A 57,671-nucleotide genomic window follows, 5' to 3' on the forward strand; every position below is an offset into this window, starting at 1 on the left:
TGTTCGTCTCGGGTGAACCGCTCAGCTTTCTGGCTGTTCTCGGGATTGTATCGCTATCTGGAATTGTCGTCAGGAACTCCGTCATCCTTGTGGAATTTATTGAACAGAATCAACAGCATTTCAATAGTCGTGTGGAAGCTGTTATCGAAGCTGGAAGAGCAGGATTCGTCCAATTGTACTGACTTCTTTGACGTCAATAGCAGCTCTTGCACCGATCATTTATACAGGGGACGTCCTGTTCAAGCCATTGGCTGTATCCATCGTATCAGGACTTGCTTTTTCTACAGTACTCACACTTTTGCTTGTCCCATCCTTTTATTTGATCCTAACTAAAAACAAGCAAAAATAGTCGAGAGTGTTGTCCTCTCACCGATTCTACTAAAAAAACGTGTGTAGAAGCACTAAAAAAAGCTCCCCATTAATGGGAGCTTTTTTTAATCTTATTCAAATCGTCCAGCACCATGTCTAAGACATAGTGTACAGACTGATACAATTCCTTGAATCTTTTCCGATGTACATCAAGATAATAACTGTGGAGAATGATCATTTCTATATTTTCGTGTGTAGATTTCACTTGATTGGGGTGAACATTCGTTTTCCTGTCTTTAACAAAGGATTCAGCTGCCTCCAACCATTCGTTAGCCAGTTGAAACATCGGTGTCGTCTCTTCTTTTACCTGATTAAAAAAATCATAATTCTTCTTATCTACTGGCCCTTCTGTATTCAAAAAGCGCTGATGCCGTTCGTCTATTAAGCGCTTCAATTCATTGGTATTGCTTTTCAAACTCATCTGTTCCCACACCTTTCCTCACTTATCATATCATGTGAGAACCTTGAGCATCAAAATCAACCGACGGAACGACGTCTCGCTTGCTGAGCGACCTTACCCAAATATTCAAAACGTTTTTCCCGCTTCATTTTTCTAAGCTCATCACGAAGTTCAAATACTTCATTTTTTAAATCATCCATTTCTTTTCGGTGGGAGACGGCCATATTAAACACGATTTCGTCAGCTTTCATCGACAATCTCTTCTCAAGCATCGAGAATTTTTCCTGTAGATGTGAAAGCTGAACCTCAAATTCATCCGTTGTAATGACACTATTCTTTTTCATAACAATACTCCCCCTTTTAGTGGTGTTATAAAAATTCTCGATTCCGTGCATATCTCCTTTATGGTTGACAAGACTAGAACTAAAGCAACAAAACAAGTCAATACAATTTCGAATCTTCGACATAAAAGGAGAAATACACCATGGCCAACAAAAAAGAAAAGAAAGACAAAAAACCGACTCCAGCAAAAACGGATAATCCGAAATTGACTGGAGAAAACCGTCCATCTACGTAACTTACACGAGAAGCTGCTGCTATTGTTTATAGCAGCGGCTTTTTTTTACCTTTGCTCTAAATACTTGGTCTACCTATTCCCACGATAAAAAGTTGAGATAGAAACAGCGTGTCCTTTAGTTGGAGAACATAGAATATATTTTCCCCTCACCCCGTACAAATTAAAAAGTCGTGACTGAATAGAATTGTGAAAGATGGTGCAAATAAAAGTCAAAAAACACAAATGTTAATCGAAATAATATAAACGGGGTTTTGACTAATGCTTCACAGGGTAATACTCATGACGGTTCCACACTATGTGTCAATCCTGTGAACGACTGAAACTTTTCTTCCCTCTGTACGTCTATATAAATGGAGCCTAATGTGTATATTCTTGGCGATTAAAATCTGGTATGATACTCTCATGGCTATAGGGAGGGATGAGTCTTGAATTATCCCAATGGGAGGAAAAGTTCCAAAATGAACGCAGCTCCCAAAGGAAAAATGAAACCGGATTTCAGTAACAGAGGGATGTCGCTGGAAGAAGACATCAATATGACCAATGAGTATTATCTGCAGGCCGACATTGCGGTGGTCCATAAAAAACCTACACCTGTACAAATTGTTCAAGTGGATTATCCGAAAAGAAGTGCAGCGGTCATCAAGGAAGCTTACTTCAAGCAAGCTTCCACAACAGATTACAACGGGGTTTATCGAGGGAAATACATCGATTTTGAGGCAAAAGAAACAAAAAATAAAACTTCTTTTCCATTAAGTAATGTCCACCAGCATCAGGTCGATCATATGAGGAGTATCCAAAATCATGGAGGAATCAGTTTTATGATCATCAGATTCACTCCATTGGATGAGACATACCTCCTCCCATCCCCATCCATTTTTTCTTTTTGGGAAGATCAATGGAACGGAGGAAGGAAATCGATTCCTTATACTTATATTAAAGAGGAAGGAATCAAAGTTCCTTTTCATTATCAGGCAAGGGTTCATTACACCACTGCCATCGATCAGCTTTATTTCTGAATGGAGGAAATGTAAATGGCCAATGACAGCCAGTCACGTACAGCAAGAAGAAAGCAGATGAAAACATCGCAAAAAGGAAAAAAGAGTTCTAAATTCAAAAGAATCTTTATGACGCTGCTAACCATCGGTATCGTTTTGATGCTTGGGGTAGGAGCATTATTCACTTACTATGTAGCCACAGCACCTAGTATTGATGAATCGAAATTATCTGATCCTTTTTCTTCGAAAGTTTATGATAAAAATGGGGACTTGTTTGCCGATCTTGCAGGGGATGAACGACGAACCAAAATTACGTACAATGACATCCCCCCTATTCTTGAAGATGCAGTCCTTGCGACAGAAGATGTCCGTTTCTACGATCACATAGGAATCGACTTCCGGAGGATCGGTGGAGCAATTTTAGCCAACATTACCGGTGGATTCGGAGCTGAAGGAGCGAGTACGATTACTCAACAGGTTGTGAAGGAATCGTTCCTGACGAAAGATAAAACCATCAAACGTAAAGTTCAAGAACAATATTTAGCGATTAAGCTGGACCAGGAATATTCTAAAGAAAAAATCCTGGAGATGTACTTGAATAAAATTTATTATGGCGCTGGTTCTTATGGGGTTGCTGAAGCTGCGGAAACGTATTTCGGTAAAAAAGAGCTCAGTGAGCTTACATTGCCTGAAGCTGCTTTACTGGCAGGACTTCCCCAACGACCTAGCGGCTATATGCCTTTTGAAAATCCGGATTTAGCGAAAGACCGGATGAATACGGTTCTCAGCCTTATGGTCCAGCACGGAAAAATTACAGAAGCTGAAGCCGATGAAGCCAGACAAGTTGAAGTGGAAGACATGCTTGTAGAAAGGCAAGCCGATGAAGAAACACCTTATCAAGCATTTCTTGACGAAGTGGAACGGGAAATTAAAGAAAAAATGGACGGGTCGGATATCTATAAAGACGGCCTGAAAATTTACACGACACTCGACCCTGATGCTCAAAAACAAGTCCAACAACTGCTCAGTAATGAAGGTCCGGTTCAATGGCCGGATGATGAACTATGGGCAGGTGTCGCTGTAACGGATACACAGACAGGAGCGATCCGAGCAATCGGAGGCGGCCGCAATTATCAAAAAGGCCAATTTAATTCCGCTACACAAATTAATCGTCAGCCAGGTTCGACGTTCAAACCAATTACAGCATATGGACCAGCAATTCAATACAATAAAATGTCCACCTATCATCAAATTAAAGATGAACCTTATGAAGTGAATGGAAAATCTGTAAATAACTTCGACAATAATTTCAGAGGATGGGTTTCTGCACGATATGCCCTCAGCCGTTCATTAAATATTCCTGCGTTGAAAACAATCGAAGAGGTTGGTTTGGATAAAGCACAGGAATTTGCAGAAGGCTTAGGTTTCTCTTTCCGAGATGATACCATTTACCAGATGGACGCGATCGGCGGAGGATCAGGAACGAACCCTAAAGAGATGGCAGCTGCTTATGCAGCCTTCGGAAATGAAGGTGTCTATAATGAACCTCATACAGTAACTAAAGTCGAAGTTCCTGGCGAAGGAACCATAGAACTGACACCTGAACCGGAATCGGCCATGAACAGTTACACGGCGTACATGATTTCCAACATGCTTCAAACAACAATGAGTGAAGGTACAGGAACAGCAGCCAATGTCCCTGGGGTCATGGACGCAGGAAAAACAGGAACGACGAACCGCGGAGACTATGCATCAGATTCCTGGTTCAATGGTTATACGACGAAGTATTCGATTTCCATATGGTCAGGTTATGAGACAGAGGATGCCATGTCACAAGCAGCTAAAGATGTTCCTAAACAAATCTATAAGCCATTAATGACTCAACTATCCCAGGGTGTGGACACTCCAGACTTTACAAAACCGGATTCGGTCGCTTGGGTAGATGTAGAGAAAGGTTCGAGACCTGCGAGACTTCCGAGTGAGTATACTCCATCAGACCGCATTGTCACAGAACTGTTTCATGTCGATAATCAACCGTCCAAAGTTTCTGAAACCTATCAGAAACTCGACCCAGTTCAATCACTTTCTGGAAACTTCAATGAAGATACCTCAAGTATTGACCTGTCCTGGTCATATGGAGATACCGACGGGGTAAGTTTCCGGGTCGCTGCCTCGATTGATGGCGGTGAAATGAGAGAACTTACGACAACTAAGGATACGAGTGTTGAAATCACTAATGTCGATCCAGGAGCTTCCTATGAATTTGCTGTCGTTGTCGTAAGCGACGATGACAATACTGCAAATAGCGATCCTGCATCCGTCACCGTGCAAGCACCAGGTTCACTCGAAGAGGAACCTCCAGAAGAATCTGAAGATGAAGAAGATCAAGAGAATGAAGAAGAAAATCCTGAAGGAGACGATTCTTCTGAAGGCAATAATGAAAACGAAGGAAACGATGGTGAAAATAACAACAACAATAATCGTAATGATCAAAATAACGGGGAAGGCAATGGTTCTGATGATGGTCAATCCGATCAGAACGATGACCAAAACCAAGGTGGCAATTCCGGTTCTGGTGGAAACGGTGGTTCTGATGAAGAACCACCTCCTGCCGATGACAATCAGGACGATCAACAGGATGCAGCTTAAATAAAATCTCTGTTAAAGTTTAGTGTTGATATTACTTCAAAAAGGAACTTCCATTTTTATGGAAGTTCCTTTTTTATATTTGGCTTATTCAATTAAAGCTCCCGTTTGTGGAAGACTCAGTTTCGAGATGTTCCGGGGGTTCATTGCCTTGTTGAGCGTTAGGGGTGGCTGCGAAGCCACTCGCTTTCCTGCGGGGATGGCGGCATGCCTCCTCGGACTTCGTCCTGTGGGGTCTCGCCAGCCCATCCATTCCCGCGGGAGTCTCGCAGCTTCCCAACCACCCCTTTCATAGTAAGGAGAAACGACCCCTATACCTAGAGGAATTGTTCCCTCTTCCCCATATTAAGGCAGGCATAAAGTGCTCTGTATCAAGCTTATAAATTCTGAATGCCTGCTGTGGAGAGGTTATATCCTCTAATTTCCACAGTCATTCAAGCTGATTGTTCCAGTAGTGATTTAGAGAATCTGCCATGGCTAAGGGGCGGAAGGAAATGGCGAGACTCCTATCTTAAGTGTGCAGGCGCCTCGTTCAGCGGCGTATGGACTGGACTGAGCTGGAGGAGATAAAGGAAACACGAAGAACGAAGAGATTCGATGTTGACTTATCGTACAGAAGTGAGGGAAGTCTCACTAGCCGCTAGGCGCAGAAACCGGATATCTACGAGGAAAAAAGTGCAGGGTGAGACCCCGCACGGCGTTAGCCTGAGGAGGCTCACCGCGCTCCCGCGGAAAGCGAGCTATTCCCCGTAGCCCTATTCACTCAAAAAACATCTCGAAATCAAGTCTTCAACAATCGTGCCATTTAGCGAAAGGCTCCGTTTCGAAATCATAATCCAGCAAGATTCAATGGTTGGATCGTGAACAGAGCCTAAATAAAAGAGACCCTCTCGACTGAACTGTAACCTCAAAAATGGACAGTTTAATAAAAAGTGCTAGGCTGCTAGTAGGTGACCTCGGTATTGTACCGGGGTCATTTTTTGTAAGGACCACTGATATCGACCTTCATTGTAATACTCCATGTATTCTTCAATCGCTTGCTTGACTTCAAAAACAGAAGTGCATGTTTTAAAATCTATCCCATCTTTCATGTGCCCGAAGAAGGACTCCACCGGGGCATTATCCCAACAGTTACCGCGACGGGACATCGACTGATCCAAACCTAGATTACTGACTTTCTTTTGGAATTCCGGATGCGTATAGTGCACGCCCTGGTCGGAATGGATAAGACAGTCTGGGTGGGGAATAAAGTCTTCGCGTTCCATTAAGTTATCAAGCGTCGTGTACACAATGTCCATCTTTAAGGATGTTGAAAGATGATAAGCTAGTATTTCTCTTGTTGCGCCATCTTTAATTACGGATAAATAAGCTTTCTTCCCTTTCGCATAGTAGATATAGGTAATATCTGTTAGAAGGACTTTGTGTGGTTCTTGTTGATCGAATTGACGCTCCAATTTATTCTCGCACGTCTTATGCTCTTGTGTTGCTTGAGCGATTTGCTTATAAGGGTTTGATCTCCGAATACGGCACACCAGACTGTACTTCTTCATAATACGGCGGATACGCTTATGGTTCATCACAACGTTCTCTTCGTTCTCTAAAATCATTTTGATTTGGAGGGCTCCCACTTTTCCATTTTTCCGGATATACACGTTCTTAATCAGCTTGTAATCCGCCTCATCTTTCTGCTCTCTTTTTGCGCGGGTACCTTCTGATTTTAACCAATTATAATAACCAGAGCGACTGACGCCCGCTAACTCACAAAAATATTGGACCAACTCTGGGAAATTATGATCTCTTACCATTTGTTCAATAAGCTGAAATTTTTCTGATGTCGTTACTTGTTCTTCTTCGCCTGCCTTTCGAGTTCGTCGAGCTTTTTTACGAAGTCCAGCTCCGCCTCTAGATACGCAATGCGCGCTTCTGCTTTCTTCAGCTTATCTTCAGAGGAAAGCTCTTTTGATGAGGGGCGCCCTGTCGCACTTTTCCCTCGGCGTTCGGTGTAAAACCCATCTTCTCCGTACTTCTGAAACGTTTCTCGCCAGCGCTTTATACATTGTTTTGGCTTTTTAACACCAATAATAGAGAGATCGAATCCATGTTCGACAAAGATTTGGTGAGGTCCTTTCCCTTTCTCGTTTTCCTTCACAGCTTTCACTTTGAAATCAGGAGAATAGGTGATGGATCGATCTGAAACTCTTAAGATGTTTGGGTTGGACTCAAGTTCTCTTCTTTGTGATTCAGTAAAAATAATCTTAGGCATGTTTATCCCTCGCTCGCATTAGTTAATTCGATTATAAATGGACAATCGAGGTCATGAAACACAAAAAACCCCGAATAAGGGCACTTTTTTATCAGTGTCCATTATTCGGGGTATAGTTCAGACAGTCATCTAGAGGGTCTCTTTTATTTGGATTTCTCTAATTTCCTCATCCTCTTCTGCCCTTCTCTACACAAGTATAATAAAGGACATTCTTCGCAACTGGGACGTTGAGCTTTGCAGTGGTATCGTCCAAAAAAAATCATCCGATGATGAGTCAAGCTCCACTCTTCCATGGGGATTTTCTTCATTAATGTTTTTTCGACTTCCAACACAGAATCTTTCCAACGGCAGATACCCAGTCGTTTGGAAACACGCTCGACGTGCGTATCTACAGCAATGGCAGGTTCATCGAACGCGACGGAAGCTACCACATTAGCGGTCTTCCTCCCCACTCCTGCTAAACTTTCAAGTTCTTTCTTCGTAGGTGGAACTTCTCCGTTGAATTGATCGACAAGCGTTTGGGATAATTTTTTTATGTTTTTTGCTTTGTTTCTATATAAACCAATCCGTTTGATATCCTCTTGAAGCTCCTCTAAAGAAACGGATATATAGTCTTCCGGTTTCTTATATTTTTCGAATAATTGAGGAGTGACTTTATTCACTAAGGCATCTGTTGCTTGGGCAGACAACACGACAGCCACCAGAAGTTCAAAAGGGTTGCTGTGCGTCAGTTCGCACTCTGCTTCCGGAAACATTTCTTCGAACGTATCTAAACATTGTTTGATTTGTTGTCTATTCAACATTGTGTATGTTATGAATCCTCCTCCAGCCAATTATAATAAAGAGAAATATCCCGCTTTTTACTCTCCTGTTTTTGAGGCTTTGTTGTTTGCTGTCCCTGTCTGAACTGTTTTCCTTGTTCACGGGCTTGTTCGACTGTTTTCACACCTTTACGCTTCCATTCTCTCAAAATGCGATCAATGTATTTAAAATTCAACTTACTCATCAATACAGCTTCTCTTAAAGCTGCTTTGATTAGTGCCGGAGATTGTTCTTCCTCATCAAGCCAGATGTTGATGTTTTCAATCTCAAATGGAGATAGCGGCCTGCCGAATTCTTGTTCAAATAATGGAAAGATATGCTCTTCATAAGAACGATCGCTGCCTTGAGGTTTAGAGGCTGCTGTGAAAAGTTTTTCCCACAAGGGTTCCAGCGAATAAAATTCGTTCAGGACACGATGTTCATTTTGATTCTGTTCGATGGTCATCATTCTTTTTTGGATCAGGCTCCTAAGAACACGCGAGCATTCCTGAGACGAAATAGATAAGTGCGCAGCCAGCTGCTCTGGCGTAGGAAACCCATTTCCTTCCGTACGGAACCGGTGAATTTGTAAAAGAACGACCAGTTCTGTTTCGTTCAATTTCAGCTGATGATAATTTTCCAATAGTTTTGCTGGAACGACCATTTGGTTATCCATGATGTTTTGAAAGCTTTGGTATTTAGCCAAATCAATCCCTCCATTCTCCTGCTTCATGGAATGAAAAACACCGACACGCCCGGAGGGGCGAAAAATCGGTGTTCCTACATGATGTCATTCAATAATTTGTAATCATGGGTATAGACGATTTAAAAGACGTGGGAATGGAATCGTTTCACGGACGTGCTCTACTCCGGATATCCAAGCCACCGTACGTTCAAGTCCCAAACCAAAGCCGGAGTGTGGTACGCTGCCATATTCACGTAATTGTAAATACCATTTGTAGGCATCGCCCGTTAAATCGTGTTCTTCATATCTTTGCTTCATCAATTCCAGGTCATCGATTCTTTGAAATCCACCAATGATTTCTCCATAACCTTCGGGTGCGATCAAATCTGCGCACATGACGACTTCCGGACGTTCTGGATCCGGCTTCATGTAAAATGCTTTAATTTCAGCCGGGTAGTTCGTAATGAATACAGGTTTATCATAACTTTCTGCAATGGCTGTCTCATGTGGAGCTCCGAAGTCTTCGCCCCACTCGATATCATCAAATCCTTTATCCTTCAGGAGTTGAATCGCGTCATCATAACTGATGCGTGGGAAAGGTGCTTTGATGTTTTGAAGCTTCTCTGTATCACGGCCAAGGGCATCAAGTTCAATTTTGCAATTTTCCAGTACGGATTGAACGACGTGAGCCACATACTGCTCCTGCACTTCTAGACTATCTTCGTGATCCATAAACGCCATCTCAGGCTCGATCATCCAAAATTCTATCAAGTGACGACGAGTTTTGGATTTCTCAGCGCGGAAGGTAGGACCGAAACTGAACACACGTCCAAATGCCATGGCAGCTGCTTCCATGTACAATTGGCCACTTTGGGACAAATAAGCGTCCTCTTCAAAATACTTCGTATGGAAGAGTTCTGTCGTTCCTTCTGCTGAGGATCCAGTAAGAATAGGAGGATCGATTTTAACATAACCGTTATCATTAAAAAATTCATACGTCGCGCGTATAATTTCATTACGCACTTTCATAACAGCATGTTGACGCTTGGAACGAAGCCAAAGGTGACGGTGATCCATCAAAAATTCAGGGCCATGCTCCTTCGGTGTGATCGGATAATCCACCGCTTCATGAATGATTTCGAAATCTTTCACCTGCATTTCAAATCCGAGCGGTGAGCGTGTATCTTCTACAATAACACCCGTCACAAAAAGAGAGGATTCCTGTGTTAATGCTTTCGCCTCTTGGAATTTCTCTTCACCGATCTCTGCTTTTACAACAATCCCCTGCATGAAGCCTGTTCCATCCCGAAGCTGCAGGAACGCAATTTTCCCGCTGGATCGTTTATTGCTCAACCATGCTCCAATTGTCACTTCTTCTCCAACGTGTTTTGACACTTCTGTAATCGTTGTTTTCACTCTAAAAACCTCCAAAAGCTTATGATTGATGTTTGTTTACAAAATGTTCAATACGATCCGCTGCTTTTTCAAGCTGATCGAGAGATGTGGCATAGGACAACCGGACGTTATCAGGGCTGCCAAACCCAGACCCGGGAACGAGGGCTACTTTTTCTTCGTCCAGCAAAGCTTTGACCCAGGAATCCACATTTTCAAAGCCGCCTTGTTCCGCCGCCTGCTTCACATTCGGGAACAGATAGAATGCTCCTGATGGTTTCGCACAGCTCACTCCTGGTATTTCGATCAGTTTCTGGTGGAGTACATCAAGACGCTCCTTGAATGCCTGTTTCATTTTAAATACTTCGTCTTCCGATGCTGTATAGGCAGCAAGCGCAGCGTACTGAGCGATTGTAGTCGGATTGGACGTCGAATGGGAAGCCATGTTGGACATTGCTTTAATAATGGTTTTATTACCAGCTGCAAAGCCGATCCTCCAACCTGTCATCGAATGGGATTTGGAGACACCATTAATAATAATCGTCTGATCATAAAGTTCTTCCGACAATTGAGCAATGGAAACATGTTCTTCTTCTGTATAAACCAATTTTTCATAGATTTCATCTGATACGATCATAATGCCATGTTCAAGACAGACGTCACCGAGAGCCTTCAATTCTGACTCTGAATACATCATACCCGTCGGGTTACTCGGTGAATTGATGATGACCGCTTTAGTTTTAGAAGTGATCGACTGCTTCAATTGTTCCGGGGTCAATTTGAAATGATTCGCTTCGTCCGCCGAAACGATGACTGGCTTTCCTTCAGCTAATTTGATCTGTTCTGGATAGCTTACCCAATAGGGAGCAGGAACTATGACTTCGTCGCCTTCATTCAATAGCACTTGGAATAAAGTGAATAACGCGTGCTTAGCTCCTGTTGTAACGATAATTTGTTCGTTCGTATACGTTAATCCCTGGTCCCGTTTCAGTTTAGCAGTAATGCTGTTCTTAAGTTCAGGGACTCCACCTGAAGGTGTATATTTGGTCTTTCCTTCGTCCATCGCACGTTTGGCAGCGTCCAGAATATAAGCCGGGGTATTGAAATCAGGCTCCCCAGCGCCGAGACCGATGACATCATGCCCCTCAGCCTTAAGTGCTTTCGCTTTCGCTGTGATGGCCAATGTTGTTGAAGGTGTCAAAGATTGAACACGTTGTGCTAATTCCATAAACGTCCGCTCCTTTTAATCATTCTGTCTGAAGGCAAAGCGCTGATCGAAGGCTTCACCTTTTAAAGTAAAATAATCCATAACGTAACGATTCTGGTCATCAATATAGGTCAATTGATAAACAGGTTTGTTTTCTTCAAAGCCGTACTGAATATCTTTGAACGTACAGTTGGAGCAATTAGTCTCCCATTTTTGCTGCATTTCTTCGGTAGTTACCATCTGATCCATAGAAACTTCATCCAGGATGGTGTTTTCTTTTAAATCGATGACCATCAATGTTTCTTTGGATTTTCTTACGCCTTGAACAATGTAATACTCTTGAGTCCCATTATAGGTGGAAACATGGTCGATGCTGCTTAAATTCCCTTGTTCCATAGCTATTGCTTCCGCTTCAGGGTGTCCAGCTTTTCTATCCTGATTCACATCAATATAGATCCAAAGGAACAGAATAAAGGCGGCTGTCATGACAATTCCTGTTATAGCCAGCGTCCATTTCAACCAACTAGGTACGGTAAATGGTGAAGACTGCGGTCTCAGCATCGTCATCATCCAGTGCCAATCCAAACATTAGATTATTTTCTTTCAATGTACGGTTCAATGTATCAACAATTTTATACAAGTCATCCGTTTTTTGTATGCGTACCGTAGATAATGTTTCAATCTTATTTTCCATCGGCAAAAACCTCCATATACGTAATCCGACTATTATTATAACAGGTTCTACACAATCATTTTCATCAGATTTATAACCATTCCTCGATCTTATTGATTAATCGACGAGTGGATTCATAGGTTACAGGAACATCAGGTAGCGAATGGAGGAAGTATTCCCCGTAGCGTGCTTCCATTATGCGCTGGTCACAAACGAAAACCACTCCGCGATCTGAACTGCTGCGGATCAATCTTCCAAATCCCTGTTTGAAACGGATGATGGCGTGCGGAAGTGATTTTTCCATAAACGAATTTTTTCCTTCTTGTTTCATACGGTCGTTCCGTACCGCCTGCACAGGCTGATCCGGAGGCTGGAAAGGTAACCGGACTACCATCAGGCAGGAAAGGTCATCTCCAGGGATATCCACGCCTTCCCAGAAGGAACTTGTACCAAGTAAGATGGCCTGATCGAACGCCTGGAAATTCTTTTTCAGACGGTCTCTGCTGCCACTTGAAACGCCCTGAGCGAAAACCATGAACTCTTCCGGGTCAATAAACTCTTTAAGGAGAGTGTATGTTTTTCTCAACATCTCATAAGAAGTGAATAATACAAGCATTCTTCCCTTCGTCACTTCTGCTACAGAGTAAATCGCTTCACTAAGTGCCTCCACAAAAGCTTCAGGATCATTTTTCACATTTGGAAAATCGTTGGGGACCATCAATTGGACTTGTTCCTTAAAATGATAAGGAGAAGGTATGATGGTTTCAAGGGTATCCTTGATATCCTTTAGTCCGAGCGATTTCCGAATATAAGCAAACGAATCATTTGTAGATAGTGTAGCACTGGTTAGCACCGCGCTGCTCTTTCTGCTGAATAAACGCTGTTCGAGAAGCGATGCGACATCATAAGGTTCACTGAATAAGTAAATAGCGTTGACAGCGCCCTCTCCTTCGATTTCTATCCATTTCACTTCATCCTGTCTTGTAAAGTCAAAATAATGGATGAGCTGGGACCGGATCTCGTGACAGACGTCGATTTGATTATTCAAGCGTGATAGAAGAATAGGAATGCTGTAATCTTCATTGACTGCCAGCTGCCCCCTCAACTGCTCTTCCATCCGTTGCATATGCACAATCAATTTTTTGATGACAGCTAAAAAACGATGGGACATCTCTTTCGCCGTATCTATGAACCTTGGGAATTCACCAGGCTTCAATAGGAGCTGAGTACGACCTACATCACTCTTGCCTTTTCCTGACTTCTTTTGTTTTTTGACGCTTTGATACATATATCTTGAGAAATGGCTCAATTCTTCCTTGGCTTCGTCGATCGACTGCTGACCTCTGGCTAGATTCGTATAAAAATCCGCCTGGAAAGACCATTCTTTGTACAGCCTTTTATGGAAGACCTCTCCGAACAGAGTCAATTGCCGCTGTAATTCCCGGTAATTCATCCGCACCCCAAAATAGCGGCTCGCCACAGCCTCCAAATGGTGAGCTTCATCGATGATGATCCGGTCGTAATCAGGCAGGACGTTTTCCTCTTTCATAATATCCATACAAAAAAGGGCGTGATTCGTTATGATCAGGTCTGCCTGGGCGGCTTTTACCTGAGCCCATTCAAAGAAGCTGTCATCGGTATAACCGAGTTTAACCGTTTTACTGGATTGTTCGGAAGATACTTTATGCCAGAATTGCCTTCCATTGGATGGAAGTTGGATTTCATCCACATCCCCTGTACGTGTCTGTGTCAACCATACAAGAATCATGGCTTTGGTCAGCGCAATATCATAATTATCCTGGTGGGAGCGTTCCAATTCATAATGAAAGTGAATCAAACTAATATAATGAGCTTTCCCCTTATAGAGTACAGCTTTGATCGGCCTCGGAAACATCCGTTCAATTTTTGGTATTTCATCTTCAAGCAATTGTTTTTGTAAACTCGTCGTATGAGTGGAAATGACGACCCTTTCCCCACTCTCCATCGCCTGAAATGCAGCAGAGAGTAAGTAGGCAACCGATTTCCCTGTACCGGCACCTGCTTCAATAACCGCATGCCGACCTTCGACAAACGCCTGTTTAACGGCAGTCGTCATTCGCTGCTGGCCTTCTCGCTTTTCATAAGTAGGCATTAAACTGCCAAGTCCATTTTCCCCCTCGAAAACTTGTGCTTTCCAATTGCTGAACGGTGGTAGCTGCACCCTAGGAGACAAAGCCTCACGGACCTGTTTCCTTACAGCGACTCCGTGTTTGATCATGATATCGGATTCTATAGAATTCCCATAACGCTTCTCTTCCAAATACTTTATAAAAAAGGCTCTGAAGTCACTTTTCAACTTCCCTTCAATGATAAGCAGATGGTGAAGCGTCCGTTCTGGAAGTCCCTGCAATTCTTTTAATAGGTGCAGTAGAAGGTCCGCAGTTACCTGGGCATCTGATAACGCACGGTGGGGACTGTCATGCCCCATTTCCAACCGTTCTGCCAGCTGCCCGAGTTTGAAAGTAGGGGAAGTTGGCATGAGAATGCGTGCAAATTCTACGGTATCTATTATAGGATTATGTAGTGGTTGATAGCCACATCGTTCCAATTCACCATTCAGAAACCCAAGATCGAATTCAATATTATGAGCGACGATATAGGCATGTTGAAAAAGAGGATAGACATCCTCTACAATTTCAGAAAAAAGCGGGGCATCCAGGACATCGTCATTGTCAATGCCGGTCAATGACCGGATAAATGGCGGAATATCCTTCTCTGGATAAACTAGAGATGAGAACTCTTCCAATACCGTCCCGTCTTCCTCCATAACCACCACACCGATTTCGATAATGCGGTCTCCTTTTGATGGTGCATTTCCAGTTGTCTCCAAATCCACGATTGCAAATCTCTTCATGATATCCCTACTTTCACAACAAAAAGGAAGGACCTTGCCTTCAAACGTGGCACAGATCCTTTCTTTACTCGCTAGTCAGTGCTATAGCGGCAGCGCTTTTAATGGTGGTTCTTCTTCAATGATCCGCTCGACGGAATTACTTTCGTCCATCAAAGCGATTTTAGGACGGAAATCTTCCAACTCTGATTCATCTACCATGGCATAAGAGACAATAATCACGATATCATCAGGTTGAACACGCCTTGCCGCTGCTCCATTCAAACAAACTACTCCACTGCCCCGTTCGCCGGCGATAACATAGGTTTCCAGACGCTCACCGTTATTATTATTTACAATTTGGACTTTTTCGTGTGGCAGAATGCCGACTTGATCCAACAGATCTTCATCGATGGTCACACTTCCTACATAGTTCAGGTTCGCCTCGGTGACGCGGGCACGGTGTATTTTAGCTTTCATCATTGTTCGCAACATGTGAATAGGCCTCCTTCTCGATCACCCGTAAAGAACATGTCCGTCTTTATCGAACACAACATTGTCAATCAACCTTGCTTGATCGTAAAAAACAGCTGCAGCAAGAATGACCGGACGATCGATCTCCTCTATGAATTCTAACTCAGGATATGATAATAATTCAATATAGTCTATCTTACCACGAGTTTTCTTTTCAAGAAACTTCTCTGTTGCGCTTAAGACCGATTCTGTAAACTTTTGTCCTCCGCTCACCAGACTTCTTCCATATTGGAGCGCTTCCTGTAAAGAAGGAGCTTCCTCCCGCTCACCGTATGAGAGACGAACGTTCCTGCTGCTTTTAGCCAGGCCGTCTTCCTCTCGGACTGTCGGTACAGGAACCAGTGTGATTGGAAAGTTATAATCATCAATCAAGGCATCAACAACGGCCACTTGCTGGGCATCTTTCATACCGAAGTAAACTTTGTCGGGACGTGTCATATTAAAAAGTTTCGCAAGCACTGTAACGACACCGTCAAAATGTCCCGGGCGGCTTTTACCACACAAAACATTGGTCCGTTTGACTACCGCCATTTGTACAGACATAGGTCCGGGATACATCGTTTCTTTGGACGGTAGAAAAACAAGGTCCACTCCATTTTCCTCAGCGATCGTCCGATCCCGTTGTTCATCACGCGGATATGTATCCAAATCTTCGTTTTCTCCAAACTGTAAAGGGTTGACGAAAATGCTGAGAATAACTTTATCATTCTCTTTCCTTGCTTCCTGGATCAAGCGGATGTGCCCTTCATGTAAATATCCCATAGTAGGAACAAATCCGATTTTCTTGCCTGCCTTCGTCCATTCAGAAACCAGTTGTTGGACATGATCAATATCGTTCGTAAATTCCATAATCTTCCACCTTATTTCTCTGGCATTTCACTTGGATCCATCGTAAACGTATGAGCTTCTTCCGGAAACGCCTTGGTCTTCACTTCATTCACATAAGTGCGCACAGCTTCTCCTAAAAGATGATTGCTATCTATATAAGTTTTGACGAACTTTGGTAAACGATCAACACCATAGTTCAAGATATCGTGATAGACGAGCACTTGGCCATCACAAGCAGCGCCTGCGCCAATTCCAATGGTAGGAATCGACAACCTTTCTGTGATTCTCTCGGCCAGCTGGCGTGGGACGCATTCAAGAACAATTGCCATTGCACCAGTTTCTTGAATTTCCAGGGCTTGCTCAAGGAGCCGTTCTGCCGAGCTCTGATCTTTTCCTTGCACTTTGTATCCTCCCAAAACGTTGACTGATTGAGGAGTCAAACCGATATGACCGACCACAGGAATTCCAGCTTCGACAAGTCGTCTCATATAAACGGCAACGTCTCCGCTCCCCTCAAGCTTAAGAGCTTGAGCTCCTGTTTCCTGGAAAAGCCTTCGCGCATTCCTCAACGTATCTTCTTCTGATATATGATAAGACATGAAAGGCATGTCAATAACTTTGAACGTATCCGGTGCCCCGCGGCGGACGGCTTTCCCGTGATGAATCATATCATCCATGGTTACCGGAATTGTAGAATCATATCCAAGTACCGTCATTCCGAGGCTGTCTCCGATAAGAATCATATCCACTTCTGCTTGCTCCGACATCTTAGCTGATGGATAATCATAACTCGTGATCATGACGATTTTTTCTTGGTCATACTTCATACGCAAAAACTGCCCTTTATTACGCATGGTATCCTCCCTCTCCCCAATGGATTTCTGCTGAATACAATTTTTCTTCCTGACCATCCCTGCTTCTCGCCCGCAGAGCGCCATCTGGTTCTATTCCTACAAGCGTAGCCTCCCAGGTATTCTTCATCGTAGAGATCGTAACTTCCTCTCCGATTTTGTAGCCGAAATGTTCCCATTCTTTCTTTACAGGTCCGAATCCTTCAGCTTCAAACTGCTCATACGTTTCTTCAAATAGACGAAGAATGTGCTGCACAGTCTGTTGTATATCCCAGCTTTCATTTGATTCGATGTTTAGGGAAGATGCTTTATACTGAATATCTCCAGGGATTTCCAGACTCTCCTGATTCACATTCATCCCCATCCCAAGGACAATATATTGAATCGTATCCTGCTCTGCCTGCATTTCAGTAAGGATTCCTGATACTTTCTTATGATTGATCAGAAGGTCATTTGGCCATTTGATTTGGGGGGTAAGCGAAGATCTCTCCGCAATCATTCTTGCCAATACAGTAGCCGCAAGGAGTGTGATTTGTGGAGCCTGGACAGGAGGTAAGTTAGGTCGAAGAAGGATGCTCATCCAGATTCCTTTCCCCTTTGGAGAGTCCCAGTTTCTGGACATTCTCCCTTTCCCTTTCACCTGTTCATCCGCGATGACGACTGTCCCGTGCGGTTTCCCATGTTTGGCAAGTTGGTGGACGAGTTCCTGGGTGGACTCCACCTGATCATAATGGTAAAGTTCATGACCCATCCACTTAGTATCCAGTCCCCACCTTAGTGTATTTTCACTGATTTTATCAGGGGAAGAGACGATTTTATACCCTTTACGCTGAACGGCTTCGATAACATAACCGTCCTTTTTCAATTCGTTCATATGCTTCCATACGGCTGTCCTGGATATACCAAGCTTTTCAGACAGCTCTTGTCCTGAAATATGCCCTTTTTCTTTATGAAGGAACTCGATCAGTTCCTTGCGGGTGGATTCCATTTCCTCACCCACTCCTTTATTATTTCGTAGTCATTATCCACTCTGCCTGATACGACACCCTCTTCTATTTGTTCCATCCATTCACCGATCCAACGTCCTTTGGGTCGCTCCGGGTGCAATGCCATGAGATCTTCTGCTTGAAAAGCAAGCTCCTTTTTATTATGGATAGGCAGGGAAGCATAGGCCTTCCTCATCCCATCTTCCCCTCCATCATCTTCTCCTGAAACTGCCAACAATAGTCTGGAAAAGGAGGAAAACAATGAAGGTTCCAGATGGTAGACGAGCATTGGGGTTACTGCTTTTGTTACTGTAAATCTCTGATAAGCTAGCAGAAGCTGCTCCGCTTTTCTCTTTGTATCTTTTGAAAGTCTCCAAGCTTTCATGAAATCTTCAACCGTCCATTGGTTACCTTGGAGGACATAGAAAGAAATGATTTCATGCCAATGGTGTAATGAGACAGAAGGTAAATAATTCAAAATGTCACCATTGTTTAAGAGCGGCAGATGTTGGGACAGCTTAGAAGATTCCAGCAGTTTCAAACCTGAGACATAGTCAGTGCCTTGAAAGATTTTTTCTGTTTCTACCGAGATCCTCTCAATGGATATGTGCTCAAGCAAATGGGAGAACCTGTATAAAGCTTCCTCGGTTTTCTTTTCTAAACCAAAGGCTAGTTGGCTCGCGAATCTAACTGCTCGCAACATTCGTAAAGGATCCTCCTGAAAGCGCTCAGCTGCTTCTCCTACCGCTTCGATGATTTTGCACCTGATAGCCTCCTGGCCATTAAAGGGGTCCACAAGCTTTCCATCTCGACTCATAGCCATTGCATTCATTGTGAAATCCCTCCGGGCAAGATCATCCGTGATGCTGCTCACGAATATCACTTCATCAGGATGTCGAAAATCTTCATAGCCTCTCTCCACTCGGTAGGTCGTCACCTCATAAGAGATGGAATGATAACGAACGATCACAGTCCCGTGCTCAATCCCTACAGGAATTACCTTTTCAAAAATATCCTGTATCTTATGGGGGGGCTCGGAGGTTGCTATATCAATGTCATTTACTTTTCTGCCGCTTAAATAATCACGGACAGCTCCCCCGACAACATAGGCTTCCCCACCAGTTTCTTCAATTTTCCTGATCACTTCGAAAGCAGGTTTGAATATTTCTTCAATACTCATCGTTCAACACCTGTCTATATAATGACTCATACTGGCTGAGAATCGTACGGGTCGCGAACTTATCGTGGACGATATTCCGTGCCTGCTCGGCCATGGTAGCATGAATGTCTCTGTCCTGTAGTATTCTTTTAGCGAAATGTGAAATCTGCTCAATGTTACCAAGCTCTGCAATGAAACCAGTCTCCCCATGATCAATGACTTCAGGTATACCTCCAATGTTTGTACCGATACATGGAACACCACAAGCCATTGCTTCTAACAAAACAAGTCCGAAACTCTCTTTTTCGGACAACAGGAGTTTCAAGTCGGATATAGAGAGCAATTCACTGACGTTTTCCTGTTTTCCTAAAAAGAGGACCCGTTCTTCCAACCCCAGCTGCTGAACCAACTGATGACATTCGGAATATTCCGGACCATCGCCGACCAGGAGCAATTTAGCCGGCATTTCCTGTGCAACTTCAGCAAATGTATGGATGACATCCTGCACTCTTTTCACTTTGCGGAAGTTGGAAATATGGATGAGGACGGCGTCTTCCTCTCTGATTCCATAATGCTCCTTTAATCTTTCATCTTCCTTCCGATGATATTCCCTCTCGTCCACGAAATTATAGATCACGTCAATCTCTCTGTCTGTATGTAGCATTTCTTTTGTCTGATCTACAAGACTTTGGGAAACGGCTGTAACTCGATCGGATTGTTCAATACCGAAACGTATCATTTGTTTCAGACTGGAATCTATACCGAGTACCGTTATATCGGTCCCATGAAGCGTCGTGATAATTTTTACGTCGCGGTTACACATCTGCTTGGCTAAAATGGCGCAAATGGCGTGCGGCATCGCATAATGGACATGAAGGACATCCAATTCTTCCCTATTTATGACATCTGCCATTTTAGCGGCCAAGGCTAAATCATAGGGGGGATGCTGGAAGACCGGATAGTTGCTGACCTCCACCTCATGATAATAAATATTCGGATATACTCGGTTCAACCGGAAAGGAACCTGGGAAGCCACAAAATGGATTTCATGCCCCTTCTCTGCCAGCAGTTTTCCGAGTTCTGTTGCGATGACACCCGACCCTCCGACGGTCGGGTAACACGTGATCCCTATTTTAGCCATAAATCGTTCACTCCTGTTATCTGTTCTGTTCAATGATACCTTTCCAATCAAAATCTCCGTGGTCAAGAGCCTGGATCATTATATCAGCCATAGCCTGGTTCGTCGCTACAGGAATTTGATGAACGTCGCATAGCCTCAGTAGTGCACTGATATCTGGTTCATGGGGTTGTGCAGTCAACGGATCACGGAAAAAAACGACCATATGCATTTCTTCACTTGCAATCTTGGCACCGATTTGCTGGTCGCCTCCAAGAGGGCCTGATAAGAATCGTGTCACAGTTAAACCAGCTTCATCTGAAATTCTCATCCCTGTTGTTCCTGTAGCAAAAAGTTCATGCTTAGATAAGATGGAATGATACTTTTCTGCAAAACGGATGATATCTTCTTTTTTCTTATCATGCGCAATTAATGCAATCTTCATAGTTTCTTATCTCCTTATTAGTCAAGTAAGTGTTCAAGACCATAGACGAGGACATCTAGATCCATTACGCGCTCCGCTGCCAGTTTCACACCACTCATAAAAGATTCACGGTGTATGGAGTCATGTTTGACGGTAAGGGTTTCCCCGTGACCACCAAAAACAACCTCCTGGTGCGCCACCAGTCCCGGTAGCCTCATGCTATGTATTTTCATACCGTCTACATCAGCACCTCTAGCACCTTGGATGGTCTCTGTTTCTTCCCCATGGCCTTGTATATGAGGTTCGCGGGACTCTCTGATCAATTCAGCCGTTTTGATAGCCGTCCCTGAAGGTGCGTCCAGCTTTTGGTCATGATGTTTTTCAATGATTTCAACATCAGGAAAGTGTTTAGCCGCCCATTTTGAAAACTGCATCATAAGGACAGCACCTATTGCAAAATTCGGAGCAATAACAGCCCCCACGCCCTTTTCAGATGCCAGGTCTTTTAATTCCGAGAGTTCTGCTTCAGAAAAGCCTGTCGTTCCAACCACCGGTCGTATCCCATTTTCAATCGCGATTTTCGTATGTTTATACCCGTTTTCAGGGGTTGTCAAATCAATCAGCACATCCGCTTCCATTTCACTAAGACATTTTTCTGCATCCTCAAAAATGAGGGCTTCCAGATCAGGGAGCCCTTCCACTTGAGCCACGGCCTTCCCATCATTCTTCCGATCAATACAAGCCACTAATGTAAGACTTGATTGGTTCTGGATCATACGTAATGCCTCACTGCCCATTTTACCACGCGGTCCTGCTACAATCACTTTAATGCTGTTCATTCTCCGTTCCTCCTTACTTTCTTGTCCAACGGTCTTTATCCCGTGTTTCGATTTTACTCATTGATTGGTTAAACGCATCCGAGAGATCAATGTCCAGGGAATTCGCAAAACAGGTGAGAACAAAAATCACATCGCCAAGCTCTTCCTCAAGTGCTTTATCCTTTTCTGAACTTTTCTTCGGCTTTTCCCCGTAACGATGGTTGATTTCACGTGCCATTTCTCCTACTTCTTCAGTCAGCCGTGCTTGAAGACTAAGGGGGGAGAAATAGCCTTCTTTAAATTGTGATATGTAATCATCCACTCTTTGTTGGATTTCATTTGTCGTATAGTTCATATAAAAACCTCGCTTCTGCTAAAAGACTCTCTCTAAATGTTAGCCAAAAGGCGGCCATTTGACAAATTTTTTAGTTCAGACGGGTGAAAAAACTTTCCTCGTTCATGACTTTCCAATTTTATTTCCATTCGGTGTAAGTCTTAAGGACTTTTAATTTAGGAGGCTCTGTTAAAGTTCAGTGTTGATATTTGCATCAAGATGGAAGTGACAACGAATGATAGAATGGTAAAAGAGAATTTATGTCCAAATGTCGAAACCTTTAGATGATCTCCTTTCACGATCCAACTATTGAATCTTGTTGGATTATGATTTCGAAACGGAGTCTTTCGATAAATGGCAGGATTGTTGAAGACTTGATTTCGAGATGTTTTTTGAGTGGATGGGGCTGCGCGGAATAGCTCGCTCACCGCCCGCCCCATGGAAAGCGAACCTTTTCCCGAAGCCCCTAGAATCACACAAACATCTCGAAGCTGAGTATTCCACAAACGGGAGCCTTAGTTGAATAAGCCAAATATAAAAAAAGGAACCCCCATAAAAATGGAAGTTCCTTTTCGCAATAATATCAACACTAAACTTTAACAGAGCCAATTAGAAAGAAGCGATAAAAGTCCTTTCGCCCTTTGAAAGAATTTGTGGAAGGAGGGGAATTGGAGGACTCCTTTTTCAGGTTGGAAGAGCTTCTTAAAGGAGCGAGGGAAGTCTCTCTAGCCGATAGGGATTCTAAGAAGCTTGGGGAGACTCCATTGGACCGACGACAAGGAGTCTCATGAGGAAGTTCGATTATGTCCTGCACACCCTGTGCCAACATTGAACACCCCTACTTCATGTGGAGTTCCATGGAAGCGATGATCCCCCGCAGCCCAGTCCTGATCCTTTTAAAGGATGGGACTAGAGACAAGAAGCATATTGCCGTCAACCTTCTAATTATCTATAATTGAAGGCGTGTGATCAAATACTGGAGGTGTACATATGAAAATCTTTGGCTTGAAATTGAAAAACATAGTATGGATCTTAATTGGATCCGCGATTTTTTCATTCGGGCTCGTCCATTTCAACATTCAAAACGAATTAGGAGAAGGTGGTTTTACGGGGATCACCCTATTACTCTTGTACTTATTTGAATGGGACCCTGCCATTATGAACATCGTGCTCAATATTCCTGTCCTTATCATAGGTTGGAAAATTCTTGGACGGACAACATTCTTTTATTCATTAATTGGAATTCTGGCAGTATCCGTATTCATATCCATATCCCAGCATTATATGATCGAATTTAACCTGACTGATGATCTGACGCTTGCCTCCTTATTCGCCGGTGTGTTTATCGGTGTCGGGCTAGGAATCATCTTCAGATATGGCGGTACGACCGGAGGTGTCGATATTATTGCCCGTCTCATGAACAAGTACCTTGGATGGAGCATGGGACGAGCCATGTTTATTTTTGATGCTGTGGTCATTTTCGTATCCATTATTACTTACCTCGAATATACGAGAGGCATGTACACATTGGTGGCCGTTTTTGTGGGTGCAAGAGTCATTGATTTTATTCAGGAAGGAGCCTATGCTGCAAGAGGCACGACCATCATATCCGAAAAAAGCGAAGAGATATCCCAGCGCGTCATGGAAGAAATGGATCGAGGAGTGACTGTTTTAGAAGGCAGAGGTTCTTTCTCCGGGGCGAAAAGAGATGTTCTCTACTGTGTCATTGGGAAAAATGAAATTGTGAGACTGAAATCCATCATCGACCATATTGACCCGCACGCATTCGTTGCCGTTAGTCATGTCCATGATGTCATGGGTGAAGGTTTCACACTTGATGAGAACAAGAATCCACTCGATTAATTTTGAACCGAAGTAAAAAGAAGCCGATCCTACATATAGGATCGGCTTCTTCTCATTATTCTTCATTCATACCCATGAACATGAACACGAAACGCAATAATTCCGCTAACGCTACCAGAGCACCAGCGACATAAGTCATCGCAGCCGCATTCAACACTTTCTTCGTTTTCCGCTCTTCATCATTGCGGATGACGCCAGTGGAAACCAACTGTGACATAGCCCGGTTCGATGCATCAAACTCAACCGGTAATGTCACTAACTGGAAGAGGACAGCTGCAGCAAAAAAGACGATACCAACCAGGGCTAAGCCCGTCATCTGTAAAAGGAATCCGCCGATGATCAGGAAGATTGAAATGTTGGACCCAAAACTGGCGACAGGCACTAATGCACTACGGAAACGCAGAAACGCATAATCCTGAGCATCCTGAATCGCGTGACCAACCTCGTGTGCAGCAACAGCAGCTCCTGCAGTTGATCTTCCGTGATAAATGTCTGTTGAAAGACGTATCACTTTTGAACGAGGGTCATAATGGTCCGTGAGATGTCCACGCACCTCTTCTACCACGACATTATATAATCCATTGTCATCCAGTATTTTTCTAGCTACTTCAGCTCCTGACATTGATGAAGATGTCGGGACTTTTGAATATTTTTTATAGGTGCTTTTCACCTTTGATTGAGCCCAGATCGGGATAATCATGATGAGCAAGATATAAATGATGAAATCCATCTTTTCATTCCTCCACTTTGGATGTGAGTATATAGGTCAATTTTAGTCAAAAGTCTGCGAAAAATCAACTATGAGAACTCTTCATCGTGTGTCCATTTTTCGAACTTTTCCTATAATTGATGGACCCTACATACAACAATGTGATGAAAACCGACCCGCCTACTAACAATACTACGGTGAAAAAAGCCTTCCATTCCTGTTTGGACTCCCACTTTAACAGGTCGGAAAACTGTTGGCTTACGGTCTCTCTGCCTGTCATTGAATCGACTACAGTCAACTCATACATGGATTCATCCATTTTCTTCATTTTTTCTTCATCCACATACTCGGCTGCAACGGGACGAATCAGATTCCAATCCCTCTCTAGGTCTTCTATAGATGTAGAAGAAACGGCGCGTGTGGAGATACTCGCAAGTCTGTTTGCAAGAATAAATGAAGGATTTTCTGCTGATGTAACTTCAAGAAACGTAAGCATTCCCTCTATTTGATGGGGATGATAACTGCTGCTCTGCCAATCCTTGGCGACGAAATCATTCCATATTAGCTGTTTTGAGTCAGAAAGGGTTTGAATGTATTGTTCCATTTCCTGAGTTTTACTATACCAGAGCTTCTCGGCGAGCTCATATTTACCATCCGCATGTAATCGACGGTATTGAGAGGCAAGAGATTCCCAATCCGGAGGGTCCTCCGACCATGCCGACACCTGGACAAATAGTACGAGTGTGAAGATAAGGGAACATATAATGACAATAAAAGCACGTCCCATTACACTTCTCCCCTCTCACATGTATTGTTTCATTATACGGAGAGGAAAAGTAATTTAGACCAGGGATTTCCGATCATTCGTTGCGATATATGCACATAGAATGCAGGCGACACTCAACCAAAATGTAAAGTATCCAATTTCATTCATATAAGGCATAATAGCTGGATAGACCGGCATCTGCCCAAAAACATAGTCGATCACATCATTGTGAAGCGTCCATAAAGCTGCAACAAGAATATGTTTCTTTCCAATTTTATAGAAAGGAGCATACAATAATCCTTGTATAGCCATGGCTCCATGAGAAACGATTAACATATAACCTGTCCAAGGAAGTGAGCCGTACTCGAGGAAGGTCAAACCATTCATGACAACCGCCCAAACCCCATACTTTAACAATGTAACGAGTGCAAGAGCTTCTATGTAGGGAACATTTCTCCCCCAAATATAGAACCCAAGAAAAATGGTAAAAAACAAACTTGCGGTCGGACTATCTGGAACAAATAACAGAAATTTAGGGGACGTGACTGAAAGTTGTGGTTCATACCATATGTAACCGTAAATCGTTCCCAATAAATTGATGACGAAAAGCAGCATCATGAAAGACCGATTGGACAATATGTAATGGACCCACTGCTTCATGGGGAATACACCTCCTATACAAATGTAGCCGCGCTTTTATGAAAAGCGCGGCTACATGAATAAAGTCATTTACTTCATGATTATTCTTCAGAACCGGTTCCTTCTGAGTCAGAATCTTCTCCAGATGATCCTTCTTCAGATCCCTCTCCGGAACCTTCATTAGATGAACCCTCTTCGGATCCCTCTCCGGAACCTTCACTGGATGAACCCTCTTCAGATCCTTCGCTGGAACCTTCATCAGAAGATCCTTCTTCGGATCCTTCGCCGGAACCTTCTCCGCCGCCAGCCTGTACAACGAATTCAGCGAGCTGCTGAAGTTCTTCATCAGAGCCACCAAAGATACCTGAAGGCATCTCACCGACACCATTTACTGCGATATCCTTGACCTGATCTACGGTTAATTCAGCTTCAATCAAAGAAGGGTAATTCCCCTGTCCCTGTAATGCATCGCCATGACAGCTCAAACAGTTGGCTTCATAGACAGCATATCCAGGGTGATCTTTGTTTATGGTCGATTCGACCGCTTCTACATTAACACCATACTTCTCTGCACGCATTTCGTAATCCGCATGCGAAACAGATTCATACGTCAACCAGAATGTAGCGATGAAACCAAGAAGCATCAACCCGACAGCAATTGGACGCTTATGAGGGCGACGCTCTGGTCCGCGATCCAAAAATGGTGCAAGTAATAAAGCTCCGAAAGCTAAGCCTGGCATGACAATAGCACCAAGCACAATATAATCTCCACCAGCAAATTGGTATTTCAGGAATTGATACAAGAACAAGAAATACCAGTCCGGCAGTGGAATGTAGCCTGCGTTGTTCGGATCTGCCTGTTGCTCAAGCGGTGATGGGTGAGCAGCAGTCAGAATTAAGAAACCAATCAGGAAGACAGACCCTACCAGCCACTCTTTCAATAAGAAGTTCGGCCAGAAGGCTTCTGTACGTCCCGGGTATTCAGAATAGTCTTTTGGTAAGTTGGCTTTTCGTTCGGCAGTAATACGTGAATCACCGACGAACTTCATTCCTTTTCCCCTATGCACAGCTTTCCCTCCTTTTTAACGATACGTTTTATAGTGGTCCGGAAATTCCTTGTTTACGGATCAAGACGAAGTGGAACGCCATCAACCCGAACAATGCTGCCGGCAGGAAGAATACGTGAATTGCAAAGAAACGTGTAAGCGTTTGAGCACCAACGATCGATGGATCCCCTGCAAGGAGTGTTCGTATTTGATCGCCGATAAACGGTGTAGCTGCTGCAATTTCAAGACCAACCTGAGTTGCAAAGTAAGCCTTGTTATCCCAAGGTAGCAGGTATCCCGTGAAGCCTAGTCCCAGCATGACGAAGAACAAGAGTACACCAATCACCCAGTTCAACTCACGAGGTTTCTTATAAGCTCCCTGGAAGAATACCCGCAGCGTATGTAAGAATAACATGACGATGACGAGACTCGCTCCCCAGTGGTGCATACCACGGACGATTTGACCATATGCAACTTCCCGCTGCAAGTAATAAACAGATTTCCATGCGTTTTCAATATCCGGCACATAGTACATGGTCAGGAACATACCAGATAAAATTTGAATGACCGTTACAAAGAAAGTCAATCCTCCAAAACAATAAACAAATGCGGAAAAATGGTGTGCTGGGTTTACGTGTTCAGGAACTTCGTGATCTGCGATATCACGCCATAGCGGGGTGACATCTACACGCTCGTCCACCCAGTCGTAAATTTTCTGAAGCATGTATTATACCCCCCCTCCTGAATCTTTCGCTTCACCTAGATAAAGCATACCTTCTTCTACTTTGAACTCAAACTTTGGCAGAGGTGCCGTAGGCGGAGTTCCAGGTACGTTGGTACCGTCTTTTTCATACCGTCCAGCGTGACAAGGACAGAAGAATTGATTCGGGTACTCCTCATTAGAGGCCCAGTCGACTGTACAGCCTAAGTGTGTACAGATCGGTGATAATGCTACAACTTCATCATTCTCATTTTTGTACACCCACGCCGTTTTCTGAACTTCTGATTCGTACCAGGCATCCACCTGGTCGATCGTCCACTCAAAACGCTGCGGTTCATTCGTAAGTTCGTCAACGGAAGCGACGGAGATGAAATCTCCACTCTCTTTCGTTTTCAATACTGGATCAATTGCAAAACGAACCATCGGCGCAAGCATTCCGGCTGCCATGAAACCGCCTACACCAGTGAGCGTGTAGTTCAGAAATTGGCGACGGGATACTCGTTTTTTATCGCTCATTCTTTTCCCCCCTCTATGCTGTAATCCACGCGACATGGATTGATTACACACAGTTTACTAGGACATTACCATGATAGCGCAATCTCAAGGCTCGGTCAATAAATTATCAAACCTTGTCGGAACTTTTATCCAATTACCAGTAGGCTTGAATCAGTTCGCTGATCTGATGGGCCTGTTCCCGGACAAACGACTGTGTTTCTGTCGACTGAATATCACCGGAACCCATGCCCGGAACCCATAACACATGACCTTCAAGCTCTCCTTCGTATTTTTTCCATTTGCTGTCGAATGTAAAGAGAAAGATATGCTGGAAGGGTTGTTGTTTGAATTTCTGAATCCAGTCATTGATCCTCTTTTTTTCAGCGTCGTAGGAACCATCAAGATAATGATAATCAGGAGAGAGGAAGATTCTCCCTCGATATTCCTTTTCGATCAAATTGGTGAAAACCTGGTTAAGTTCCCGCTGGAACGCCTGCTTTACCATGTGCTGGTCGCTTCCTGGATCAAATGGAATTAAAGGAATGATAACGGTGTCAATATATTGTTTTTCAGGTATGTACTGGGTAGTATCTGCTTTCGTCCATTTCATAATTCAAATCATCCTTCTTCTATGTATTATTTTTTCTTCATTCTACTATATTTATTCAAAAATAAAAGCCTGGACCTTCCAAATTGAAGGTCCAGGCTTTCTTTTTTATAAGATTGCATTCAAATCCTGTTTGACTTTTTCAAGCTTACTACATAACACTTTGAATTCGTCTCGTTCACCGTTGACCAAAGCTACATCAATTTTGTTCTCTATGCTCTTTTGTCGATATTGCAATAAGCTGACAGACAGGAGGCGCTCCGCTTCATTTTTATCTCTATCGTTCAAATAATAGTCTTTCGGAAGGTAAGGGTTCTCTTCGAGAACGAGAGCATATTTCGAGCATTGCTGCGCATTCTCAAAATTCATTTGAATGTAAACAGGCTCGCCCTGGTTCATTCTTAGATCATGAAACGATTTCTCAGCATCATTGGTCATCACCTGCCCCTTATAAAAACGGAAAGGTGGGTCAGAAACACCCTGAGCACTGATTTCCATGCCTCGCGGGCAGAACTTTACTTCCTGGACAAAATGGACACTGGACAACAGAGATTCGTGGTTCATCAAATAGTTAAGAATCCAAACACTCTCTCGCTTTTTCAACTGAAAGTGATTCAAAAACCAGCGGACAAAGTCTTTTTTCTCATCCACAGAGATTGGTGTTTGCATATGGCGCCCCTCCTGCGCTTTATTAATCAGCTTATTGTTCTTTCAGCCGCCCGACGAAGTCCTCTATTTCTGTATCTGCAGGATCAATTGTCAGATATTCTTCGAATATTTTCCGTGCTTCTTCCATTCTTCCTTCTTCTACAAGGAAGTAGCCATAGGATTTCAGGAAATCTGTATCTTCCTTCAAGGATGGATATGCTTGCTGATACTGCTCATACGCTTCAGGGAATCTCTCTTCTTCTTCATATGCAAGAGCGAGTTCCCAATAATAGTTCGGATTTCTTCCCCGAGTGCCATTAATTCATTGACGAGATCAATAATCTTATCATTCATACCATCAGCTTTATAATTCTCAATCAGGAACAAAATAGCTTCTTTGTATCCTGGGTCCAAGGCGACAGCTTCTCTCATCCACCTATATCCTTCTTCTTTATTCCCTTGTTTATGGGACAAGGTACCTGCGAGGTGGTAAAGTTCCTTATTGAATTCATCTTTCGCAAGTCCTTTTTTAGCCATTTCCAATGCTTCGTTAGGCATTCCTTCTGAATCATAGGCCTGTGCCAGGTGAGGGTAGACAGATTGGAAATATGGATCTTTTTCTATCAGTTCCTCCCACACATGGATGGCGATATCATTCCGGTTCGCCTGAAAGGCTACAAAGCCATAGCGGAACATTACATCAGGATTGTCTTCTTCAACTTTTTGGAAATAATCGAGGGCTTGTTCAAATTCTCCATTAGCTGCATAAGCTTCGGCTAACCGTGTGGCGACTTCGATATCTCCAATTACGGGCTGGTGATGCATGGCGTTCTCGTAGTATGGGGCACTTTTGGCGTATTCCCCATTGGAAAACGCAAGTTCCCCCAGTGCGAAATCAATGATGGCTGAATTCGGCTCCACCTGCTTAGCCATCAACAATTTTTGTTCGGCTACTTCGAATAGCCCTTGAGCCTGATAGAGATCCGCCAGCTGTACAAGTGCCTGTAAGTAATCTTCATCTTCCGGCCCAAACTGATCCAACAGCTCAATCGCTTCGTCATCTTCATCTAAATCAATGTGGATCTCGGCCATCATCACTTTCAGTTCTTGTTCTTTAGGATAGCGCTGAATCAACTCCTGAAGCACCAATTTCGCTTCCTCGAGCATTCCCCATTGCATGTATAACTCTGCAATCGTGAACTTCTCTTCTTCATCCGCTTCCGGCAAATATTGTGTGAGAGTCTTTATTGCGTCTTCCGTCTGATGGGCTTCCATTTGACGGATAGCTTTTTGTATTTCCTCCATGATGACACCCTTTCCCGTTAAACAAAATGCTTGTGAACCTTCACTTTTATGTGGTTTCCAGGCTCTTCACAAATGACCTTTTGGTTCACTTGCTTTACCTGTCCATTCATAACCGTTACATTCGGAACAGGATTATGATATCTAAAATCTTTATACTCTTCAAACGTTCTGTCTTCAGATAACAGATAAAGATTATAATCCGCATGCCCTCCGGGAAGAATCCCCCCTTTGTGAGGGAAAATCCCACTGTCTTTCAAGTTTTTCAAGGAGAGCAATTCATCATCCTGTAAGTCTGTTAACTTAATGATACCATACTGTTCGCAAAGTGAAGACCACATTTCTGCATAGTTGTTCGACGTATTCTTTGTATCTTTGACGAACATTGTCAACGGCATTCGTTTATATCCCTGCGCCTGCGCCAGCCATTCCCAGCAAACATCTGATAGATCATGGACGGATTGGACTTCTACACATAAAAAGGGGCTCCCTTTCCTTGCAAAGTACCGGACCATTTCAGGTCGCAGCAACTTTGCCGGAACGACCGGTATAACCATGTAATCAAGTGGCAGTGATCTGCACCGATTTAAAAACTGGTCATATTGATCGCGGTAGTGACGTAAACTAGTCACTAGGTGTTGTGTGAGTAACAAGGTGCACCCTCTTTTTATGTAGTAAGATCCTGTAACCGTTGCAGAGGGTGAAGAAGATAGCGGCTCTATCAAATCCAACATCACATGACCTGGACTGACGTGGAAACCTCCCACATCCATTAACGTGTAAGGATGTTTCCCAGTCCGGTCTCTCACAAATCTCTCATCCTTGATCGTACACTCCGTAAAACAGGGGCCTTCATCATTTTCGACATATCCCTGAAACCAATAAGCTCCCATACGATGAAACCTCCAAGTAGGCTTTTTATATCGTATGAGAGCTTTACAGAAACTATGAAGTTATTTTAGTTTAGAACACGATTTAAATCGTTGAAAAAGGCAGGATAGGAAATGTTGATGCATTCTTTATCCTCTATGGTCACCCGATCTTCGCAAATCAAGGAAGCAACAGCGCCCATCATTCCAATACGATGGTCACCGAACGAATCGATACCGGCTCCTTTCAATGCTGATCCCCCCTGAATCACCATCCCATCTGGCCGTGCTTCTATATCGGCACCCAGAGCCTTCAATGTTTCTACAACAGCTCGGATACGGTCCGTCTCCTTGAATCTTAATTCCTCGGCATCTTTAATGACTGTCTCCCCTTCTGCCTGCGTTGCTGCAAGTGCGAGAATCGGAATTTCATCAATGACATTCGGGATAAGTTCACCTTCAAGGACCATTCCCTTCAAACGGCTGTAGCGAATGACAATGTCCCCGACAGGTTCACTTCCAATGTGTGTATGTACATCCACCTCGATGTCTGCCCCCATTGCTTTTAAGGCCTTTACGATTCCATCACGTGTCGGGTTCAATCCAACGTCACGGATGGTGAGTTGACTCCCCGGGACGATAGATGCTGCAACAAGGAAAAAAGCAGCGGATGAAATATCTCCAGGGACCTTAAGGTCTGAAGACACGGGCTGTTGTCCCCCACGAATCGTAATGGATCTGTCTTCTACCTGAACATCTACACCAAATTCCGGGAGCAGCATTTCAGTATGGTTTCTCGTCTCGCCTAGCTCTATCACTTCAGTTTCCCCTTCAGCGAGCATCCCCGCCAGAAGCAAGGCTGATTTAACCTGAGCACTTTTCACGGTCAATTCATGACGTGTACCATTCAGCTTTTTTCCGTTGAATGCGAGAGGGAGCAGCGAATCTTGTTCCCGTCCTATGATTTCAGCTCCCATATCTCCTAATGGCTTTACAACACGGTCCATCGGGCGTTTGGAAAGTGATTCGTCACCGAATGCGGTCGAGAATAACGGCAGCCCTGCAAGAACACCACTCATTAACCGAGCGGTCGTACCCGAATTTCCGAAGTTGATGGGCTGCGAAGGTTCTTTCAAATGAGAAATCCCTCTCCCATGAACCGTTATTTTATCCCCTTCTTGTTCAATATTCACACCCATAAGTCGAAAGGCTTCAACCGTTCGCAAACAATCTTCACCTGTCAGAAAGTTTGTAATCACTGAAGTTCCTTCCGCCAGTGCTGAAAAGATGACAGAACGATGGGAAATCGATTTGTCACCAGGTACTGACAACTCCCCGGTCACCCTTTTGGTAGTAGGTAATAATTCGATCGATGACATAAGACCCCTCCTTTACTCCTGGATCATCACTTCATATTGATAGCTATTCAATACTTGTTTACTCTTCCATTGCTCCGAACTTGTAGCGAAGCTAATCCTCAAAACACCTGTAATCCCCTCACGGATTTCCAGTATCTGTATGTTTTTAATGCTGATTGCCTCTTCCGCTAATATTCCGATCACGTCCCGGATCGCTCCCGGCTGGTCATGAATATCTACGTATACATCATAGAACGATGGGATGGCTCCTTTATCTTTGGAAGGAAGACCATCTCTGTAAAGCTTAGCATCCACCAGATATTTGTATGTTTTTTCTTTCTCACCTTGAGACAGATAATTTCTAATCCGCCCCATTTCTTCCATCCAATCATCGAGCATGGAAATGAGGAGTGTTTTATTCTGGAAGAAAATATCCTGCCAAAGTTTCGGGTTGCTTGAAGCAATCCTTGTGATATCTTTGAACCCTCCAGCGGCAAGCTGTTTGATATACGGATGCGTATCCTCCCATTCTTTCGCCTGGTGAACGAGAGAAGAAGCGATCAAATGCGGAAAATGAGAAATAACCGCAGTCATTTCATCATGTTCCTTCGTTGTAAATGTCACAAAACGAGCGTTTGTTTCCGATAACAACTCTTTAAGGAGATCCGCTTCTTCTTCACCCGCATGGACCGAAGGAGTCAATACGTAAATCGCATTCTCAAATAAATGAGGTTTAGCCGCCGTATACCCATGCTTATGAGAGCCCGCCATCGGGTGTCCTCCGACGAACGAAAGGTATGGGTGTGAAAGTTGATTCGCTGCCTCAAGTACCTGGTTCTTTACGGAAGATACATCGGTCACTACTAAAGGTTTGCTCAAATCAAGCGACTGAAGCTGTTGGATGTATTCGATGGTTATAGAAATCGGGGTAGCTAGAATACAGACATCTGCTTCTTTCGCTGCCTCTTTAAAATTAAAGGCCGCCTGATCGATCACTCCTTGTTTCAAAGCCATGTTAAGCGTCTCTTCATTACCATCCATTCCGACGATGAAGACTTCTTCTTTTTTAGAGACGTTCATAGCTATTGACCCACCAATGAGTCCTAAACCTACAATTAATATGTTCTTCCTCATTGTTCATCGACAGAAGCGAGTTTTTGTTTCATAGCTTCCTGAATTTCCTTCATGTCTTCTTCTTTACCGATCGTCAGTCGAATGGTATTCGGAAGACCTAATGCTTCTCCGGATCGGACGATGAACCCTTTTGTCAAAAGGTATTCGAACATTTCATCACCGCTGCAAGGCAGATGTATGAGCAGGAAGTTCGCCTGTGTATCGTAATAGTCCAAGCCTTGATCTTTACAAAACTCCATTAATGCTTGTTTATTTTTACGGTTTTCCTCAACCGTTTCATGGATAAATTCCTGATCATCCAGAGCAAGCAAAGCAGCTGCCTGAGCAACTGTGGATGTATTGAATGGCTCTCGTGATGGTTCTAGGACTTGAATGATATCAGGGTGTCCAACTCCATAACCGATTCGTAGGCCCGCAAGTCCGTAGGCTTTCGAGAAAGTTCTAAGCACCATTAGATTAGGATAATGATTCAACGCCTTGATCGCATCGAACGCATCGCCTGCTTCTAAATATTCATAGTACGCTTCATCAAGAACAACGAGAACATGTTCAGGAGTCCGTTCAAGAACGGACTGCAGAGTTGAATGATCAATGTGAACACCTGTAGGGTTATTTGGTGTACAAATCCATAAAACCCTTGTGTGCTCATCTATTTTTTGGAGCATTGTTTCCAAATCATGATGTCCATCAATCAAGGGAACTTCCCGGACTTCTGCTCCTTCAATCAATGCATTGTGTTTATATTGAGGAAAGGTTGGTGCAGCCATGACTGTATTCGCTCCAGGTTCAAGGAAGGTACGGCATATGATTTGGACAACTTCATCGGATCCATTCCCAAAGATCAGATGGTCTTCTTCCACCCCGAGAAAACCAGCGACTCTTTTCCTGATCTCTGCTCCATATCCATCCGGATAAATTTCCAAATTTGAAATTAACTTTGGCAGTTCTTTTTCTACTACGGGAGAGAAACCATACGGATTTTCATTGGAAGCAAGCTTCACAATCCGATCCAGTCCAAATTCCTTCTTCACTTCTTCTATACCTTTCCCCGGTTTATAGGGTTTCATATTTTTTAGGATGTCTTTTGCTTTCATTGGGAATACTCCTCTCAACTCTTTAAATCAGGTCTAAGTCGTACAGCATCATTATGGTAAATATGCTGAATTTCCTTTTGTTTGAGGTCTGTATGAGTGGTCACCATGACCCTGATACACTTTTCGAGACTTCCAGGGACAGGAATCTCCCTCATGCACATGACAGGGACATAGGTCCAACCTTTCATTTTCCTCAAAGACTTCGCAGGAAAAGCATCATTAAGATCTTCTGTTACCGTAAAGTAAACGGAAACGACATCCTCCGCGTCAATATGGTTGGAGGCAATGAGATCCTGCAGTAATTGATAGGATTGGTCAATAATTTCATCATGATCATTCTCATTAACTGTCGTTGCTCCTCGAATCCCACGAATCCTCATTCTCCGCTCACCTCATTTATTAACAGGGTCAACTGTTCCACAATCTGTTTTTTATCGATTTCTACAACGGAAGGTTGACTCAGCTCTTGAAGAAGAACAAAATTGATCTTCCTTCCAAGGGTTTTCTTATCCAGCAGCATCTTTTCCACTATCTGTTCGGGTTGGATCCTGTTTAGGATGGAAATTGGATACCCGTTGCTTACGAGCCATTGTTTGTATTCTCTGATCGGCAGTTGGGCACCTAACTGGGTACTGCTCAATTTCATCATGAACAACAGTCCTACAGCTACTGCTTCCCCATGAGTAATTTCACCATAACCTAAATCAGCCTCTATAGCGTGAGCAAGGGTATGGCCTAAATTTAAATGTTTCCTGAGCCCGGATTCTCTTTCATCTTTTTGGACAATAGCAGCTTTCACTCGGATCCCTTTTGTCAGATCCCGTTCCAACTGCTGAGCAGATAGGTCATGTAAAGAATCATTCAATAAATGATACGTCCATTCTTGATCACTTAAAAAGGCGTGCTTGATAACTTCTCCGTACCCCGAGCGCACTTCACGATCAGGCAGGGTTTCCATCGTTTCCAAGTCATAGATCACTTTTTTCGGATGGTAGAAAGATCCAATTAAATTCTTGCCTTTTAGATGATTGATTCCGACTTTTCCTCCTACACTGCTGTCGTGGGCGAGGATTGTCGTAGGAACCTGTATGAAATCTACTCCTCGGAGGTAAGTAGATGCAGTAAACCCAGCCAAATCGCCAATCATGCCGCCACCGAGGGCGACAACGAGGGATTTACGATCGAGTTTCCGATCCACACATTGATCAAGAAGCTCTGAGTACCTTTCCATACTTTTTGAAGATTCACCCGCAGACACAACCGCTGTGTAGACGGGGGCCGCTCCTTTTAAACTCTCTGTTACATCCTGCAAGTAATAGTCGCAAATAATACTATCGGTGATCACCAGAATGGATGTGTACCCATCTTCAATAAATTCACCAAGTTTATGCCTGAGTCCTTGAGCAATGAGAACTTCGTATGTGTGACTGCTTGCTTGAATCGTAACAGATTCCATTAAAATTCCCTGATTTCCTTACGGTAGTCATCCACCGCTTTTTTCAACCGTGGGAAGTAATCGGATGGAAACTCTTCAGTAATGGCTTTCGCTAATTCGAAAGCTACAATGTGTTCCATGACAACAGAAGCCGCCGGAACTGCACAAGAATCAGAACGTTCGATACTGGCATTGAACGGTTCTTTTGTTTCGATATCTACACTTTGTAGAGGCTTGTACAACGTAGGGATCGGTTTCATAACACCTTTCACGACAATCGGCATTCCAGTAGTCATACCGCCCTCAAAACCACCGAGTCGGTTTGTCCGGCGAGAATATCCACTTTCCTCATCCCATAAAATTTCATCGTGGACCTGGCTTCCGTTTCTTCTTGCTGCTTCGAAACCAATACCGAATTCCACCCCTTTATAAGCGTTAATACTCATAACAGCCTGGGCGATTTTCGCATCCAATTTCCGGTCATATTGGACATATGAACCAAGTCCAGCCGGCATCCCTTCCACGTAAACTTCTGTGACTCCACCGATAGAATCGCCTTCTTTTTTTGCTTCATCAATGGCGTTCATCATTTTTCCTGCAGCTTCTTCATCGAATGTACGAACAGGAGACGCTTCAGAAATTTCTCTCCGCTGCTGGAGCGTTAGATTTTCGTCAACATCTGAAACGATGCCAGCGATTTCACGTACATAGCCTGCGACTTCAATACCAAGCTCCTTCAGGAGGACTTTAGCAACAGCTCCTGCCCCCACCCTTGCAGCCGTTTCTCTGGCTGAAGAACGCTCCAATACGTTACGCATATCTCTATGCCCATATTTCATCCCACCATTAAGATCAGCATGACCTGGGCGAGGTTTCGTTACCGTACGCCGGATTTTCTGTGTCTCTTCCGGCAGAGGGTCTTCTCCCATAATGTCTGTCCAATGTTTGAAATCATCATTGTTTACGACTAATGTAATCGGGGAACCGAGGGTGTACCCATGCCGGACCCCGCTTGTAATTTCAACAAGATCTTTTTCGATCTGCATACGTTTTCCACGCCCATATCCGCCTTGGCGTCTAATAAGGGATTCGTTTATTTGTTCTCTCAATAGAGGGAGATGAGAAGGAATTCCCTCTATAATTGTAGTTAGTTGCTTTCCATGTGATTCACCAGCGGTCAAGTAGCGCATGTTACGTACCTCCTATGTAATCCACCCTTTTGAAGGGGGGTGTTCTAAATTTTAGATACTACTATATCATATGGATTTCAATTTGTGGTATCTAATTATCGGAAATTTTATAAAAAAAGACCGGAAAACGCTTCCGACCTCTTAATTGTGGGGCTTTTTGTAAAAGAACGTATCAAAAATCTCAAATCCATGATTTTGTGGAGAAAAGATCTGCTCCGTACTACCCACAAAGAAAATACCACCTTCTACCAGAGATTGATTAAAATTCCTATACATTCCCGTTTTTGCTTCCTCCGTAAAATAGATCATGACATTTCGACAGACGATGAGATCGAATCCGCTTGGATAACGATCAGCCAGTAAGTTATGTTTTTTGAACGTCACACTTTTTTTTATGTCGTCGACGACTCTGTAGGATCCCCCTTCTTTTCTAAAGTATTTCTGCAGGATAACCGGTGAAACTTCCTTAAGGGAGCGTTCATGATACACCCCCTCTTCAGCCTTCCTTAATGCAGCGGGGTCCAGATCTGTCGCAAGAATTTCCACTTGATGCAGCGGCATGTGCCTATGAAGGATCATCGCCAGCGTGTAAGGTTCCTCTCCGGTAGAACAAGCCGCACTCCAAATTCTCAACTTTTTCTTTCGCTGTAGAAGATATGGAATCACTTGATCTTCAAGTATTTCAAAGCGCTTTCGGTTTCTGTAAAATTCAGACACATTGATCGTCATCCGATCTAATAATTCATCCAGTAATCCAGAATCTTTATTTAATGCCCTGTAATAGGTGCCAAAATCCATATACCCTCTTTTTTCTCTTAAGGAAGTCAGCCTTCTTTTCATTTGGGCTTCTTTATATTGTGATAAATCGATACCTGTGATTCGGTGTATATTCTCCGTAAATTGTATGTAATCCTGACTCATCCCCTGAACTCCTTCCACTTCTTCCCTATAAGCGTACTTCAGCATCGTTCTGTTGTAAACGTGAGAATTGAATTTCTTTGCCCCCTCATTGAAAGGATACAGGCGGAAGGGATTACTCCATCAATGGACATCCTGGTTCGGTTTCTTGGGCCAATGATGATGACTAGTATTAAGCGGTACATATAAAAAGGCCACCTTTTAAAAGGTGGCCTTCTCTTATTAATAGATCCAGTTCATAGCGTCTTTTTCGTATTGAACAAGTTCTTTCGTATCAAAGAACAAGCCAATTTCACGTTCAGCACTTTCTTGTGAATCTGAGCCATGGATGACGTTTTTCCCTACAGTTACCCCGTAATCCCCACGAATCGTTCCAGGAGCAGCCTCCGAAGGTTTCGTAGCCCCCATCATCGTACGTGCAGTGGCGATTACATTTTCGCCTTCCCATACCATGGCGAAGACAGGACCTGATGTAATGAAATCGACCAGCTCACCGAAGAAAGGTTTATCTTTGTGCTCTCCATAATGTTCTTCTGCAAGTTCTGTAGGAATGGCCATCAGTTTAGCCCCTGCCAGTTTAAACCCTTTGTGTTCAAATCTTGCTGTAATGTCACCGATCAAATTGCGTTGTACACCGTCTGGTTTAACCATTAAAAATGTCTTTTCCATGACAAACACCTCATCTTATGTATAGTGTGAAAGCGCTTTTAATAAGTGCCATAAAAAAGTCTATCAAACAAAGGGAAGAAAGGCAATAGATTTATGCCCTTCTTTTACCAATATACTTTGCGATGCCTTTCAACGTCTGCTTCGCTCGGTTGGCTGGTAATCTGCCCAAAGATTGATAGGCCTTCTTCAAATAACGATCACTGATCTCAAGCGACCGTTCAATCGAACCATTGGTTTGAATTTGTCGGATTAATTCTTCCAGCTGATCTGAAGATAGTTCTTCTTTCTCCTGAAAGGCGACTTCGAGCTGCTGCCTGAAATCTGGATCCTCCATGGAAAGCAGGACAGGGAGTGTGATGTTCCCCTGGAGAAGGTCACTTCCTGCAGGCTTCCCCAACTCCTCCTCTGACGCAGTAAAATCCAGCACATCATCGATGATTTGATAGGACATTCCGACATAGTACCCGTACTGATATAGAGCGTGTTCATGTCTTTCGTCAGCATCTGCTGCAATTGCACCCAGTCTACAGCTTGCAGCAATAAGCAGCGCTGTTTTTCGTTTGATTCTTCGCAAATAGGTTCTAACATTTTGTTCTGTATTGAATTTATCCTTAATCTGCTCGATTTCACCTAAGCATAATTCCACCATTGTCCCGGCAAGGATCTGATGGGCACGGGGATTTTCGAGAACGGATAAATTCTCAAGTGAGCGTGCAAAAATATAATCGCCGGTATACATGGCTATCCGGTTGTCCCAACGGGATTTAATCGTAGGTTCACCACGACGCAACTCCGCTTCGTCGATGACATCATCATGCACGAGCGATGCAGTATGTATAAGTTCCAGTGAGACAGCAACAGCTTTCATACGCTCAATATCGTAAGTACCGAACTTCCCGCCGAGCAGGACAAAGACAGGACGGATCCTTTTACCTCCTGCTTGCAGCAATTGGCTCGAAGCTTCTCGCAAAACCGGGTTATCCGACTTGATTGTATCGTTTACAGCTTCTTCAATGACCGCTAAATCATTTTTAAGAAAAGAATAGATCATAGCTAATTTCATGGCATTTCATCCTTAGTTATTGCTTTTCACCCATATGCATGGCTGCAACGCCGCCCGTATAGGATTTCATTGTCACTTTTTTAAACCCGACATCTTCAAACATCCGCTTCAATTCCTTTTTGCCGGGGAAATCTTTGGCTGATTCATGAAGCCAGCTGTATTCCTGATAACTTTTTGCAAAAAGCTTACCGAATAAAGGCATGATTTTCCCAAAGTAGAAATAATAGAGCCTTTTGAAAAGCGGATTGGTAGGTTGAGACGTTTCCAGACAAACGACTTTCCCCCCCGGCTTAACCACCCGGTACATTTCCTTCAACACTTGGTGATAATCTGGTACGTTTCTTAATCCAAAGCCGATCGTAACGTGATCGAATTCGTTATCTTTATAGGGAAGAGCCATCGCATTCCCATGCTGGAATTCGACTTGCTTCACTTTCCCGGAGATTTTCTTTTTAATCCCGACAGATAACATGTTTTCACTGAAATCGAGCCCGATAACTTTCCCCTCTGTACCTACGGCTTCTGCAAGGGTCATCGTCCAGTCCCCTGTTCCGCAGCATACATCAAGCGCATAATCACCCTTCTGAACATTCATCCGTTTCATGACATCCCGGCGCCATAAACGGTGTTGCTGGAAAGAGATGATTGAATTCATACTGTCATATCGCTCGTAAATTTTTTCAAATACGTGATGAACTCTTTCTTCTTTTGATTGTGGTTCCATATTCACCCTTCTTCCGCTATCTGTCTATGGTTGAATTGATGATGGATCGCTGAATGCATATACGATTTGAGCCAGTTGAAATGAACAGGGAGCTGAGTAATCGTTGTTTCCAACCGGTGCACATGTGTCTGCAGCATCTGCTCTATATTGACGAGTACCTGCCCACTGTTTCCGAGAAGTGCCGGACGCTTGATCAGGACATCAATGAGGGGAGAGAATTTGCCCTCCTGATAACTGCGCTTCTCTTCAAGCAGCTTCTTAGCAAGCAGCCAGTCTCCCGCCATATCATTGATGGCTGTCTTTTGTACATAGGAAGCGACCCGTTGAATGAGAAGAGATTCGATTTTCTTCAACCCATCCAAAAATTCCTGGAACGAATCAACATCTTTATAATACAGTTCCATCTTCAACTCATTGATTTCCTTAATGGCACCGGCAAGCGTATGAATCATCGGAATGTCATCAAGTTGAGACAGAAGATAATAATACAATCCACTGTAATAATCACCGGCCAACACTGTCAGCTGTCTGCTCCGCACAACATCACGGTCATCGTCCACATCGGACAAAGTCACAAGGTCATGCGTATCGAGCGCAATTTGTACAAGCATCGTCGTAATAATGTATTGTTCCTTTTTCTTATCAGATAAGTTGGTATGATCCATTATAGAAGAAAGGATCACAAGCTTGTCTTCATCGATCGTCGGCTCAGGGATAAAGCGTACCAAATAAGGGTGGCGAACTTTTGAAGCTATTTTCCGTTTGAGTTGTTTGATGTCATTATCTGCAGAATTCAACTTGATCACCTTGTCCCTTCCTGAACACTATTAAACCAAACCCATTATAGCATATCTACCCATATACTGTTTACTATGTATGCGTTCGCAGAGCAGGGTTTACTCTTCTTCGTTCTCCATCTCACCGTGGGCTGTTTGAATAACTGCTTTTCCCCGGACTTTGACGGCGGAAGTGTGTTCTGTAAACTGAGCGATCATCACTTCCCCTTTATCCAGTTTCTCGGAATGATGAAATCTTGTATCCGTTCCACGTGTGAGACCGATGACATTGACACCATCTTCAAGTGCTTTGATTACGAAAAAATCATTATTTGATGTAGTCAAAAAGACCGCCTCCTTCTAGTATCATTACTATCTCTTACAAGGGGGAGTTTTGTCAAAGCATCCACCTCGTTCCTAAATGTAATTCCATCGTCTTTCACCATTATGGCCTTCTTACAATGTTTTCATAAACAAAAAAAGAAAAAGGGTGCACATGCACCCTTTTTCGAAGCCCTATGTAGCTGATTATTTAACCGCATCTTTAAGGGCTTTACCAGGTTTGAACGCTGGTACTTTGCTTGCGGAGATTTCGATTTCTTCTCCAGTTTGTGGGTTACGACCTTTACGAGCCGCACGCTCACGTACTTCGAAGTTACCGAATCCAATAAGCTGGACTTTATCACCGTCTTTAAGTGAATCCATGATAGATTCGAATACAGAATCTACAGCTTGTGTTGCATCTTTCTTAGAAAGATCAGCTTTTTCAGATACCGCATTGATTAGATCTGTTTTGTTCATGCCATTCACCTCCTCCCAAGAAGGTTTAACTCATTCAAGTGGATTCAACCACTCCAAATGTTTATTTAGGTGCCATCATTTGATGACAAGCCTTATAATAAACGAGTTTAAAGCGAAATTCAATAGACAATCCTGTAAAAATCGCGTAACAACGCGACTTTCAGGCTGAATTACGCTTCATTTCAGGTGTAGCTTACCATAATCTTCATGAAGGTGCAAACTCTCAGAAACGTTGCCATGACGGGATTTTTGATAATTTTAGAGATCTTCACTAAGGTAATTACGACATCCAGCTGATAAAACCCTCTATAATCCGTAATTTTTTTCATAAAATCAAGAAAAAACAGGTGTTTCCCTCGTTTCCAAGCAATAATAGAAGCTCTTCCCCTCTAAATATGCGAAGGGTGTTTGGTCTCTTTTCTTCCAGGGCTTCCTGTTATTTTTCTGGTGTAGAGGGATACTTTTTCTTGCTCATTATCTTCACTGACGATGGATCATAAGAAACCAGCCCTTTTAAACGACTAGGTCAGCAAGGGAACTGTTACACCCTCTCTCTGACTTAAAAAAATTGATACGGTGTGAAAAATCAACTTCAAAAAGCCTGAGACAAAATTAAAAACGGCTCACACAGAGCCGTTATAAAATGATCGCGATCATACCACCAGATCCTTCATTGATGATACGTTCAAGCGTTTCTTTTAATTTATACCTGGCGTTCTCAGGCATGAGGGCGAGCTTCGCCTGGATTCCTTCGCGTACGATGGAGCTTAACGAACGACCGAAGATATCGGAATTCCAAATCGATAATGGATCTTCCTCAAAATCCTGCATAAGGTATCTCACGAGTTCTTCGCTTTGTTTCTCTGTTCCGATAATCGGAGAGAACTCGGATTGTACATCCACTTTCACCATATGGATGGAAGGAGCTACGGCTTTCAATCTTACGCCGAACCTAGAACCTTGGCGAATGATTTCGGGTTCATCTAAAGTCATATCTTCCAATGTAGGGGCTGCAATGCCGTATCCTGTCTGTTTAACCATCTGCATCGCATCCGCTACCTGGTCATATTCCCGCTTAGCATGAGCGAAATCCTGCATAATTTCCAAAAGATGATCTTTTCCTCTTATTTCTTCTCCGACAATTTCTTTTAAAACGTGATCATACAAGTATTCAGGGGCCTGAAGGTCAATTTCAGCAATTCCTTCACCCAGATCCATACCAGAGATGTGAGCCCCTGTAATGTACTCATATTGATCGAAATTTCCGACTACTGTATCTACATCTCTCAGGCGCTTAATGTCTTTAACCGTATCTTCTATAGCCTCCTGGAGGTTATTTCTTAACCAGTGCCGGGAATCCAGTACCATTACCCAGCTCGGAAGATTAACATTAACTTCGAGTACCGGGAACTCAAACAAAGCTTCTCTCAAAACGCTTTGCACATCAGCTTCGCGCATGCTTTCAACCGACAGCGCAAGAACCGGGATATCGTATTTCTCAGAAAGGTTTGCTCTAAGCTTTTCCGTATTCGGATGATGAGGTTGTGCGGAGTTTACGATCATGATAAACGGCTTTCCGACTTCCCTCAATTCCTCTACAATTTTTTCTTCTGCCTCGACATAATCTCCCCGGGCGATTTCACCGATTGTGCCGTCTGTCGTTACAACAATCCCGATCGTTGAGTGTTCCTGAATGACCTTCTGTGTACCTATTTCAGCAGCTTCATGAAAAGGAATGGCCTCTTCATACCATGGCGTGTGGATCATCCTTGGTCCATGCTCATCTTCGTACCCGACAGCTCCATTAACCGCATACCCAACACAGTCCACCATCCGCACGCGGATATCAAGGTGGTCATCGATATTGATATTGGCTGCCTGGTTAGGGACGAACTTAGGTTCTGTCGTCATGATCGTCTTTCCAGCCGCACTTTGTGGAAGTTCATCCAATGCACGCTCTCGTTCGGATTCTTCCTCCATATTTGGTAACACAACAAGTTCCATGAATTTTTTTATGAATGTAGATTTTCCAGTCCGGACAGCCCCGACAACTCCCAAATAAATATCTCCATTTGTCCGTTTGGAAATATCACTGAAGATATCAACCTTTTCCAAAGGATCCCCTCCCAAATAAAATTTCACCTTCATACAAGCCTAGACAATCTAATTCTATGACGTTGTCCTAGTGGAATATGCAAGAAATTATAAGTTCAGTAACCCACCCTAAGGCACAGTCATAGATTTTCGCATAAACAAGAGTGGAGGATTACGGGATCGGTAAGGTTCCATTACGTATTCGTTTATGCTCACTAAGAATCTATGAAAAAAACCGCTCCTCTATGCAGGAACGGTTTGCTTTCATGATGCGGGCTTCGCTTTTAAGAAAACTGGCTCGCCTTCTTCTATTGTATAGGATGTTGAGTAGGCAGGAACGAATGGTGTATGATCCGTCAGCAAATAACGAATATCCTCGCCTGGCGTATAACTATGATCTTCATTCCTTAAGTACGTATACAAATCTTTCCGGTAATCGATATGGACTTTCCCCTGTTCATTTAAAAACACTGGGAGATCCTGATCAGAATAAGGACTGTCCACCATGGCAGGCTCATCCAGTCCGATTTTTTCATAATCGAGTTCATACACGCCTGGGGCCACGAAGTCTCCCAATGGAGGATACTTGTTATTTTCTCTGTAAAAACTAACCTTCACCTGAAGGGAACGTACTTCCTCTGTCGTCCGAAGATCCAGAACCTTCACGGTAGGGTCTGTTTCAGGATGAATGATCACATACTGATAATGACCTCCGTTTTCAAAGGATGTTCCCGGCAAATCATTGATCAAGTTCAATTCTTTAAGTTTACTAAAATCAATCGGGTATTTTTGAAAGATCGGTGTATCCTGCTCTTTCGTTTTTATGGGCAGCAGGCCGTTCTTTTCTTTCTGATAGCTGTCTACAGCCTCCTGAACCCTTTCGAGTTGTTGGTCGTTCGGTACCTGGTTCTTAGCCAGCTTGTTCTGCGGATAAAGACACCCAGTAAGCAACAAGGCAGTCATTGGAAGAATCAGGATAAGTAAGCGTTTCATGTAGAGTCCTCCTTAGTCAGGCTGTCGGTCCGCTCAGGACGATATAAAGGATGATGAGACCGCCGAAAATCATGAAAAGATAAGCGAATACCGCAATCAGACCTGATAAAAATCCTTTCATTTTATATCTGCTGAGATAGATCAAACCAACAGAAAGGAACAATGAGATAATTCCTGCGAAGGATATGTACATTTTAAGCATCGATTCAGACACAGATTTTCCTCCTTCAAGCACACTTTGCTTTTGGTATTATACCACAAGTCCATTCAATCAGACAGATAAGAAATAGAGTCTAGCAGTCTTTCACAACTATTGGTAAGTACACCTTTATCCAAACTCGTTCGTTAAAAATGAATATGTCCGTTTTGTTTCAAAACCATCACAGATGAACTTACATACGGTTCAAAGAACACGGTGGTGAGAAGTTTGGCTGACAACACCATGCAGAGCATAAAAATTCGAGTAAGTAAGCCGCCATCCATGCACAAAAATGAGTGACTCCACCAACAAGAGGCGAAGATTCATCTCTTCTATATATGGATCTAGTCATGACAATCTTTGAAAGCAAGGACGTCCCTCACCACCCATTTGAAAACGACCGTTCCCCGAACCGTCCAGTTCCGCCCAAACATCTTCAAACCCAATATTATCGCGTGAATTAGCGGCTTTACATCCATTCACGATTGAAAAAAGGCATAAAAAAATCCGGGGCAAACCGATTGCCCCGGTTGACTAAACAATTCCCTGACCAGCTCATGTGTAATGATTGCTGCGTAATATCTTATGCATACGAATGAAGGACTGCCTCCTCAGGCGCCTATTGGTTCGTAATCATTTTAGAAACTTGCCTAACGTATTCATATCAAGCGGCATGTTTTGCTTCGTGATAGCCTCGACGATTTTATCTTCCTTAGACTTTGATACGTTCTTATTTGCAACCTTTGCAAGCTGACGCACAAGACGTCTAACAGTCTTTTCATCACTGAAATCAGCATTTTGGACGGAGTTTGCCACTTTAAAAACGTCCTCTGGATCGATGTTAGCTTTTTTCTTCAGATGATCAAAAATATTCTTCTGAAAATCATTCATGAACAATTGACCTCCTCGTGCATTAGGTTCTGTGTAGTATATGCACATGGGTCAATATGTGTCAGTCATTCAGCTTTTCATCAAGAATATTTGTCAAATCTTCCATTTCATGGCGGCGGATTCTTGTCATCAACTGATCGACAACATCTCTAGGGTCTGCCGATTCAAATAATATTCTGTAGATTCCTGAAGTGATCGGCATCTCCACTCCCTGTTCTTCTGCTAGTTGGTAAGCAGCTTTCGTCGTCCTTACACCCTCGACGACCATCCCCATCTGATCAAGCACCTCATCCAGAGGATATCCTTTACCTAGCTTGTTTCCGGCTCTCCAGTTGCGGCTGTGAGAACTTGTACATGTAACAATAAGATCCCCGATTCCGGTCAATCCTGAAAATGTGAGCGGGTTCGCCCCCTTGGAGGTTCCAAGACGTGCTATTTCAGCAAGGCCTCTGGTAATGAGAGCGGCTTTTGCATTGTCCCCATACCCAAGCCCATCGGATATACCAGCGCCAAGGGCGATGATGTTTTTCAAAGCCCCTCCAAGCTCTACGCCAATGAGGTCTGGCGACGTATATACTCGGAACTGACGGTTTATGAACAGGTCCTGGACTTTTTCTGCAACCTCGAGATTTTTGGACGATACGGTCACAGTCGTCGGCTGTCTTCTGCTCACTTCTTCAGCATGACTCGGGCCGGAAAGTACGACGATATCCTCATACTGATCCGCATTGATCTCTTCAGCAATCACTTCCGATACCCGTTTATAAGAGCCAGGTTCAATCCCTTTGGATGCGTGCGTAAGGATCACTTGATCGTGTAGGACTTCTTTCAATTGAGTGCAGACTTCCCTCATGGCTTTCGTAGGAACGACTAATAGGACATGTCCAGCCTGCTTTACTGCCGTTCCGAGGTTATGAGTCGCGGTGATGGATGAAGGAAGGTCGACCCCTTCCAAGTATTTTTCATTGCGATGGTGTTGATTGATTTCTTCAGCTAAAGACTCTCTGTGTGTCCATAAAGAGACTTCATGCCCGTTATCAGCGAGAACGAGGGCAAGAGCTGTCCCCCAGCTCCCCGCCCCGAGTACCGCTACTTTTTCCATACTACCTGCTCCCTTCCTCGAATTCAGCTGCGTTTCCTTGCGAAGATTTTGATCGGTGTTCCTTCAAATCCAAACGCTTCCCGGATTCTGTTCTCCAGAAATCTCTCATATGTGAAGTGCATCAACTCAGGTTCATTGACAAAAACGACGAAGCTCGGTGGTTTGACAGATACTTGCGTCGCATAAAAGATTTTCAGTTTCTGCCCTTTGATAGAAGGTGACGGGTTCATCGCAAGAGCGTCCATGATCACTTCATTCAGGAGATTGGTCTGCACGCGTTTCGCGTGGTTTTCACTTGCCTCCAGCACTTTCGGGATCAACGTGTGGATACGTTTCTTCGTTTTTGCTGATAAAAAGACAATGGGTGCATAATCGAGAAAACGGAATTGATCGCGTACTTTATCTTCAAACTCTTTCATCGTTTTCTCTTCTTTTTCAATCGTATCCCATTTGTTAACAACGATAATGACAGCTTTTCCCGCTTCATGAGCATAGCCGGCAATCTTTTTATCCTGCTCTTGAATACCAGAATCGGCATCAATTAAGGTCAGGACTACGTCGGAGCGTTCAATGGCCTTTAAGGCCCTCATTATGCTGTATTTTTCTGTCGTCTCATAGACTTTGCCTCGTTTTCTCATTCCAGCTGTATCGATAATGACATAATCACGATCATCTTTTGAGAAAGGCGAATCGATTGCATCCCTGGTCGTTCCAGCGATGTCACTGACGATAACACGCTCCTGACCAAGAAGGCTGTTAACGAGGGAGGATTTCCCTACATTCGGCCGTCCAATCAAGCTGAAACGAATCGTCTCATCATCGATTTCCTCCTGGATTTTCTCAGGAAAATGCTTGACTACTTCATCCAGCATATCCCCAAGTCCAAGACCGTGAGTTCCTGAAATCGGGAAAGGTTCACCGAATCCTAAGGAGTAGAACTCGTAGATATTTTCCCTCATTTCCGGGTTGTCAACCTTGTTCACGGCAAGGACCACTGGTTTGTTCGATTTGAACAATAATTTGGCGACTTCTTCATCCGCCCCTGTAATACCATCGCGTCCATTGACCATGAACACAATTACATCCGCTTCATCAATGGCCACCTGAGCCTGGGCCCTCATCTGAACGAGCAACGGCTCGTCCCCAAGCTCAATGCCACCTGTATCGATGACATTGAAGCGAGTTGTCAGCCATTCAGCTTCAGCGTAAATACGGTCCCGTGTGACACCGGGTGTGTCTTCTACGATAGAGATTCTTTCACCGACAAGTCGGTTGAAAATCGTTGATTTACCTACGTTTGGTCTTCCTACAATAGCGATTACTGATTTTCTCATGAAAGGATCATCCTTTCTTTATTTCTATTTTCATTATTCCATGTTTCCTCAGTAGTTAAAAGCAAAAAAATACTGCTCTCCTACGGGCGATGGTTTAACAGCCCATCTTCCGAAGAACAGCAGGAAGCCATTAACTTTACTATCTTAGCAAACTTTAGAAAAAGAAACAATTCCTTCTCCGAACTCAATGTTTGACAATAATGTAAAGCTGATCACTCAAGGCATGGGCAATCCCGTCGAGAATAGCTTCCAGATTGGCTGCAATGGCTTCCATCTCCTCTTTAGTATCACATTTAAAAACTGCTGCACTTCCATGGACCCGGTCTTCCTCTGTAGTCACAGATGCCAAAATAGCTTTTTCCATTTTCATGGATGATCCCTCCTACCTTTTCTTTGAAGGCATTTGTATTGCATTTTCTAAAACAGGTACATGTTCGATAATTTCTTTCGCACGTTCCGGATCCTGTTCCTGAGGCAGAATGAAGACCCCAATTCTTCCATCATTTAAATCTCTCTTAATCAATGGAACGAGTGCAGGTGTACCAGAGTCCCGGAATACCCCCAGTGTAACGGAAACATCATGCAGAATCGCCTGTCTCTGTCCAAGATTGGCAATCGTCGAACGGACACTGAACTCCCTCGGAGTCAACACAAACCCCATGCCATATTTTAATATTTCGTCCTGGCGTTCCGGTAGTCCGATGTTCATAATATAGATATTATCGACATATAAACCAGCACCATCAAAGGTTATCGGCTTCTCTTCAACCGTCACAATATCTGAAAGCTTCGAGCCGCTCATCAGCATACCGGATAGAATAAAACAAACGACAGCCGCTGCTACGGCCACCCATATATTTAAAGCCAGGTAACAAAGGGTAACGACAAAAGAAGAAAAAATCACCAAGTAGTTCCGACTCTCGAAAGCAACGGCAATTCCTTCAATATAGGTGTTCCCGCGTGGGACGAGTTCATAGGAATCCATTTCAGCCAATGTATTCCTTTCCATATTACGCACCTCACGAAATTGAGAAGCAGCTAAGGTCAAGAAGGTTACCGCCGTAAATTCCTTTTCCATGATCGAAGGAATAGCTATCGTTCCAAGGGCCGCAGCAATGAACCCTAAAGATAAATGGATGATTTTCCCATGAAGGTAAGTTGGATACTGCCTGTAATCGGTTCGCAGCATATAAACACGAAGGGCGGTACCGACCAGAATGCCAAAGATAATCGGATAAGTGTATTCATTCACACGTAAGCAGCTCCTTTAGCGGTTGTTTTACGTTTTTTGAAGATGGATTTCTTCAAGCGGTCAAACCCATATAGGATGACTAGGACAAGCATCCCTTTAACGGTCATGGAAAGCATCACATGACTATCGATGAGTCCTTCATTTTGATAAATAGCAAAAGTAAGGAAAACAAACAGGGAACCCCCTGCATTTGTGATCATCCATAATCCGAGCAGACCTTCGATGTCTCTTAAAAACAGACGTAGAGCCGCTACGATGATGAAAGGAAAGAGGGAGACGCCCGGAAAGTTCGTCCATACTGGGTGTATGATAAGAAACATCCATACTGAAGCGTACCCTACACTGAAAATGAACGGCCAAAAATAATCGTAAAGACTCCTGGACTTCGATACGAATAGATAAGTCCCCAATAATAGAAGAAGTATTACATGAAGATATAGCTGAGAATCTCCCATGGAAAAAAGATCATATGTACACATTAAAATGCCCAGAATCCATAAAAGGTCATTTCTCAACTTCTGACGATGCAGAAAGAAGACACATAAGATTGTTAAAAACCAAGAAAACCAATAAAAGCTTGCTTCCATGCCACCACCTCACCTCCCTTTCTACACTTTTTATTATGCGTGCATCTATTAAGCTTTAAACATGAACAAATAAAAAAGCCTATGACAGCTGCGTCATAGGCTTTTTAGAACCTTTGGTCGTACCACTCTTTTGTATAACCGAATTTAACATGAGGCTTTCCTCTCAATTCATGAGGAGAAGGAGCGTTCAGCAACATCATGGCGATTTTGAATTCTTTTAGTACATGTTCGATTTCAGCCACTAAGGCTTCCCTGCCTTCATTCACGAGGACATTTAACAAGGACCCCGCCATACCGAAGGCACGTGCACCAAGAACCATCGCTTTTGCTCCGTCAAGTCCGTTACGTATACCTCCAGAGGCAAAAACATGAAGACCTTCCCATCCCCCCGTTTCCAGCACAGAAACTGGGGTAGGAATGCCCCAATTGTTGAAGGAGGTATAGGCCCGTTCTCTCCTCATATTTTCAACCCTGGAGAAATTAGTGCCGCCCCTTCCTCCAACATCGAGGTAACGAACTCCCATTTTTTGAAGTGTACTTGCCGTTTCTTTCGACATGCCATACCCAACTTCTTTTACTATGACAGGTACATCGATATAATCAATCATATCTTGGATTCGATGCATTCGATCCGTGAAATCACGGTCTCCTTCTGGCATAATCATCTCCTGGAGGGTATTAATATGGATTTGCAAGGCATCCCCTTGCAGCATTCGAACGGCTTCTTTTGCCTGAATCAAAGTAGCTTCACTACCTACATTGGCAAAAATAACCCCATCAGGGTTCTCTTTCCTCACAACTTCATAGGTTACTCTTTCCTCTGGATTCTTCAGGGCAGACATTTGAGAACCGACAGCCATCCCTATGCCTGTTTCTCTTGCTGCTGAAGCTAAATTCTGATTGATTGCCATCGTTTCTTCCCCGCCGCCACCAGTCATCGCATTAACAAAAAGAGGGGAACTTAATGAAAGTTCCCCTACTTCAGTATCTAACTTTAGGTCTTTAAAATTCATACGGGCTAAACTTTGATGAACGATCTCAATATCATCAAAGTGATTATGCGTTTCCCTTTCGTGACTAAGCGCATGGCGGATATGATCAATCTTTCGTTCAGACCTTTTCATAACCATCCCTACTTTTCAAAAAAATCATCACTCTTTACCGAGTATTGATTGCAAATGTACAGCTAAACCTGAATTTCAGTTTTACCCAAGTAAAGGCTGCAACCAATATTTCAGCGTGAATTCATGAATTATTTTTTATATTTATCCAGTTTGTCACCAATCATATCGCTAAGTGAGAAGCCGGAACTATCCTCTTCTTTTTCATACTGTTGGATCTCAGCACGCGTTTCGTCGCGTTCCAACTCCTTCATGCTTAGTGATAGACGTTTTGCATTTTCATCTACATCAAGGACTTTAACCTCAACGGTCTGTCCTTCTTCCAGTACTTCATCAGGTGTCCCGATGTGACGGTTGGAAATTTGAGAAATATGGACAAGCCCTTCAACACCAGGGAACACTTCTACGAAAGCACCGAAGCTTACTAGACGACGGACAGTTCCTTCTAAAGTTTCACCAGCGGACACTTTTGACGTGATTTCATGCCATGGTCCTGGTTGTGTAGCTTTCAATGAAAGAGAGATTCTCTCATTGTCACGATCTACTGAAAGTACTTTGACCTTAACTTCCTGGCCTTCTTCTACAACATCTGATGCTTTTTCCACGTGCTGATGTGAAAGCTGGGAGATATGTACAAGACCATCAATACCTCCAAGATTCACAAAAGCACCGAAGTCAGTCAGACGCTGTACTGTACCTTCGATTACTTGTCCTTCTTCAAGAGATTGTAGCACCTCATGCTTTTTCGCTGATTCTTCTTCTTCAACGACAGCACGGTGGGAAAGGATTACACGATTTTGCTCACGATCCAATTCCACGACTTTAAGGGAAAGAGTTTTTCCTTTATAGTCTTCAAAATCTTCAACGTAATACGTTTCAACCAAAGAAGCTGGAATGAATCCGCGCAGGCCGATATCCACAACAAGTCCGCCTTTAACGACATCCTTAACTTCTGCTTCAAAGATTTCTCCGCTTTCGAACTTCGCTTCAAGATCTTCCCATGCCTGATCAGCATCGACTGCACGCTTGGAAAGTACGATTTCATCATCTTCAACTTTCTTCACCTGCAGCGTAAGTTCGTCTCCTTCACTTACGGCATCTGAAGCTTTTTCTACATGAAGGCTGGATAATTCACTGATAGGTACAATACCTTCGACTTTATATCCAACATCTACGAGGACCTGTTTTTCTTCAATCTTTACGACTTTACCAGTCACGATGTCCCCTGCAGAGAATTCTTTCATACCAGATACTTCTTGATTCATTTCATCCATACCAAGCTACCTCCTTCAATTTCCGACACAACCTAATAATACAGAAATGCCCTTTTGTCTAACTTCTAATATTTAGAGCATTTTGTCAAGTGATTACGCCTTATGATTGATGAATTTTATGCAATTGTCTGATTTCTTCCATGATCCGATCCGTGACGACCTGGGCAGAAGCCTTCTGTTCCCTGTAGTCGGTCATATCAATCGGTTCTCCATAAACGACCTTCAACTTTTGGAACTTCTTGTACGGTCCGATGATGGCACAAGGCACGATGGAAGCTTCAGATCTTAAGGCAAAGAAGCCGGCTCCAGCCAGACCTTTTCCTATTTCACCTGATTTCTGCCTCGTCCCTTCAGGAAACAGCCCGAGAGCGTTGCCTTCTTTAAGGATATCGAGTCCTTTTCTCAACGCGTTTCTATCCCGCATGCCACGTTTGATTGGAAAAGCATGGACTTTTTTCAATATACCCCCAATGACAGGGTTCTTAAACAACTCTTCTTTTGCAAGAAAGTAGATGTTACGACTGCTTGTAATACCGACAACCGGCGGGTCGACATTTGAAATATGATTGGCACAAATGATGACAGGCCCTTCTGCAGGGATGTTCTCTTTACCGACCACTTGAATTCTGTACATCGGATAAAAGATGATACTACAGAGAGCTTTCCCCAGTTTATATAAACTCATCGTTACTCCCCTTTCTTCCCTCGGTCCTTAACAATCTTCAAAATGGCTGTTACAACTTCATCGATATCCATGGATGTCGTATCGATCTCTACAGCATCCTCAGCTTTTACGAGTGGTGCAATTTCACGGTTAGAGTCAATCTCATCCCGTTTACGGATTTCCTCTTTCAATTGCTCCAAGTCAGATGGGAAGCCTTTTTCAAGATTCTCTTTATGACGTCTTTCGGCTCTTTCCTCAACAGACGCAATCATAAAAATCTTAACTTCGGCATCCGGGAGAACATGGGTGCCGATATCACGTCCATCCATGACTACACCTTTGTCCTTAACGAGTTGTTGTTGTCTACGTACCATTTCCCTGCGTACATCCTTATGTTTCGCTGCAATGGACACTTGGTTCGTAACTTCAGCGGTCCTGATTTCTTCAGATACATCCTTTTGATCTAGAATGACCCTCTGCCCCTGTTCGCTTTGGACCAGATTCAAATCAGATTGGCTCAGAAGTTCGGCAAGCCCCGCCTCGTCTTCAAGCGCCACCCCTTTTTTGATGGCTTTCCAAGTCAATGCTCGATACATCGCTCCTGTATCTACATAAATAAACGATAATTTCTCTGCGACTTTTTTTGCTACAGTACTTTTACCGGCTGCCGCTGGGCCGTCAATGGCAATTGTCATTGTGTTCATACGATCCATTTCCTCCATCTGTCTTATCAAAGAAAAACGCACTTCGTGAGCGCGTTTTCTCAAAAAATTTTACTTAATGATCAAAGTTAAGAATAACATAATTCGACTTTGAAAATCCATTTTATTTCAACGCGCGTTTTCTCGACTGCATTTGTTGTTCAAAACAATATTTGATAATCAATTGACGATCCTTTTCATGAATATTTATATATTCAATGGATACTCTCTCGGGCAGGAGGTTCTTTGCAGGTATGACCCGAATGACTTGGCCTCTTGCTGTTACGTAGTGGGTTTCCCCTGTATTCATAGGAAGAACGAGCGTTAAAGAGATTTCCTCTTTTTCTCCGAGCTTATCTTCAGGCATCTGCAACACCCGTAGCCCTCCTCCGCTAATATTGTTCGTAATCGTCGGGAAACTTCCTGCCTCCCTTTCAACAGCTACATCGATAGTAGCATCCACCCGGACATATTTCCGCCGTTGGATTCTATTCAATTCTTCAAGCCCCGGAAATGACAAGGCGATGACAGGGATGTTCCGTTTTTCCCTTGTAACTACCTCTGTCTTAAACCAATACACGGACTGGTCAGGTCCAACGAAACTGGCCTGAAATTCAGTGCCATCCAGAAAAAAACCTGTCTTCCCCGTTGCTGTATGTACAGGATAATCGATATAAATTCGATGTTCCTCAAAATCGACCAATTTACATTTGTATTGGTCAACATCCTCTCCATTTGACTTTCGGATTTCTAATGTGAGTATTGTCCCCACCTTTAAATTCTCCATCCTGATCCCCCTGCAAGCTCTTTTCTATTATCTCATGACCATGAAAAAAAAGGAAGAAAATAGGTATAAAGACAGATATAAAAAAAGGAACCCTTCAAGTAAAGGGTTCCTATCGTCATACATCCTGATTAAATTTCATTTCTGCTTTTTTCAGGGTTTCCACCTTTTCTTCCTGTCCATTGGCCGCATTGATGAAAATCCGGTACGTGGTGTTTTCCATCGTCGTCAGAAATTCATAACAGAGGACTTGTTCATTGACATCATTTTCAATGACAGAAAGATGATGATCCTGGATTTTAACATTAGGATTGACTTTTTCCCGTGCTTCTTCAAGCGTGATTTCCGGTTCGTTCAGCTCCCGGTTATTGTGGTAATTGTAATACTCACGGGCACTCATTCCAAGAACTTCTCCGTTATCAAGCGCCACTTTCACAACTACTGAATCCGGGAAATAACGGATATCATTTTCCGTATACAGAAAACGGAAGACTCCCATTTTGTCATACTGATTGCTCTCGACAAGTTCAAGATCGGATATTTTCAACCCTTGCACATATTCTTTAGCCTTTTCTGAAGCTTCGTACAGGGAAATTTCAGGATCGTCCACTTTCCGGCTGATCATTATCGTAAGTGGGTGCCCCCCTTTTTCTGTCAAATCAATATATCCGTTTTTGTCCCCATCCTGGAAGGAAGCGGTGTACGTCGGAACGTCGGCTCCTTTTCCTGATTTTGTTACAGTGAGCTTATCAACCGCTACTTTTTCAAGCCATTGACTGGCGATCTTCTTCGCCTGCTGCTCGTCGACTTTTTCACCTTCAAGATAGCGATAGCTTTTTGCAGGACCAGAGGAACCGAGTCCTGTCTGGGTCACAGAGTCTTCAAAACCATCCATCGATTTTTCGACGGTTTTAAATCCATTGACAATGGTATTATCCCCGACTTCGTCATTGGTCGCCAGTGCCAGCTCTACATCCATCCACCTCAGGTTATCACTCAACACGACGTTCTGTACTTTTCTTAGCTCTCCTTCAATTTCACCAGACTTCTTATGAAGCTCCTCAAGCATTTTCACTTCTTCTTCACTCAAAGGTTTCTTTTCCAAATCACGGACAGCTGTACGATAAGCAAATTCCCCGACATCGTACAAAAATTCCTCTGTCTTATTGAAAGGAAGAAGCGTCAACGGGAGCTGACCCACATCCGAGCTCGCTTCTGATGAAATCTTCCAGATTTCAGCAAGCTGCGGAGATAGACGGTTCCTGGAATTCATTGCTAAACTTGAGCCGATCTTATCATGTAGAAGGTCTACATTATAGGTCAATTCATGAAATGCGCGTTGATAACTGTTTTCTGCCTGTATGAGGACAGCATTTTTATCCTGATTCTCTTTGTACCCCCAGACGCCTGCGCCGACAGCCGCTATGCTTAATACTATGATGGCGATCCATTTACCCATACGCCCACCTCCTATTTACAGAAAATATGTTTCCCGATTTGTTTGATTTGCGGCCTTGACCAAATCCAGTCAGAGGTTGCAGTACTCGGGTTAAAATAATAAAGGGCCTGACCAGATGGGTCCCATCCATTGATGGCATCCATGACGGCTTCTTTCGCCTGATCATTAGGTTCGAGCCATATTTGCCCATCAGCAACAGCTGTAAAAGCACGAGGCTCAAATATTACGCCTGAAGCATTATTCGGAAACGAAGCGCTCTTTATTCTGTTAAGGATGACAGCGGCTACGGCTACTTGACCGACATAAGGCTCTCCTCTCGCTTCTCCGTAAACTGCATTGGCCATCAATTGGATATCATTTTGAGAATATCCACTTGGTACATTGACAGCTGTTGGCTGCTCAGGTGTTGTTTCTTTTTGCTGCTGCGTTTGTTGTTTTTGTTCCTGACTTCCTTGTTTCGT

At 43.4% G+C, this 57,671-nt stretch carries 62 protein-coding genes and 1 pseudogene (2 of these 63 only partly in view); 4 read left to right on the forward strand and 59 right to left on the reverse strand.

Going from position 1 to position 57,671, the window contains the following annotated elements; genetic code table 11:
* Nucleotides 1–349, forward strand: a pseudogene (locus tag ACXADE_RS10240) (efflux RND transporter permease subunit) (it extends 2,701 nt beyond the left edge of the window).
* Nucleotides 350–418: 69 nt separating this feature from the next.
* Here ACXADE_RS10240 and ACXADE_RS10245 read toward each other — a convergent pair.
* A complete protein-coding gene (locus tag ACXADE_RS10245) occupies nt 419–790 on the reverse strand; it encodes a YppE family protein (protein ID WP_474980369.1) in 372 nt (123 codons plus the stop codon).
* A gap of 56 nt (nt 791–846) precedes the next feature.
* Complete coding sequence (locus ACXADE_RS10250) at nt 847–1,113, reverse strand: hypothetical protein (protein WP_474980370.1); 267 nt, start codon at nt 1,111–1,113, stop codon at nt 847–849.
* A 658-nt stretch (nt 1,114–1,771) separates the two neighbouring features.
* Between ACXADE_RS10250 and recU the strand changes: the two genes are divergently transcribed.
* Together recU and ACXADE_RS10260 are read left to right on the forward strand one after the other, a co-directional pair.
* A complete protein-coding gene (recU, locus tag ACXADE_RS10255) occupies nt 1,772–2,362 on the forward strand; it encodes a Holliday junction resolvase RecU (protein ID WP_474980371.1) in 591 nt (196 codons plus the stop codon).
* A 15-nt stretch (nt 2,363–2,377) separates the two neighbouring features.
* Nucleotides 2,378–4,990 carry a PBP1A family penicillin-binding protein gene (locus tag ACXADE_RS10260; protein WP_474980372.1) on the forward strand — a complete coding sequence of 871 codons (2,613 nt, stop codon included), beginning with the start codon at nt 2,378–2,380 and terminating at the stop codon, nt 4,988–4,990.
* Between the two features lie 932 nt (nt 4,991–5,922).
* Here ACXADE_RS10260 and ACXADE_RS10265 read toward each other — a convergent pair.
* The 17 genes from ACXADE_RS10265 to ACXADE_RS10345 form a co-directional block, all read right to left on the reverse strand.
* Nucleotides 5,923–7,250, reverse strand: a protein-coding gene (locus tag ACXADE_RS10265) for an IS3 family transposase (protein WP_474979588.1) whose coding sequence is annotated in 2 segments (ribosomal slippage) — nt 5,923–6,878 and nt 6,878–7,250 — 1,329 coding nt in all. Because the reading frame shifts where the segments join, the coding sequence is not laid out codon by codon here.
* Between the two features lie 143 nt (nt 7,251–7,393).
* On the reverse strand, nt 7,394–8,053 hold the full coding sequence (nth, locus tag ACXADE_RS10270) for an endonuclease III (RefSeq protein WP_474980373.1): 660 nt from the start codon (nt 8,051–8,053) through the stop codon (nt 7,394–7,396).
* Nucleotides 8,054–8,061: 8 nt separating this feature from the next.
* Nucleotides 8,062–8,757 (reverse strand): DnaD domain protein, encoded by a 696-nt coding sequence (locus ACXADE_RS10275; protein WP_474980374.1) that lies wholly within the window; start codon nt 8,755–8,757, stop codon nt 8,062–8,064.
* A gap of 102 nt (nt 8,758–8,859) precedes the next feature.
* A complete protein-coding gene (asnS, locus tag ACXADE_RS10280; RefSeq protein ID WP_474980375.1) occupies nt 8,860–10,152 on the reverse strand; it encodes an asparagine--tRNA ligase in 1,293 nt (430 codons plus the stop codon).
* 19 nt (nt 10,153–10,171) lie between these two features.
* Nucleotides 10,172–11,356, reverse strand: a complete 1,185-nt coding sequence (locus tag ACXADE_RS10285) for a pyridoxal phosphate-dependent aminotransferase (RefSeq protein WP_474980376.1) — start codon at nt 11,354–11,356, stop codon at nt 10,172–10,174.
* Nucleotides 11,357–11,371: 15 nt separating this feature from the next.
* On the reverse strand, nt 11,372–11,896 hold the full coding sequence (locus ACXADE_RS10290; protein WP_474980377.1) for a cell wall elongation regulator TseB-like domain-containing protein: 525 nt from the start codon (nt 11,894–11,896) through the stop codon (nt 11,372–11,374).
* Complete coding sequence (locus tag ACXADE_RS10295; RefSeq protein WP_474980378.1) at nt 11,859–12,029, reverse strand: YpmA family protein; 171 nt, start codon at nt 12,027–12,029, stop codon at nt 11,859–11,861. Before ACXADE_RS10295 ends, ACXADE_RS10290 begins: the two co-directional genes overlap by 38 nt.
* 70 nt (nt 12,030–12,099) lie before the next feature.
* Nucleotides 12,100–14,901: an ATP-dependent DNA helicase DinG gene (gene dinG, locus ACXADE_RS10300; RefSeq protein ID WP_474980379.1), complete on the reverse strand. Its 2,802-nt coding sequence runs from the start codon at nt 14,899–14,901 to the stop codon at nt 12,100–12,102.
* Nucleotides 14,902–14,982: 81 nt separating this feature from the next.
* The gene (gene panD / locus ACXADE_RS10305; protein ID WP_474980380.1) at nt 14,983–15,372 is read right to left on the reverse strand and encodes an aspartate 1-decarboxylase; all 390 of its coding nucleotides are present in this window, start codon (nt 15,370–15,372) and stop codon (nt 14,983–14,985) included.
* Nucleotides 15,373–15,393: 21 nt separating this feature from the next.
* Nucleotides 15,394–16,260, reverse strand: a complete 867-nt coding sequence (gene panC, locus ACXADE_RS10310) for a pantoate--beta-alanine ligase (protein ID WP_474980381.1) — start codon at nt 16,258–16,260, stop codon at nt 15,394–15,396.
* 11 nt (nt 16,261–16,271) lie between these two features.
* Complete coding sequence (gene panB / locus ACXADE_RS10315) at nt 16,272–17,093, reverse strand: 3-methyl-2-oxobutanoate hydroxymethyltransferase (protein ID WP_474980382.1); 822 nt, start codon at nt 17,091–17,093, stop codon at nt 16,272–16,274.
* Nucleotides 17,086–18,078: a biotin--[acetyl-CoA-carboxylase] ligase gene (locus ACXADE_RS10320; RefSeq protein ID WP_474980383.1), complete on the reverse strand. Its 993-nt coding sequence runs from the start codon at nt 18,076–18,078 to the stop codon at nt 17,086–17,088. Before ACXADE_RS10320 ends, panB begins: the two co-directional genes overlap by 8 nt.
* Nucleotides 18,054–19,256, reverse strand: coding sequence for a CCA tRNA nucleotidyltransferase (locus tag ACXADE_RS10325; protein WP_474980384.1), 1,203 nt, complete (start codon nt 19,254–19,256; stop codon nt 18,054–18,056). The genes ACXADE_RS10320 and ACXADE_RS10325 overlap by 25 nt, the downstream gene beginning before the upstream one ends.
* Complete coding sequence (gene bshA / locus ACXADE_RS10330) at nt 19,246–20,376, reverse strand: N-acetyl-alpha-D-glucosaminyl L-malate synthase BshA (protein WP_474980385.1); 1,131 nt, start codon at nt 20,374–20,376, stop codon at nt 19,246–19,248. The genes ACXADE_RS10325 and bshA overlap by 11 nt, the downstream gene beginning before the upstream one ends.
* Nucleotides 20,377–20,392: 16 nt before the next feature.
* On the reverse strand, nt 20,393–20,797 hold the full coding sequence (gene mgsA / locus ACXADE_RS10335; RefSeq protein ID WP_474980386.1) for a methylglyoxal synthase: 405 nt from the start codon (nt 20,795–20,797) through the stop codon (nt 20,393–20,395).
* Between the two features lie 17 nt (nt 20,798–20,814).
* A complete protein-coding gene (gene dapB, locus ACXADE_RS10340; protein WP_474980387.1) occupies nt 20,815–21,615 on the reverse strand; it encodes a 4-hydroxy-tetrahydrodipicolinate reductase in 801 nt (266 codons plus the stop codon).
* A 13-nt stretch (nt 21,616–21,628) separates the two neighbouring features.
* Entirely contained in the window at nt 21,629–21,949 is a 321-nt protein-coding gene (locus tag ACXADE_RS10345) for a nucleotide pyrophosphohydrolase (protein WP_474980388.1), read from the reverse strand.
* Nucleotides 21,950–22,918: 969 nt separating this feature from the next.
* On the opposite strand from ACXADE_RS10345, the gene ACXADE_RS10350 reads away from it, so the two are divergent.
* Nucleotides 22,919–23,791 (forward strand): YitT family protein, encoded by an 873-nt coding sequence (locus ACXADE_RS10350; protein ID WP_474980389.1) that lies wholly within the window; start codon nt 22,919–22,921, stop codon nt 23,789–23,791.
* Between the two features lie 55 nt (nt 23,792–23,846).
* Here the strand turns inward: ACXADE_RS10350 and ACXADE_RS10355 are convergent, their stop codons facing one another.
* The 40 genes from ACXADE_RS10355 to sleB form a co-directional block, all read right to left on the reverse strand.
* The gene (locus ACXADE_RS10355) at nt 23,847–24,521 is read right to left on the reverse strand and encodes a zinc metallopeptidase (protein ID WP_474980390.1); all 675 of its coding nucleotides are present in this window, start codon (nt 24,519–24,521) and stop codon (nt 23,847–23,849) included.
* Nucleotides 24,522–24,585: 64 nt separating this feature from the next.
* On the reverse strand, nt 24,586–25,287 hold the full coding sequence (locus tag ACXADE_RS10360) for a hypothetical protein (protein ID WP_474980391.1): 702 nt from the start codon (nt 25,285–25,287) through the stop codon (nt 24,586–24,588).
* A gap of 54 nt (nt 25,288–25,341) precedes the next feature.
* Entirely contained in the window at nt 25,342–25,926 is a 585-nt protein-coding gene (gene lhaT / locus ACXADE_RS10365) for a lipoprotein heptaprenylglyceryl N-acetyltransferase LhaT (protein WP_474980392.1), read from the reverse strand.
* Between the two features lie 80 nt (nt 25,927–26,006).
* On the reverse strand, nt 26,007–26,972 hold the full coding sequence (locus ACXADE_RS10370) for a c-type cytochrome (protein WP_474980393.1): 966 nt from the start codon (nt 26,970–26,972) through the stop codon (nt 26,007–26,009).
* Between the two features lie 28 nt (nt 26,973–27,000).
* On the reverse strand, nt 27,001–27,675 hold the full coding sequence (qcrB, locus tag ACXADE_RS10375) for a menaquinol-cytochrome c reductase cytochrome b subunit (RefSeq protein WP_474980394.1): 675 nt from the start codon (nt 27,673–27,675) through the stop codon (nt 27,001–27,003).
* Nucleotides 27,676–27,678: 3 nt separating this feature from the next.
* Entirely contained in the window at nt 27,679–28,188 is a 510-nt protein-coding gene (locus ACXADE_RS10380) for a QcrA and Rieske domain-containing protein (RefSeq protein ID WP_474980395.1), read from the reverse strand.
* Nucleotides 28,189–28,321: 133 nt separating this feature from the next.
* Entirely contained in the window at nt 28,322–28,777 is a 456-nt protein-coding gene (locus ACXADE_RS10385) for a YpiF family protein (protein WP_474980396.1), read from the reverse strand.
* 105 nt (nt 28,778–28,882) lie between these two features.
* The gene (locus ACXADE_RS10390; RefSeq protein WP_474980397.1) at nt 28,883–29,443 is read right to left on the reverse strand and encodes a ReoY family proteolytic degradation factor; all 561 of its coding nucleotides are present in this window, start codon (nt 29,441–29,443) and stop codon (nt 28,883–28,885) included.
* 31 nt (nt 29,444–29,474) lie between these two features.
* Nucleotides 29,475–29,630: a tetratricopeptide repeat protein gene (locus ACXADE_RS10395; RefSeq protein ID WP_474980398.1), complete on the reverse strand. Its 156-nt coding sequence runs from the start codon at nt 29,628–29,630 to the stop codon at nt 29,475–29,477.
* Nucleotides 29,627–30,727, reverse strand: coding sequence for a tetratricopeptide repeat protein (locus ACXADE_RS10400; protein ID WP_474980399.1), 1,101 nt, complete (start codon nt 30,725–30,727; stop codon nt 29,627–29,629). The genes ACXADE_RS10395 and ACXADE_RS10400 overlap by 4 nt, the downstream gene beginning before the upstream one ends.
* 17 nt (nt 30,728–30,744) lie before the next feature.
* Nucleotides 30,745–31,377, reverse strand: a complete 633-nt coding sequence (locus ACXADE_RS10405; RefSeq protein WP_474980400.1) for a hypothetical protein — start codon at nt 31,375–31,377, stop codon at nt 30,745–30,747.
* 305 nt (nt 31,378–31,682) lie between these two features.
* Nucleotides 31,683–32,972 carry a 3-phosphoshikimate 1-carboxyvinyltransferase gene (aroA, locus tag ACXADE_RS10410; protein WP_474980401.1) on the reverse strand — a complete coding sequence of 430 codons (1,290 nt, stop codon included), beginning with the start codon at nt 32,970–32,972 and terminating at the stop codon, nt 31,683–31,685.
* Nucleotides 32,973–32,984: 12 nt separating this feature from the next.
* Nucleotides 32,985–34,085, reverse strand: a complete 1,101-nt coding sequence (locus ACXADE_RS10415) for a prephenate dehydrogenase (protein ID WP_474980402.1) — start codon at nt 34,083–34,085, stop codon at nt 32,985–32,987.
* Nucleotides 34,082–35,179 carry a histidinol-phosphate transaminase gene (hisC, locus tag ACXADE_RS10420; RefSeq protein WP_474980403.1) on the reverse strand — a complete coding sequence of 366 codons (1,098 nt, stop codon included), beginning with the start codon at nt 35,177–35,179 and terminating at the stop codon, nt 34,082–34,084. Before hisC ends, ACXADE_RS10415 begins: the two co-directional genes overlap by 4 nt.
* 14 nt (nt 35,180–35,193) lie before the next feature.
* Nucleotides 35,194–35,559, reverse strand: coding sequence for a chorismate mutase (gene aroH / locus ACXADE_RS10425; protein ID WP_474980404.1), 366 nt, complete (start codon nt 35,557–35,559; stop codon nt 35,194–35,196).
* On the reverse strand, nt 35,556–36,635 hold the full coding sequence (gene aroB, locus ACXADE_RS10430) for a 3-dehydroquinate synthase (protein WP_474980405.1): 1,080 nt from the start codon (nt 36,633–36,635) through the stop codon (nt 35,556–35,558). Before aroB ends, aroH begins: the two co-directional genes overlap by 4 nt.
* Nucleotides 36,635–37,804: a chorismate synthase gene (gene aroC / locus ACXADE_RS10435; RefSeq protein ID WP_474980406.1), complete on the reverse strand. Its 1,170-nt coding sequence runs from the start codon at nt 37,802–37,804 to the stop codon at nt 36,635–36,637. The genes aroB and aroC overlap by 1 nt, the downstream gene beginning before the upstream one ends.
* A 141-nt stretch (nt 37,805–37,945) precedes the next feature.
* Complete coding sequence (locus tag ACXADE_RS10440) at nt 37,946–38,725, reverse strand: CheR family methyltransferase (RefSeq protein WP_474980407.1); 780 nt, start codon at nt 38,723–38,725, stop codon at nt 37,946–37,948.
* Nucleotides 38,726–38,944: 219 nt separating this feature from the next.
* Nucleotides 38,945–39,391: a nucleoside-diphosphate kinase gene (gene ndk, locus ACXADE_RS10445; protein ID WP_474980408.1), complete on the reverse strand. Its 447-nt coding sequence runs from the start codon at nt 39,389–39,391 to the stop codon at nt 38,945–38,947.
* Between the two features lie 91 nt (nt 39,392–39,482).
* Nucleotides 39,483–40,454 carry a heptaprenyl diphosphate synthase component II gene (gene hepT / locus ACXADE_RS10450; protein WP_474980409.1) on the reverse strand — a complete coding sequence of 324 codons (972 nt, stop codon included), beginning with the start codon at nt 40,452–40,454 and terminating at the stop codon, nt 39,483–39,485.
* 16 nt (nt 40,455–40,470) lie between these two features.
* Nucleotides 40,471–41,178: a demethylmenaquinone methyltransferase gene (locus ACXADE_RS10455; protein ID WP_474980410.1), complete on the reverse strand. Its 708-nt coding sequence runs from the start codon at nt 41,176–41,178 to the stop codon at nt 40,471–40,473.
* Nucleotides 41,179–41,180: 2 nt separating this feature from the next.
* Complete coding sequence (locus ACXADE_RS10460) at nt 41,181–41,984, reverse strand: heptaprenyl diphosphate synthase component 1 (protein WP_474980411.1); 804 nt, start codon at nt 41,982–41,984, stop codon at nt 41,181–41,183.
* Between the two features lie 90 nt (nt 41,985–42,074).
* Nucleotides 42,075–42,299, reverse strand: a complete 225-nt coding sequence (gene mtrB, locus ACXADE_RS10465) for a trp RNA-binding attenuation protein MtrB (RefSeq protein ID WP_474980412.1) — start codon at nt 42,297–42,299, stop codon at nt 42,075–42,077.
* A 183-nt stretch (nt 42,300–42,482) separates the two neighbouring features.
* Nucleotides 42,483–42,755, reverse strand: coding sequence for an HU family DNA-binding protein (locus ACXADE_RS10470; RefSeq protein ID WP_008638574.1), 273 nt, complete (start codon nt 42,753–42,755; stop codon nt 42,483–42,485).
* A gap of 636 nt (nt 42,756–43,391) precedes the next feature.
* The gene (gene spoIVA, locus ACXADE_RS10475) at nt 43,392–44,870 is read right to left on the reverse strand and encodes a stage IV sporulation protein A (RefSeq protein ID WP_474980413.1); all 1,479 of its coding nucleotides are present in this window, start codon (nt 44,868–44,870) and stop codon (nt 43,392–43,394) included.
* Between the two features lie 243 nt (nt 44,871–45,113).
* A complete protein-coding gene (locus ACXADE_RS10480; protein WP_474980414.1) occupies nt 45,114–45,842 on the reverse strand; it encodes a hypothetical protein in 729 nt (242 codons plus the stop codon).
* Nucleotides 45,843–45,858: 16 nt separating this feature from the next.
* A complete protein-coding gene (locus ACXADE_RS10485) occupies nt 45,859–46,056 on the reverse strand; it encodes a DUF2768 domain-containing protein (protein ID WP_474980415.1) in 198 nt (65 codons plus the stop codon).
* A 618-nt stretch (nt 46,057–46,674) separates the two neighbouring features.
* On the reverse strand, nt 46,675–46,932 hold the full coding sequence (locus tag ACXADE_RS10490) for a stage VI sporulation protein F (RefSeq protein WP_089652586.1): 258 nt from the start codon (nt 46,930–46,932) through the stop codon (nt 46,675–46,677).
* Between the two features lie 61 nt (nt 46,933–46,993).
* Nucleotides 46,994–48,034 carry an NAD(P)H-dependent glycerol-3-phosphate dehydrogenase gene (locus ACXADE_RS10495; RefSeq protein WP_474980416.1) on the reverse strand — a complete coding sequence of 347 codons (1,041 nt, stop codon included), beginning with the start codon at nt 48,032–48,034 and terminating at the stop codon, nt 46,994–46,996.
* A 23-nt stretch (nt 48,035–48,057) separates the two neighbouring features.
* On the reverse strand, nt 48,058–49,368 hold the full coding sequence (gene der / locus ACXADE_RS10500) for a ribosome biogenesis GTPase Der (protein ID WP_474980417.1): 1,311 nt from the start codon (nt 49,366–49,368) through the stop codon (nt 48,058–48,060).
* 184 nt (nt 49,369–49,552) lie between these two features.
* Nucleotides 49,553–49,738 (reverse strand): capping complex subunit for YIEGIA, encoded by a 186-nt coding sequence (locus ACXADE_RS10505; protein WP_474980418.1) that lies wholly within the window; start codon nt 49,736–49,738, stop codon nt 49,553–49,555.
* Nucleotides 49,739–49,750: 12 nt separating this feature from the next.
* On the reverse strand, nt 49,751–50,620 hold the full coding sequence (locus ACXADE_RS10510; protein ID WP_474980419.1) for a YIEGIA family protein: 870 nt from the start codon (nt 50,618–50,620) through the stop codon (nt 49,751–49,753).
* Nucleotides 50,617–51,207 carry a YphA family membrane protein gene (locus ACXADE_RS10515; RefSeq protein ID WP_474980420.1) on the reverse strand — a complete coding sequence of 197 codons (591 nt, stop codon included), beginning with the start codon at nt 51,205–51,207 and terminating at the stop codon, nt 50,617–50,619. The genes ACXADE_RS10510 and ACXADE_RS10515 overlap by 4 nt, the downstream gene beginning before the upstream one ends.
* A gap of 104 nt (nt 51,208–51,311) precedes the next feature.
* The gene (gene fni / locus ACXADE_RS10520; RefSeq protein ID WP_474980421.1) at nt 51,312–52,331 is read right to left on the reverse strand and encodes a type 2 isopentenyl-diphosphate Delta-isomerase; all 1,020 of its coding nucleotides are present in this window, start codon (nt 52,329–52,331) and stop codon (nt 51,312–51,314) included.
* 128 nt (nt 52,332–52,459) lie between these two features.
* Nucleotides 52,460–53,602: a 30S ribosomal protein S1 gene (rpsA, locus tag ACXADE_RS10525; protein ID WP_474980422.1), complete on the reverse strand. Its 1,143-nt coding sequence runs from the start codon at nt 53,600–53,602 to the stop codon at nt 52,460–52,462.
* Nucleotides 53,603–53,702: 100 nt separating this feature from the next.
* Nucleotides 53,703–54,287 (reverse strand): lysophospholipid acyltransferase family protein, encoded by a 585-nt coding sequence (locus ACXADE_RS10530; RefSeq protein WP_474980423.1) that lies wholly within the window; start codon nt 54,285–54,287, stop codon nt 53,703–53,705.
* A gap of 2 nt (nt 54,288–54,289) precedes the next feature.
* Complete coding sequence (gene cmk / locus ACXADE_RS10535; RefSeq protein WP_474980424.1) at nt 54,290–54,970, reverse strand: (d)CMP kinase; 681 nt, start codon at nt 54,968–54,970, stop codon at nt 54,290–54,292.
* A gap of 121 nt (nt 54,971–55,091) precedes the next feature.
* Nucleotides 55,092–55,754: a flagellar brake protein gene (locus ACXADE_RS10540; protein WP_474980425.1), complete on the reverse strand. Its 663-nt coding sequence runs from the start codon at nt 55,752–55,754 to the stop codon at nt 55,092–55,094.
* A gap of 115 nt (nt 55,755–55,869) precedes the next feature.
* A complete protein-coding gene (gene ypeB, locus ACXADE_RS10545; protein WP_474980426.1) occupies nt 55,870–57,210 on the reverse strand; it encodes a germination protein YpeB in 1,341 nt (446 codons plus the stop codon).
* A gap of 11 nt (nt 57,211–57,221) precedes the next feature.
* Nucleotides 57,222–57,671 carry the 3' portion of a spore cortex-lytic enzyme gene (gene sleB / locus ACXADE_RS10550; protein ID WP_474980427.1) on the reverse strand. The gene runs 390 nt beyond the window's last position, so only the last 450 of its 840 coding nucleotides appear in the window; the start codon falls outside the window, past its right edge; the stop codon is at nt 57,222–57,224.

It is taken from the genome of Halobacillus sp. ABR2_026 (assembly GCF_056158545.1).

Coding starts and splice junctions, on each gene's coding strand:
- ACXADE_RS10245 (WP_474980369.1), bottom strand. CDS start 790: ATGAGTTTGAAAAGCAATACCAATGAATTGAAGCGCTTAATAGACGAA.
- ACXADE_RS10250 (WP_474980370.1), bottom strand. CDS start 1,113: ATGAAAAAGAATAGTGTCATTACAACGGATGAATTTGAGGTTCAGCTT.
- ACXADE_RS10260 (WP_474980372.1), top strand. CDS start 2,378: ATGGCCAATGACAGCCAGTCACGTACAGCAAGAAGAAAGCAGATGAAA.
- nth (WP_474980373.1), bottom strand. CDS start 8,053: ATGTTGAATAGACAACAAATCAAACAATGTTTAGATACGTTCGAAGAA.
- ACXADE_RS10285 (WP_474980376.1), bottom strand. CDS start 11,356: ATGGAATTAGCACAACGTGTTCAATCTTTGACACCTTCAACAACATTG.
- ACXADE_RS10290 (WP_474980377.1), bottom strand. CDS start 11,896: ATGCTGAGACCGCAGTCTTCACCATTTACCGTACCTAGTTGGTTGAAA.
- ACXADE_RS10295 (WP_474980378.1), bottom strand. CDS start 12,029: ATGGAAAATAAGATTGAAACATTATCTACGGTACGCATACAAAAAACG.
- dinG (WP_474980379.1), bottom strand. CDS start 14,901: ATGAAGAGATTTGCAATCGTGGATTTGGAGACAACTGGAAATGCACCA.
- panD (WP_474980380.1), bottom strand. CDS start 15,372: ATGTTGCGAACAATGATGAAAGCTAAAATACACCGTGCCCGCGTCACC.
- panC (WP_474980381.1), bottom strand. CDS start 16,260: ATGGAATTTACGAACGATATTGATCATGTCCAACAACTGGTTTCTGAA.
- panB (WP_474980382.1), bottom strand. CDS start 17,093: ATGCGTAATAAAGGGCAGTTTTTGCGTATGAAGTATGACCAAGAAAAA.
- ACXADE_RS10320 (WP_474980383.1), bottom strand. CDS start 18,078: ATGGAATCCACCCGCAAGGAACTGATCGAGTTCCTTCATAAAGAAAAA.
- ACXADE_RS10325 (WP_474980384.1), bottom strand. CDS start 19,256: ATGAGTATTGAAGAAATATTCAAACCTGCTTTCGAAGTGATCAGGAAA.
- bshA (WP_474980385.1), bottom strand. CDS start 20,376: ATGGCTAAAATAGGGATCACGTGTTACCCGACCGTCGGAGGGTCGGGT.
- mgsA (WP_474980386.1), bottom strand. CDS start 20,797: ATGAAGATTGCATTAATTGCGCATGATAAGAAAAAAGAAGATATCATC.
- dapB (WP_474980387.1), bottom strand. CDS start 21,615: ATGAACAGCATTAAAGTGATTGTAGCAGGACCGCGTGGTAAAATGGGC.
- ACXADE_RS10345 (WP_474980388.1), bottom strand. CDS start 21,949: ATGAACTATACGACAAATGAAATCCAACAAAGAGTGGATGATTACATA.
- ACXADE_RS10350 (WP_474980389.1), top strand. CDS start 22,919: ATGAAAATCTTTGGCTTGAAATTGAAAAACATAGTATGGATCTTAATT.
- ACXADE_RS10355 (WP_474980390.1), bottom strand. CDS start 24,521: ATGGATTTCATCATTTATATCTTGCTCATCATGATTATCCCGATCTGG.
- ACXADE_RS10360 (WP_474980391.1), bottom strand. CDS start 25,287: ATGGGACGTGCTTTTATTGTCATTATATGTTCCCTTATCTTCACACTC.
- lhaT (WP_474980392.1), bottom strand. CDS start 25,926: ATGAAGCAGTGGGTCCATTACATATTGTCCAATCGGTCTTTCATGATG.
- qcrB (WP_474980394.1), bottom strand. CDS start 27,675: ATGCTTCAGAAAATTTACGACTGGGTGGACGAGCGTGTAGATGTCACC.
- ACXADE_RS10380 (WP_474980395.1), bottom strand. CDS start 28,188: ATGAGCGATAAAAAACGAGTATCCCGTCGCCAATTTCTGAACTACACG.
- ACXADE_RS10385 (WP_474980396.1), bottom strand. CDS start 28,777: ATGAAATGGACGAAAGCAGATACTACCCAGTACATACCTGAAAAACAA.
- ACXADE_RS10390 (WP_474980397.1), bottom strand. CDS start 29,443: ATGCAAACACCAATCTCTGTGGATGAGAAAAAAGACTTTGTCCGCTGG.
- ACXADE_RS10400 (WP_474980399.1), bottom strand. CDS start 30,727: ATGGAGGAAATACAAAAAGCTATCCGTCAAATGGAAGCCCATCAGACG.
- aroA (WP_474980401.1), bottom strand. CDS start 32,972: ATGTCATCGATCGAATTATTACCTACTACCAAAAGGGTGACCGGGGAG.
- ACXADE_RS10415 (WP_474980402.1), bottom strand. CDS start 34,085: ATGAGGAAGAACATATTAATTGTAGGTTTAGGACTCATTGGTGGGTCA.
- hisC (WP_474980403.1), bottom strand. CDS start 35,179: ATGAAAGCAAAAGACATCCTAAAAAATATGAAACCCTATAAACCGGGG.
- aroH (WP_474980404.1), bottom strand. CDS start 35,559: ATGAGGATTCGTGGGATTCGAGGAGCAACGACAGTTAATGAGAATGAT.
- aroB (WP_474980405.1), bottom strand. CDS start 36,635: ATGGAATCTGTTACGATTCAAGCAAGCAGTCACACATACGAAGTTCTC.
- aroC (WP_474980406.1), bottom strand. CDS start 37,804: ATGCGCTACTTGACCGCTGGTGAATCACATGGAAAGCAACTAACTACA.
- ACXADE_RS10440 (WP_474980407.1), bottom strand. CDS start 38,725: ATGAGTCAGGATTACATACAATTTACGGAGAATATACACCGAATCACA.
- ndk (WP_474980408.1), bottom strand. CDS start 39,391: ATGGAAAAGACATTTTTAATGGTTAAACCAGACGGTGTACAACGCAAT.
- hepT (WP_474980409.1), bottom strand. CDS start 40,454: ATGAAATTAGCTATGATCTATTCTTTTCTTAAAAATGATTTAGCGGTC.
- ACXADE_RS10455 (WP_474980410.1), bottom strand. CDS start 41,178: ATGGAACCACAATCAAAAGAAGAAAGAGTTCATCACGTATTTGAAAAA.
- ACXADE_RS10470 (WP_008638574.1), bottom strand. CDS start 42,755: ATGAACAAAACAGATCTAATCAATGCGGTATCTGAAAAAGCTGATCTT.
- ACXADE_RS10480 (WP_474980414.1), bottom strand. CDS start 45,842: ATGAAACGCTTACTTATCCTGATTCTTCCAATGACTGCCTTGTTGCTT.
- ACXADE_RS10490 (WP_089652586.1), bottom strand. CDS start 46,932: ATGAATGATTTTCAGAAGAATATTTTTGATCATCTGAAGAAAAAAGCT.
- ACXADE_RS10495 (WP_474980416.1), bottom strand. CDS start 48,034: ATGGAAAAAGTAGCGGTACTCGGGGCGGGGAGCTGGGGGACAGCTCTT.
- der (WP_474980417.1), bottom strand. CDS start 49,368: ATGAGAAAATCAGTAATCGCTATTGTAGGAAGACCAAACGTAGGTAAA.
- ACXADE_RS10505 (WP_474980418.1), bottom strand. CDS start 49,738: ATGAAAATGGAAAAAGCTATTTTGGCATCTGTGACTACAGAGGAAGAC.
- ACXADE_RS10515 (WP_474980420.1), bottom strand. CDS start 51,207: ATGGAAGCAAGCTTTTATTGGTTTTCTTGGTTTTTAACAATCTTATGT.
- fni (WP_474980421.1), bottom strand. CDS start 52,331: ATGAAAAGGTCTGAACGAAAGATTGATCATATCCGCCATGCGCTTAGT.
- rpsA (WP_474980422.1), bottom strand. CDS start 53,602: ATGGATGAAATGAATCAAGAAGTATCTGGTATGAAAGAATTCTCTGCA.
- ACXADE_RS10530 (WP_474980423.1), bottom strand. CDS start 54,287: ATGAGTTTATATAAACTGGGGAAAGCTCTCTGTAGTATCATCTTTTAT.
- cmk (WP_474980424.1), bottom strand. CDS start 54,970: ATGAACACAATGACAATTGCCATTGACGGCCCAGCGGCAGCCGGTAAA.
- ACXADE_RS10540 (WP_474980425.1), bottom strand. CDS start 55,754: ATGGAGAATTTAAAGGTGGGGACAATACTCACATTAGAAATCCGAAAG.
- ypeB (WP_474980426.1), bottom strand. CDS start 57,210: ATGGGTAAATGGATCGCCATCATAGTATTAAGCATAGCGGCTGTCGGC.